The organism is Pseudomonas sp. 22082, from assembly GCF_052046055.1.
In the GTDB taxonomy this organism is placed as follows: domain Bacteria; phylum Pseudomonadota; class Gammaproteobacteria; order Pseudomonadales; family Pseudomonadaceae; genus Aquipseudomonas; species Aquipseudomonas pharyngis.
Window position 1 is genome coordinate 1 of record NZ_JBQEQB010000031.1, and the last position, 53424, is coordinate 53424.

The 53424-nt window shown below is 60.7% G+C and carries 55 protein-coding genes; 23 read left to right on the forward strand and 32 right to left on the reverse strand.

Translation table 11 applies throughout. The features are described 5' to 3' along the window. Nucleotides 1–202: 202 nt before the first annotated feature. From cysN to ACTJK9_RS26855, 3 genes are all read right to left on the reverse strand, one after another. Nucleotides 203–2101 carry a sulfate adenylyltransferase subunit CysN gene (cysN, locus tag ACTJK9_RS26845; RefSeq protein ID WP_039769320.1) on the reverse strand — a complete coding sequence of 633 codons (1899 nt, stop codon included), beginning with the start codon at nt 2099–2101 and terminating at the stop codon, nt 203–205. Nucleotides 2102–2110: 9 nt separating this feature from the next. Beyond that, nucleotides 2111–3028, reverse strand: a complete 918-nt coding sequence (gene cysD, locus ACTJK9_RS26850) for a sulfate adenylyltransferase subunit CysD (RefSeq protein WP_007912374.1) — start codon at nt 3026–3028, stop codon at nt 2111–2113. A gap of 135 nt (nt 3029–3163) precedes the next feature. Beyond that, entirely contained in the window at nt 3164–3922 is a 759-nt protein-coding gene (locus ACTJK9_RS26855) for a Nif3-like dinuclear metal center hexameric protein (protein WP_085611343.1), read from the reverse strand. 103 nt (nt 3923–4025) lie between these two features. Between ACTJK9_RS26855 and algW the strand changes: the two genes are divergently transcribed. Together algW and ACTJK9_RS26865 are read left to right on the forward strand one after the other, a co-directional pair. Continuing rightward, nucleotides 4026–5183 (forward strand): Do family serine endopeptidase AlgW, encoded by a 1158-nt coding sequence (gene algW / locus ACTJK9_RS26860; protein ID WP_085611342.1) that lies wholly within the window; start codon nt 4026–4028, stop codon nt 5181–5183. 188 nt (nt 5184–5371) lie between these two features. Next, nucleotides 5372–5791, forward strand: coding sequence for a hypothetical protein (locus ACTJK9_RS26865; RefSeq protein ID WP_085611341.1), 420 nt, complete (start codon nt 5372–5374; stop codon nt 5789–5791). 50 nt (nt 5792–5841) lie between these two features. Here the strand turns inward: ACTJK9_RS26865 and hisC are convergent, their stop codons facing one another. The 10 genes from hisC to ACTJK9_RS26915 all read right to left on the reverse strand — a co-directional run bounded on the left by hisC (nt 5842) and on the right by ACTJK9_RS26915 (nt 13793). Then, a complete protein-coding gene (hisC, locus tag ACTJK9_RS26870; protein WP_440817378.1) occupies nt 5842–6894 on the reverse strand; it encodes a histidinol-phosphate transaminase in 1053 nt (350 codons plus the stop codon). A 2-nt stretch (nt 6895–6896) separates the two neighbouring features. Continuing rightward, entirely contained in the window at nt 6897–8222 is a 1326-nt protein-coding gene (gene hisD / locus ACTJK9_RS26875) for a histidinol dehydrogenase (protein ID WP_064593403.1), read from the reverse strand. A gap of 124 nt (nt 8223–8346) precedes the next feature. Then, nucleotides 8347–8982: an ATP phosphoribosyltransferase gene (hisG, locus tag ACTJK9_RS26880; RefSeq protein WP_007953554.1), complete on the reverse strand. Its 636-nt coding sequence runs from the start codon at nt 8980–8982 to the stop codon at nt 8347–8349. 127 nt (nt 8983–9109) lie between these two features. Beyond that, the gene (murA, locus tag ACTJK9_RS26885; RefSeq protein ID WP_074691804.1) at nt 9110–10375 is read right to left on the reverse strand and encodes a UDP-N-acetylglucosamine 1-carboxyvinyltransferase; all 1266 of its coding nucleotides are present in this window, start codon (nt 10373–10375) and stop codon (nt 9110–9112) included. Between the two features lie 22 nt (nt 10376–10397). Next, nucleotides 10398–10637, reverse strand: coding sequence for a BolA family protein (locus ACTJK9_RS26890; RefSeq protein ID WP_039769303.1), 240 nt, complete (start codon nt 10635–10637; stop codon nt 10398–10400). Nucleotides 10638–10752: 115 nt separating this feature from the next. Then, nucleotides 10753–11058 (reverse strand): STAS domain-containing protein, encoded by a 306-nt coding sequence (locus tag ACTJK9_RS26895; protein ID WP_039769302.1) that lies wholly within the window; start codon nt 11056–11058, stop codon nt 10753–10755. Next, nucleotides 11055–11705 carry an MlaC/ttg2D family ABC transporter substrate-binding protein gene (locus ACTJK9_RS26900; protein WP_221398715.1) on the reverse strand — a complete coding sequence of 217 codons (651 nt, stop codon included), beginning with the start codon at nt 11703–11705 and terminating at the stop codon, nt 11055–11057. Before ACTJK9_RS26900 ends, ACTJK9_RS26895 begins: the two co-directional genes overlap by 4 nt. 11 nt (nt 11706–11716) lie before the next feature. Next, nucleotides 11717–12184 (reverse strand): outer membrane lipid asymmetry maintenance protein MlaD, encoded by a 468-nt coding sequence (gene mlaD / locus ACTJK9_RS26905; RefSeq protein WP_007953559.1) that lies wholly within the window; start codon nt 12182–12184, stop codon nt 11717–11719. Further along, nucleotides 12184–12981, reverse strand: coding sequence for a lipid asymmetry maintenance ABC transporter permease subunit MlaE (gene mlaE / locus ACTJK9_RS26910; RefSeq protein ID WP_007953561.1), 798 nt, complete (start codon nt 12979–12981; stop codon nt 12184–12186). Before mlaE ends, mlaD begins: the two co-directional genes overlap by 1 nt. Then, nucleotides 12981–13793, reverse strand: coding sequence for an ATP-binding cassette domain-containing protein (locus tag ACTJK9_RS26915; protein ID WP_064593401.1), 813 nt, complete (start codon nt 13791–13793; stop codon nt 12981–12983). Before ACTJK9_RS26915 ends, mlaE begins: the two co-directional genes overlap by 1 nt. A 275-nt stretch (nt 13794–14068) precedes the next feature. Between ACTJK9_RS26915 and ACTJK9_RS26920 the strand changes: the two genes are divergently transcribed. From ACTJK9_RS26920 to ACTJK9_RS26965, 10 genes are all read left to right on the forward strand, one after another. After that, nucleotides 14069–15043 carry a KpsF/GutQ family sugar-phosphate isomerase gene (locus ACTJK9_RS26920; protein ID WP_064593399.1) on the forward strand — a complete coding sequence of 325 codons (975 nt, stop codon included), beginning with the start codon at nt 14069–14071 and terminating at the stop codon, nt 15041–15043. Beyond that, nucleotides 15044–15568: a KdsC family phosphatase gene (locus ACTJK9_RS26925; protein WP_085611339.1), complete on the forward strand. Its 525-nt coding sequence runs from the start codon at nt 15044–15046 to the stop codon at nt 15566–15568. An 8-nt stretch (nt 15569–15576) separates the two neighbouring features. Beyond that, on the forward strand, nt 15577–16149 hold the full coding sequence (lptC, locus tag ACTJK9_RS26930; protein ID WP_007953568.1) for an LPS export ABC transporter periplasmic protein LptC: 573 nt from the start codon (nt 15577–15579) through the stop codon (nt 16147–16149). After that, nucleotides 16136–16681 (forward strand): lipopolysaccharide transport periplasmic protein LptA, encoded by a 546-nt coding sequence (gene lptA / locus ACTJK9_RS26935; protein WP_064593398.1) that lies wholly within the window; start codon nt 16136–16138, stop codon nt 16679–16681. The genes lptC and lptA overlap by 14 nt, the downstream gene beginning before the upstream one ends. Then, complete coding sequence (lptB, locus tag ACTJK9_RS26940; RefSeq protein WP_007953572.1) at nt 16681–17406, forward strand: LPS export ABC transporter ATP-binding protein; 726 nt, start codon at nt 16681–16683, stop codon at nt 17404–17406. The genes lptA and lptB overlap by 1 nt, the downstream gene beginning before the upstream one ends. Before the next feature lie 186 nt (nt 17407–17592). Next, nucleotides 17593–19086, forward strand: a complete 1494-nt coding sequence (locus ACTJK9_RS26945) for an RNA polymerase factor sigma-54 (RefSeq protein ID WP_011332472.1) — start codon at nt 17593–17595, stop codon at nt 19084–19086. Between the two features lie 73 nt (nt 19087–19159). Then, a complete protein-coding gene (gene hpf / locus ACTJK9_RS26950; RefSeq protein ID WP_011332471.1) occupies nt 19160–19468 on the forward strand; it encodes a ribosome hibernation-promoting factor, HPF/YfiA family in 309 nt (102 codons plus the stop codon). A gap of 11 nt (nt 19469–19479) precedes the next feature. Continuing rightward, a complete protein-coding gene (ptsN, locus tag ACTJK9_RS26955; RefSeq protein ID WP_007953580.1) occupies nt 19480–19944 on the forward strand; it encodes a PTS IIA-like nitrogen regulatory protein PtsN in 465 nt (154 codons plus the stop codon). Between the two features lie 2 nt (nt 19945–19946). Further along, nucleotides 19947–20804 (forward strand): RNase adapter RapZ, encoded by an 858-nt coding sequence (gene rapZ, locus ACTJK9_RS26960; RefSeq protein WP_221398714.1) that lies wholly within the window; start codon nt 19947–19949, stop codon nt 20802–20804. 15 nt (nt 20805–20819) lie between these two features. Next, nucleotides 20820–21095 carry an HPr family phosphocarrier protein gene (locus ACTJK9_RS26965; protein WP_085611337.1) on the forward strand — a complete coding sequence of 92 codons (276 nt, stop codon included), beginning with the start codon at nt 20820–20822 and terminating at the stop codon, nt 21093–21095. A 38-nt stretch (nt 21096–21133) separates the two neighbouring features. On the opposite strand, the gene ACTJK9_RS26970 is transcribed toward ACTJK9_RS26965, so the two are convergent. The 6 genes from ACTJK9_RS26970 to pmbA form a co-directional block, all read right to left on the reverse strand. Further along, the gene (locus ACTJK9_RS26970) at nt 21134–22027 is read right to left on the reverse strand and encodes a ZIP family metal transporter (RefSeq protein WP_221398713.1); all 894 of its coding nucleotides are present in this window, start codon (nt 22025–22027) and stop codon (nt 21134–21136) included. 31 nt (nt 22028–22058) lie between these two features. Further along, nucleotides 22059–22670: a superoxide dismutase gene (locus tag ACTJK9_RS26975; RefSeq protein WP_221398712.1), complete on the reverse strand. Its 612-nt coding sequence runs from the start codon at nt 22668–22670 to the stop codon at nt 22059–22061. Between the two features lies 1 nt (nt 22671). After that, on the reverse strand, nt 22672–23112 hold the full coding sequence (locus ACTJK9_RS26980) for a hypothetical protein (RefSeq protein WP_007953590.1): 441 nt from the start codon (nt 23110–23112) through the stop codon (nt 22672–22674). A 27-nt stretch (nt 23113–23139) separates the two neighbouring features. Next, nucleotides 23140–24516 carry a class II fumarate hydratase gene (locus ACTJK9_RS26985; protein WP_085611334.1) on the reverse strand — a complete coding sequence of 459 codons (1377 nt, stop codon included), beginning with the start codon at nt 24514–24516 and terminating at the stop codon, nt 23140–23142. Then, nucleotides 24497–24904 carry a FagA protein gene (locus ACTJK9_RS26990; protein ID WP_440817390.1) on the reverse strand — a complete coding sequence of 136 codons (408 nt, stop codon included), beginning with the start codon at nt 24902–24904 and terminating at the stop codon, nt 24497–24499. Before ACTJK9_RS26990 ends, ACTJK9_RS26985 begins: the two co-directional genes overlap by 20 nt. A 162-nt stretch (nt 24905–25066) precedes the next feature. Then, complete coding sequence (gene pmbA, locus ACTJK9_RS26995) at nt 25067–26413, reverse strand: metalloprotease PmbA (protein ID WP_039769277.1); 1347 nt, start codon at nt 26411–26413, stop codon at nt 25067–25069. 108 nt (nt 26414–26521) lie between these two features. On the opposite strand from pmbA, the gene yjgA reads away from it, so the two are divergent. Continuing rightward, nucleotides 26522–27046: a ribosome biogenesis factor YjgA gene (gene yjgA, locus ACTJK9_RS27000; protein WP_007953598.1), complete on the forward strand. Its 525-nt coding sequence runs from the start codon at nt 26522–26524 to the stop codon at nt 27044–27046. Nucleotides 27047–27097: 51 nt separating this feature from the next. Here yjgA and tldD read toward each other — a convergent pair whose 3' ends face one another. The 8 genes from tldD to mreB form a co-directional block, all read right to left on the reverse strand. After that, on the reverse strand, nt 27098–28540 hold the full coding sequence (tldD, locus tag ACTJK9_RS27005) for a metalloprotease TldD (RefSeq protein WP_007953601.1): 1443 nt from the start codon (nt 28538–28540) through the stop codon (nt 27098–27100). 5 nt (nt 28541–28545) lie between these two features. Further along, on the reverse strand, nt 28546–29406 hold the full coding sequence (locus ACTJK9_RS27010; RefSeq protein ID WP_440817394.1) for a carbon-nitrogen hydrolase family protein: 861 nt from the start codon (nt 29404–29406) through the stop codon (nt 28546–28548). A gap of 58 nt (nt 29407–29464) precedes the next feature. Next, complete coding sequence (locus ACTJK9_RS27015; RefSeq protein WP_440817397.1) at nt 29465–33268, reverse strand: YhdP family protein; 3804 nt, start codon at nt 33266–33268, stop codon at nt 29465–29467. 75 nt (nt 33269–33343) lie between these two features. Beyond that, a complete protein-coding gene (gene rng, locus ACTJK9_RS27020; RefSeq protein ID WP_007953605.1) occupies nt 33344–34801 on the reverse strand; it encodes a ribonuclease G in 1458 nt (485 codons plus the stop codon). A 57-nt stretch (nt 34802–34858) separates the two neighbouring features. Continuing rightward, complete coding sequence (locus ACTJK9_RS27025; RefSeq protein ID WP_085647684.1) at nt 34859–35455, reverse strand: Maf family protein; 597 nt, start codon at nt 35453–35455, stop codon at nt 34859–34861. Nucleotides 35456–35657: 202 nt separating this feature from the next. Further along, nucleotides 35658–36149, reverse strand: a complete 492-nt coding sequence (gene mreD / locus ACTJK9_RS27030; protein WP_064593386.1) for a rod shape-determining protein MreD — start codon at nt 36147–36149, stop codon at nt 35658–35660. Continuing rightward, the gene (gene mreC / locus ACTJK9_RS27035) at nt 36149–37279 is read right to left on the reverse strand and encodes a rod shape-determining protein MreC (protein ID WP_440817429.1); all 1131 of its coding nucleotides are present in this window, start codon (nt 37277–37279) and stop codon (nt 36149–36151) included. The genes mreD and mreC overlap by 1 nt, the downstream gene beginning before the upstream one ends. 141 nt (nt 37280–37420) lie before the next feature. Beyond that, nucleotides 37421–38458, reverse strand: a complete 1038-nt coding sequence (gene mreB, locus ACTJK9_RS27040) for a rod shape-determining protein MreB (RefSeq protein WP_002555108.1) — start codon at nt 38456–38458, stop codon at nt 37421–37423. 211 nt (nt 38459–38669) lie between these two features. Between mreB and gatC the strand changes: the two genes are divergently transcribed. The 6 genes from gatC to ACTJK9_RS27070 all read left to right on the forward strand — a co-directional run bounded on the left by gatC (nt 38670) and on the right by ACTJK9_RS27070 (nt 43905). Then, on the forward strand, nt 38670–38957 hold the full coding sequence (gatC, locus tag ACTJK9_RS27045) for an Asp-tRNA(Asn)/Glu-tRNA(Gln) amidotransferase subunit GatC (RefSeq protein ID WP_007953612.1): 288 nt from the start codon (nt 38670–38672) through the stop codon (nt 38955–38957). 16 nt (nt 38958–38973) lie between these two features. Further along, complete coding sequence (gene gatA / locus ACTJK9_RS27050) at nt 38974–40425, forward strand: Asp-tRNA(Asn)/Glu-tRNA(Gln) amidotransferase subunit GatA (protein WP_440817401.1); 1452 nt, start codon at nt 38974–38976, stop codon at nt 40423–40425. A 10-nt stretch (nt 40426–40435) separates the two neighbouring features. Next, nucleotides 40436–41881, forward strand: a complete 1446-nt coding sequence (gene gatB, locus ACTJK9_RS27055; protein WP_039769265.1) for an Asp-tRNA(Asn)/Glu-tRNA(Gln) amidotransferase subunit GatB — start codon at nt 40436–40438, stop codon at nt 41879–41881. Nucleotides 41882–42045: 164 nt separating this feature from the next. After that, nucleotides 42046–42420 carry a septal ring lytic transglycosylase RlpA family protein gene (locus ACTJK9_RS27060; RefSeq protein ID WP_085611326.1) on the forward strand — a complete coding sequence of 125 codons (375 nt, stop codon included), beginning with the start codon at nt 42046–42048 and terminating at the stop codon, nt 42418–42420. 46 nt (nt 42421–42466) lie between these two features. Next, on the forward strand, nt 42467–43528 hold the full coding sequence (locus ACTJK9_RS27065) for a calcium/sodium antiporter (RefSeq protein WP_085611461.1): 1062 nt from the start codon (nt 42467–42469) through the stop codon (nt 43526–43528). Continuing rightward, the gene (locus ACTJK9_RS27070) at nt 43525–43905 is read left to right on the forward strand and encodes a carboxymuconolactone decarboxylase family protein (RefSeq protein WP_011332452.1); all 381 of its coding nucleotides are present in this window, start codon (nt 43525–43527) and stop codon (nt 43903–43905) included. The genes ACTJK9_RS27065 and ACTJK9_RS27070 overlap by 4 nt, the downstream gene beginning before the upstream one ends. 116 nt (nt 43906–44021) lie before the next feature. Here ACTJK9_RS27070 and ACTJK9_RS27075 read toward each other — a convergent pair whose 3' ends face one another. From ACTJK9_RS27075 to kdgD, 5 genes are all read right to left on the reverse strand, one after another. Then, nucleotides 44022–44963: an AEC family transporter gene (locus ACTJK9_RS27075; protein ID WP_064382550.1), complete on the reverse strand. Its 942-nt coding sequence runs from the start codon at nt 44961–44963 to the stop codon at nt 44022–44024. 184 nt (nt 44964–45147) lie between these two features. Continuing rightward, nucleotides 45148–46701: a galactarate dehydratase gene (gene garD, locus ACTJK9_RS27080; protein WP_064593380.1), complete on the reverse strand. Its 1554-nt coding sequence runs from the start codon at nt 46699–46701 to the stop codon at nt 45148–45150. Between the two features lie 11 nt (nt 46702–46712). After that, nucleotides 46713–48077 (reverse strand): MFS transporter, encoded by a 1365-nt coding sequence (locus ACTJK9_RS27085; RefSeq protein ID WP_039769701.1) that lies wholly within the window; start codon nt 48075–48077, stop codon nt 46713–46715. Between the two features lie 99 nt (nt 48078–48176). Next, complete coding sequence (locus ACTJK9_RS27090) at nt 48177–49616, reverse strand: aldehyde dehydrogenase family protein (RefSeq protein ID WP_039769256.1); 1440 nt, start codon at nt 49614–49616, stop codon at nt 48177–48179. A 61-nt stretch (nt 49617–49677) separates the two neighbouring features. Further along, nucleotides 49678–50589 carry a 5-dehydro-4-deoxyglucarate dehydratase gene (kdgD, locus tag ACTJK9_RS27095; protein ID WP_011332448.1) on the reverse strand — a complete coding sequence of 304 codons (912 nt, stop codon included), beginning with the start codon at nt 50587–50589 and terminating at the stop codon, nt 49678–49680. Between the two features lie 235 nt (nt 50590–50824). Here kdgD and ACTJK9_RS27100 point away from each other — a divergent pair, with 235 nt between their 5' ends. The 4 genes from ACTJK9_RS27100 to ACTJK9_RS27115 all read left to right on the forward strand — a co-directional run bounded on the left by ACTJK9_RS27100 (nt 50825) and on the right by ACTJK9_RS27115 (nt 53353). Next, nucleotides 50825–52123 (forward strand): phospholipase, encoded by a 1299-nt coding sequence (locus ACTJK9_RS27100; protein WP_440817407.1) that lies wholly within the window; start codon nt 50825–50827, stop codon nt 52121–52123. A gap of 11 nt (nt 52124–52134) precedes the next feature. Continuing rightward, nucleotides 52135–52326 (forward strand): hypothetical protein, encoded by a 192-nt coding sequence (locus ACTJK9_RS27105; protein WP_085611324.1) that lies wholly within the window; start codon nt 52135–52137, stop codon nt 52324–52326. Between the two features lie 102 nt (nt 52327–52428). After that, nucleotides 52429–52803 (forward strand): hypothetical protein, encoded by a 375-nt coding sequence (locus tag ACTJK9_RS27110; RefSeq protein WP_440817410.1) that lies wholly within the window; start codon nt 52429–52431, stop codon nt 52801–52803. A 196-nt stretch (nt 52804–52999) separates the two neighbouring features. Further along, nucleotides 53000–53353 carry a hypothetical protein gene (locus tag ACTJK9_RS27115; protein ID WP_440817413.1) on the forward strand — a complete coding sequence of 118 codons (354 nt, stop codon included), beginning with the start codon at nt 53000–53002 and terminating at the stop codon, nt 53351–53353. Nucleotides 53354–53424: the final 71 nt, after the last annotated feature.

Here is a 53424-nt window from a genome sequence, read left to right on the forward strand (position 1 = left end):
CCCGGAGCGAAGGAACCCCGAGCCCCAGCGAGGGGCCGAACGCCGGGGCCCAGACCTTTGGTTACTTTGGGGCGTTTGCCAAAGTGACCCGCCGTAAGGGCGGAACCATAATCCGCAACACCCGAAGAAACGGATATTCACACAACAAAAAAAGCCCACCGATAATCACTCATCGGCGGGCTTTTTCATTCGCAGCTAACGCTTAAATCGCGCCACGCTTACGCAACAGGTCCAGCACCTGCTTCACACTTTCATCCAGCGACAACGACTGGGTATCAATCACCAGATCAGCATCCAGCGGCACGTCATACGGGAACGACTCACCCGGAATGTTATCGCCACCCGCAGCATACAAACCTTGCGGATCACGCTCGGCGCAAACAGTCGGCGAAGCCTGAACATAAACCGTCAGCAAACGATCCTTGCCAATCAGATCCTTCGCCTGCTCACGACCTTCGGCACTCGGCGCCACAAACGCCGCAAGCGTCAACAGACCCGCTTCGTTGAACTGACGCGCCACATGCGCGGCACGACGCCAGTTCTCGGTGCGACCGGCGCGATCCTGCGGCAGACCCTTGTTGAGATCGTGACGCAGGTTCTGGCCATCCAGCACAAACACCGCACGACCCAGATCAAACAGCTTGCGCTCGACCGCGTATGCCAAGGTGCTCTTGCCAGCGCCGGACAGGCCGCTGAACAGCACGGTAGCCGGTTGCTGACCGAAACGCTGAGCGCGTTCTTCGGTCGCTACATGGGCCAGCTTGCCGTGATGCGTAGCCGTACCGTGGGTCACCGGCTGAGCGACGATCATGCCGGCGCCGACGGTGCCGTTGGTCAAACGGTCGATGACGATGAACGCGCCGGTGGTGCGATTGCTGTCGTAACCGTCGAGGGCGATCGGCGCGTCGAGCGCGATCTTCACCTTGCCGATTTCGTTGAGCTGCAACGCGCTCGCCGGGCCTTCTTCGAGGGTGTTGACGTCGACCTTGTTGACGATGCTGGCGATGGAGCCCGGCACGTAACTGGTGGCGCGCTTGATGTCGTATTTCTTGCCCGGCAGCATCGGCTCTTCAGCCATCCACACCAGCATCGCTTCGAAGCTGTCGGTCACTGGCGGAACGTTGTCGGCGTGAACCAGCAGGTCGCCACGGGAGATGTCGATTTCGTCTTCCATGGTCAGCGTTACCGCCTGGCCAGGACCTGCGTGTTCCAGCTCACCTTCGAAAGTGACGATGGATTTCACGCGGCTGCTCTTGCCCGACGGCAGGACCACGACTTCGTCGCCCTTCTTGACGATGCCGCTGGCCAGGGTACCGGCGAAACCGCGGAAGTTCAGGTTCGGACGGTTGACGTACTGCACCGGGAAACGCAGATCGGTGAAGTTGCGATCGCCCGCCACTTCCACGGTCTCGAGGATTTCCATCAGCGACTGGCCGGTGTACCACGGCGAGCGCTCGGACTTGTTCACCACGTTGTCGCCCTTCAGAGCGGACATCGGCACGAAGTGCATGCTGGTCGGCTTCATCTTCAAGCCTTCGGCGAACTTCAGGTAGTCGGCCTTGATCGACTCGAACACGCCCTGATCGAAGCCCTTGAGGTCCATCTTGTTGATGGCAACAACGATGTGCTTGATGCCCAGCAACGAGGCGATGAAGCTGTGGCGGCGGGTCTGGGTCTGCACGCCGTAACGGGCGTCGACCAGGATGATCGCCAAGTCACAGGTGGACGCACCGGTGGCCATGTTGCGGGTGTACTGCTCATGGCCGGGGGTGTCGGCGATGATGAATTTGCGCTTGGCGGTGGAGAAATAGCGGTAGGCGACATCGATGGTGATGCCCTGCTCGCGCTCGGCCTGCAGGCCGTCAACCAGCAATGCCAGGTCGATGTCGTCACCGGTGGTGCCGACTTTCTTCGAGTCGCGGGTGATGGCTTCGAGGTGATCTTCGTAGATCATCTTCGAGTCGTGCAGCAGGCGCCCGATCAGGGTGCTCTTGCCGTCATCGACGTTACCGCAGGTCAAAAAGCGCAGCAGCTCTTTACGTTCGTGCTGGCCCAGGTAGGCGAGGATGTCCTCGCTGATCAAATCAGATGCGTGCGACATGACAACCCCTTAGAAATAACCCTGACGTTTCTTGTCTTCCATCGAGCCTGCGCCATCGTGGTCGATGACCCGGCCCTGGCGCTCGGAAGTTCGCGTCAGGAGCATTTCCTGAATGATGTCCGTCAGGCTTTCGGCCTCGGACTCCACCGCGCCCGTCAACGGGTAGCAGCCAAGGGTACGGAAACGCACTTTCTTTTTGACGATGCGCGCCTTGTCCTCGTCGGACAGGTGCTCGAGGATGCGCTCGTCGTCGATCATGATCAGCGTGCCGTTCTTCTCGATCACTTCGCGTTCGGCGGCGAAGTACAGCGGTACGATCGGGATGCCTTCGAGGTAGATGTACTGCCAGATGTCCAGTTCGGTCCAGTTCGACAGCGGGAACACACGAATGGATTCGCCCTTGTTGACCTTGCCGTTGTAGACGTTCCACAGCTCGGGACGCTGGTTCTTCGGGTCCCAGCGATGTTTGCTGTCACGGAACGAGTAGACGCGCTCCTTGGCGCGGGACTTCTCTTCATCGCGACGGGCACCGCCGAAAGCGGCGTCGAAACCATGCTTGTCGAGTGCCTGCTTCAGGCCCTCGGTCTTCATGATGTCGGTGTGCTTGGCGCTGCCGTGGGTGAACGGGTTGATGTTCTGCGCCACGCCATCGGGGTTGATATGAGTGATGAGGTCCAGGCCAAGCTCTTCGACCATCTTGTCGCGGAACTTGTACATTTCCTGGAATTTCCAGCGGGTGTCGACGTGCATCACCGGAAACGGCAGTTTGCCCGGGAAGAACGCCTTGCGTGCCAGATGCAGCATCACGGCGGAGTCTTTACCGATGGAGTACAGCATCACCGGGTTGTCGAACTCGGCGGCCACCTCGCGGATGATGTGGATGCTTTCCGCCTCCAGCTGTTTCAGATGCGTCAGTTTGTCGACCATGGCTACTCACGAAAGCTTTCTTATGAACGGCCAGCGGGCCGTGTTCGAGCGGGGAATCCTAGCACAGCGCCCCCTTCTAATCAGGACGCCAACTAGATCGAAAGGGTATATGAATATGCCTGCCCGTTCGGGCGCTCAGATCGGATTCGGGCAGTCGATAAAGATGTGCTCCAGCGCAAAACGTTTCGCCAGATAATCGCCCAGCGCCTGCACGCCATAGCGTTCGGTGGCGTGGTGGCCGGCGGCGATGAAGCTGATGTCGTTTTCCCGGGCGCTGTGGAACGTCTGCTCGGAGGCTTCGCCGCTGAGGAACAGATCGACGCCGGCAGCGATGGCGTTATCGATGTAGCCCTGACCGCCACCGGTGCACCAGCCGATCCGACGGATCATCGCACTGCCTTCGACCAGCAGCGGTTCGCGGCCCATGACTTCCTGCACTTTGCGAGCGAAGTCACGCGGGGTCATTGGTTCGCTCAGCGAACCGACCAGACCGACGATCTTCAGGTTGTCCGGGTCCAGCGGCCCTTCGACGGTGATGTCCAGTTGACGGGCCAGTTGCACGTTATTGCCGACATCCGGATGCAGATCCAGAGGCAGGTGATAACCGAGCAGACTGATATCGTGCTTGAGCAGCGTCTTCAAACGGCGCTGCTTCATGCCGGTGATGCACGGGTTCTCGCCCTTCCAGAAATAACCGTGATGCACCAGCACTAGATCGGCTTCGGCTTCGACGGCGGCATCGAGCAACGCCTGGCTGGCGGTGACACCACTGACGATGCGCATCACCTGCGGACGGCCCTCGACCTGCAGACCATTGGGGCAATAATCGGCAATTTTCGCACTGCCAAGGTAACGGTCGGCTTCTTCGACCAGGGTGCTCAGGGCGACGGCCATGAAAGACTCCTAAATATCCCGTTCAGAGGCGCGCGCGGCCTCGTATAATGCGCGACATTATGGGCGGTCTGACCCCGCCTGCAACTTTTCCAGGACGTGCTTAATGCTCAAGGCGCTGCGTTTTTTCGGCTGGCCGCTGTTGGCCGGCGTGCTTATCGCTCTGTTGATTATTCAGCGTTACCCGCAGTGGGTCGGGCTTCCGAGCCTCGACGTCAACCTGCAACAGGCCCCGCAGACCACCAGCGTGCAGCAGGGGCCGGTGTCCTATGCGGACGCGGTGAGCATCGCCGCGCCTTCGGTGGTCAACCTCTACACCACCAAAGTCATCAACAAGCCGAGCCATCCGCTGTTCGAGGATCCGCAGTTCCGCCGCTTCTTCGGTGACAATTCACCGAAGCAGAAGCGCATGGAATCAAGCCTCGGCTCCGGGGTGATCATGAGCCCGGAAGGCTACATCCTGACCAACAACCACGTCACCAGCGGTGCCGACCAGATCGTCGTGGCGCTCAAGGATGGTCGCGAAACCCTGGCCCGAGTGATCGGCAGCGATCCGGAAACCGACCTCGCAGTCCTGAAGATCGACCTGAAAACCCTGCCGTCGATCACCGTCGGCCGCTCCGACAACATCCGCATCGGCGACGTCGCACTGGCCATCGGCAACCCGTTCGGCGTCGGCCAGACCGTGACCATGGGCATCATCAGCGCCACCGGCCGCAACCAGCTGGGCCTGAACAACTACGAAGACTTCATCCAGACCGACGCGGCGATCAACCCGGGCAACTCCGGCGGCGCACTGGTCGACGCCAGCGGCAACCTCACCGGCATCAACACCGCGATCTTCTCCAAGTCCGGCGGCTCCCAGGGCATCGGTTTTGCGATCCCGGTGAAACTGGCGATGGAAGTGATGAAATCGATCATCGAGCACGGCCAGGTAATTCGCGGCTGGCTGGGCATTGAAGTGCAACCGCTGACCCAGGAACTGGCCGAGTCGTTCGGCCTGTCCGGACGTCCGGGTATCGTGGTGGCGGGGATTTTCCGCGACGGCCCGGCGCAGAAGGCCGGCCTGCAACTGGGTGATGTGATCCTCAGCATCGACGGCGAACCGGCCGGCGATGGCCGCAAGTCGATGAACCAGGTGGCGCGGATCAAGCCGACCGACAAGGTCACGATTCAAGTGATGCGCAATGGCAAGGAGCTGAAGCTGACCGCCGAAATCGGTCTGCGTCCGCCACCGGCGCCGCTGAAAGAAAAAGAAGAGTAAGGAAGACTGACTGTGTGAGCGGGATCACTCGCTCATACAACATTCATTTCCTTACATCTGCTTTATTACTTCTTGCTATTAAAGACAAAGCAGAAAGTTGTCTCCACCTGCCAGATCTGACAGGTTCATTCTCTGGAACATTGTCTTACGCTTGAACCTCGACAACTTCCTGGAAGAGCGAGGCAATAATGGATATTCAAGAAGCCCTTAAAAATCTGCAAACCTCCAAGACCACTGGCGAAGTGGTTGTCAGCGTGAACGGAGGCACAGAAGTTAAATTCAAAAAGGTAGATCTTCATGATTTCGGAGAAGAAAAGGGTGGCTATATAGCGGGATACACGGATACCACATCCCTGATCGCATTCGGGTATCCAGGCACCGTCAAGGACGGGCCCAATTCCGCCAAGTACAAGAATGATTTTCAGGAGCCATATATGACCTGGATGCTTACCGACGCAAGCGGAAAAAATTATTACGCGCGAGAAGGTACGCTAAAGATAACCTTCTCAAAATATCTTCAGATCGCTGAAGGGAGTTTTGACTTCATCACTGATAATAATGACAAAGTTTCTGGAACGTTCTCCGTCACTAACATCAATCCCGCCTGACATTTGGCTACACAGTTCCCACTTGCATGGGAACTGTGTTCCTTTAGCGATTACAACTGCCCGAACCCCTCAATCAACGCCTGATTCTGCTCTGGCGTACCGATCGAGATCCGCAGGAACTGGGCAATCCGCTCCTGCTTGAAGTGACGCACGATCACGCCCTGTTCACGCAGTTTGGCTGCCAGCCCTGCCGCATCGTGTTGCGGATGACGGGCGAAGATGAAGTTTGCCGCCGACGGCAGCACTTCAAAGCCCTTGGCCTGCAACTGCGCAACCACCCATTCGCGACTCTCGATGACCAGTGCGCAGGTCTTGTCGAAGTACTCGCGATCCTCGAACGCCGCCGCCGCGCCGACGTTGGCCATACGATCGATCGGATAGGAGTTGAAGCTGTTCTTGATCCGCTCCAGCGCCTCGATCAGGTCTGGATGCCCGACCGCCAGACCGACCCGCAGGCCCGCCAGCGAGCGGGACTTGGACAGGGTCTGGGTCACCAGCAGGTTCGAGTAACGGTCGACCAGACTGATCGCGGTTTCACCGCCAAAGTCGATGTAGGCCTCGTCGACCACAACCACCGAATCCGGGCTGGCCTTGAGGATCTGCTCGACCGCTTCCAGCGCCAGCAGGCAACCGGTCGGTGCGTTCGGATTAGGGAAGATGATCCCGCCGTTCGACTTGGCGTAGTCGGCCGGGTTGATCTGGAACTGCGCATCCAGCGGCACCGCGTCGAACGTGATGCCATAAAGGCCGCAGTAAACCGGATAGAAGCTGTAGCTGATGTCCGGGAACAGGATCGGCTGATCGTGTTGCAGCAGACCGTGGAAGATGTGCGCCAGCACTTCGTCCGATCCGTTGCCGAGGAACACCTGATTACTCTGTACGCCGTAGTAGCTGGCGACGGCGTTTTTCAGCCGATCGCTGTTCGGATCCGGGTACAGGCGCAGGTTGTCGTTGAGTTCGGCCTGCATCGCCGCCAGAGCTTTCGGCGACGGGCCGTACGGGTTTTCGTTGGTGTTGAGCTTGACCAGACGGGTCAGCTTCGGCTGCTCGCCCGGCACGTAAGGCACCAGATCCTTGACGAACGGGCTCCAGAATTTACTCATGTTCAGTTCCCCTTCACTTCGTCTTTGATGCGGTATTCGGCGCTGCGCGCGTGGGCGCTCAGCGATTCGCCACGAGCCAGGATCGATGCAGTCTTGCCAAGCTCGGAAGCGCCGGCCTCGGAGCAGAAGATGATCGACGAGCGTTTCTGGAAGTCGTACACGCCCAGCGGCGAGGAAAAACGCGCAGTGCCGGAGGTCGGCAGCACGTGGTTCGGACCCGCGCAGTAGTCGCCCAGCGCTTCGGAGGTGTGACGGCCCATGAAGATCGCGCCGGCGTGGCGAATCTGCGGCAGCCAGGCCTGCGGGTCGGCGACCGACAGCTCAAGGTGTTCCGGGGCGATGCGGTTGGCGACTTCGATGGCCTGGGTCATGTCACGCACGTGGATCAGGGCACCACGGCCGTTGATCGAGGTTTCGATGATGGTTGCGCGATCCATGGTCGGCAGCAGCTTGTCGATGCTCGCGGCGACCTTGTCGAGGAACTCGGCGTCCGGGCTGACCAGGATCGCCTGGGCGTCTTCGTCGTGCTCGGCCTGGGAGAACAGGTCCATGGCGATCCAGTCCGGATCGGTCTGGCCGTCGCATACCACGAGGATTTCCGACGGGCCGGCGATCATGTCGATGCCGACCTGACCGAACACGTGACGCTTGGCGGTCGCCACGTAAATGTTGCCCGGACCGACAACCTTGTCCACCTGCGGCACGCTTTCAGTGCCATAGGCCAACGCGGCAACGGCTTGTGCGCCACCGATGGTGAACACCCGGTCGACACCGGCGATGCACGCGGCTGCCAGCACCAGTTCGTTGACTTCGCCGCGCGGGGTCGGCACCACCATGACCACTTCGGTCACGCCGGCGACCTTGGCCGGAATCGCGTTCATCAACACCGACGACGGATATGACGCCTTGCCGCCCGGCACGTACAGACCGGCGCGATCCAGTGGCGTGACCTTCTGCCCCAGCACGGTGCCGTCGGCTTCGGTGTAGCTCCAGGAGTCCTGCTTCTGTTTTTCGTGATAGCTGCGCACGCGGGCGGCGGCTTTTTCCAGCGCTTCGCGTTGCGGCACGGTGATGCGGGTCAGGGCCAGTTCCAGACGCTCGCGCGGCAGGATCAGGTCCGCCATCGAGGCGACTTCGAGGCCGTCGAATTTCTGGGTGAACTCGACCAGCGCCGCGTCACCGCGCTCGCGCACAGCCTTGATGATATCCAGCACCCGCTGATTGACCGAGTCGTCAGACACACTTTCCCAGCTCAGCAGATGATCCAGATGATGCGCGAAATCCGGGTCAGCAGCGTTGAGTCGGCGAATTGCAGTCGGTGCGGTCATAGCGAGAGCCTCATAGGAATGGCAAAAACTCAGGCGCCCTAACTTAGCAGTCGTTCCGCTTGGGCACCTGAGATTCTGGCTATGAGGCGGATAGACGGGCGCGACTTAAGGTCGCGCAGGTACATCAGCCGCGGTGTCGAGACTCCACTGCCTTGCGCAGGGTGTCGATCAACGCCTGGATTCGGGCGTGTTGCATTTTCATCGAAGCCTTGTTCACCACCAGACGCGAGCTGATCGTGGCGATCAGTTCCTGGGGTTCCAGGCCGTTGGCACGCAGGGTGTTGCCGGTGTCGACCACGTCGATGATCTTGTCGGCCAGACCGATCAGCGGCGCCAGCTCCATCGAGCCGTAGAGCTTGATGATGTCGACCTGACGGCCCTGCTCGGCGTAGTAACGCTTGGCGACGTTGACGAATTTGGTGGCGACGCGCAGGCGGCCCTTGGGCTCGACCGCGCCGACCTTGCCGGCGGTCATCAGCTTGCACTGGGCAATCTGCAGATCCAGCGGCTCGTATAGGCCTTGGCCGGTGTATTCCATCAGCACGTCTTTACCGGCAACGCCGAGGTCGGCCGCGCCATGCTCGACATAGGTCGGCACGTCGGTGGCCCGCACGATCAACAGGCGAACGTCTTCCTGGGTCGTGGGGATGATCAGCTTGCGGCTCTTGTCCGGATTCTCGGTCGGCACGATGCCCGCTTCGGCCAGAAGCGGCAGGGTGTCGTCAAGGATGCGGCCCTTGGACAGTGCGATGGTCAACATGGGAAACGTCAGTCCTTATCAAGGTACTCATGTCCGGTCGCAATCGGCGCCGGACATACATCGAGGGCGTTGCCACCCCCGATCAAAACGAATTCAACGGACACTTCCCTGTGTCCAGATGCAGCGACTAGCCCGGAACGCGACGGATCCTGGCGCCCAGCATCTGCAGTTTTTCCTCGATGCACTCGTAACCACGGTCGATGTGGTAGATGCGGTCGATCAGGGTATCGCCTTCAGCCATCAGGGCCGAGATCACGAGGCTGGCCGAAGCCCGCAGGTCGGTAGCCATGACTGGCGCGCCCTTGAGGATTTCAGTACCGGTCACGATGGCCGTGTTGCCCTCGACCTGGATCTTGGCGCCCATGCGATGCAGTTCGTAGACGTGCATGAAGCGGTTTTCGAAGATCGTCTCGATCACGGCACCGGTGCCTTCGGCAATGGCGTTGAGCGAGATGAACTGCGCCTGCATGTCGGTCGGGAACGCCGGGTACGGTGCCGTGCGCACGTTGACCGCTTTCGGGCGTTTGCCGTGCATGTTCAACTCGATCCAGTCTTCACCACAGGTGATTTCTGCGCCGGCTTCACGGAGTTTTTCCAGAACGGCTTCGAGAATGGTCGGATCGGTGTCCTTGACCTTCACGCGGCCACCGGTGACCGCAGCGGCCACCAGGTAGGTGCCGGTTTCGATGCGGTCAGGCATGACCTTGTAGAAAGCCGAGCCCAGACGCTCGACGCCATCGATGGTGATGGTGTCGGTGCCGGCACCGGATACCTTGGCGCCCATGGCGTTGAGGAAGTTCGCCAGGTCGACCACTTCCGGCTCACGGGCGGCGTTCTGCAACACGCTACGGCCTTTGGCCAGAGCGGCGGCCATCATGATGTTCTCGGTACCGGTCACGCTGACGGTATCAAAGAAGAAGTGAGCGCCACGCAAGCCGCCTTCAGGCGCCTTGGCCTTGATGTAGCCGCCTTCGACGTCGATGACCGCACCCATGGCTTCCAGGCCACGGATGTGCAGGTCGACCGGACGCGAGCCAATGGCGCAACCGCCAGGCAGTGCAACTTCGGCTTCACCGAAACGCGCAACCATCGGGCCCAGCACCAGGATCGAGGCACGCATGGTTTTCACCAGCTCGTACGGGGCGATCAGGGTCTTGATGGTGCGCGGGTCGATTTCGACGCTGAGCTTCTCGTCGATCACAGGCTCGATGCCCATGCGACCGAACAGCTCGATCATGGTGGTGATGTCGTGCAGGTGCGGCAGGTTGCCAACGGTAACCGGGCCATCGCACAGCAGGGTGGCAGCCAGGATCGGCAGGGCGGAGTTCTTCGCCCCGGAGATGCGGATCTCGCCATCAAGACGAGCGCCACCGGTAATAATCAATTTATCCATAAGAATCTCGACGCCCTAGGGCTCAGGTGCGCTCGGCCCAGGCCGCGCTGCTGAAAAATTTCATAGTGACCGCGTGGATGCTGCCATCGGCGATCCAAGGGTTCAAATGGGCATAGATGCTTTGCTGACGCTTGACCGGGCTCAACGCCGCCAGTTCATCACTAATCACGTTCAGCTGAAAGTTGCAGCCTTCGCCTTCAACTTCCACCAGCGTTCCTGGCAGCTTTCCTTCAAGGAAGCTCTTCACTTCTACGGCCTGCATGCTCAACCTCAATCGGCGCCCTGTGCGCACGGGTCGGACATCATACAAAAAAGCCCCGCGCCTGCGAACCCCGCTGCGCAGGACTCTGACGGGGGGCTTCTCTATTGATGCGGGTTCAGGGTTGCGCCAACAGCTCGGTCAGTTCGCTGACCTGAGCAATTTCGCGCATGTCTTCGGGCATCCCGCGGATGCTGACCGCCTTGCCGGCGGCCTTTGCATCGCGAATGAAGCACAGCAGCAGCGACAGACCGACGCTGCTGGACTTCTCCACCGCCGAGCAATCGATCACCAATGCCGGGGCGGTGCACGACTTGATCAGCGCCCGGCCCTGTTCCCGAAGATCCGGGCCGGTGCGGTAATCCAGCACGCCGCTGAGCTGCAGCTCACTGGCTTCGTCCAGACGAATGGCCGACTCGGTCATTGGGCTGGCTTCTCGTTCTGCTCGGCCGACTGCTTGGCCTTGGCGACTTCACCGGCCCAGCCGTTGATGGTCTTGTCCAGGTCGTTGCCGTTGCGCTGCATCGCGTCGGCGAACTGGTCACGGAACAGCTTGCCGATGTTGATGCCGTTGATGATCACATTGCGCAGTTTCCACTCGCCGTTGATCTTCTCCAGGGTGTACTGCACAGGGTAGATCGCGCCATTGTTGCCTTTGACGGTCATGCCGACACTGGTGCGGTCGCCCGATTCATCCTTGGGCGCATCGACAGTGATGCCCTGGTTGTTGTACTCGAGCAAGGCGTTGCCGTAGAACTGGAACAGACCGCGCTTGAAGTTTTCCTCGAAGGTCTTCATCTGCGCCGGGGTTGCCTTGCGCGAATACTTGACCGTCATGATGCTCTTGGAAATACCTTCGGCATCGACCACAGGGCCGACGATGTTGTTCAGCGCCGTATAGAAATCCTGCGGATCCTGCTTGTACTTCTCTTTATTGGCCGCCAGGTCGGCGAGCATCCGGTTCGTGGTGTCCTGAACCAGATCGTGCGCCGATTGTGCCGCCACGGCGTTAGCCACCAGCGGCAGTGCCGCAAGCAACACCAACAGGCCACGTCGCAAGGTAGAGATCATTCAAAAGCTCCTCATTTGGCGTCTTTGCTAACGGTATTGAGCAGGAATTTACCGATCAGGTCTTCCAGTACCAGAGACGACTGCGTGTCGTGGATGGTTCCACCATCCTTGAGGCGGGTGTCTTCGCCGCCCACGCTGATACCGATGTACTTCTCGCCCAGCAGACCCGCTGTCAGGATAGATGCTGTGGAGTCGGTCGGCAGATTGTCGACGCTTTTATCCACTTGCAGGGTCACCCGACCGGTGAAGCTGTCGCGGTCCAGATCGATCGCGGTGACCTTGCCGATGGTCACACCCGCCATGGTCACTTTGGCTCTGACCGTCAAACCGGCGATATTGTCGAAATACGCGTAAAGCTTGTAGGTATCGGTGGTCGAAGTCGGAGACAGGCCACTGACCCGCAGGGCCAGCAGCAACAAAGCCAGGATCCCTGCCAGCAGGAACAGGCCGACACCGATTTCCAGGGTGCGGTTTTGCATCAGAAATCTCCAAACATCAAAGCGGTCAGAATAAAGTCCAGGCCGAGTACTGCCAGCGAGGCGTAAACCACGGTCTTGGTGGTGGCACGGCTGATCCCCTCGGAAGTGGGTTCGCAGTCATAGCCTTGAAATACGGCGATCCAGGTGACGACAAAAGCGAACACTGCACTTTTGATGATGCCGTTGAGCACATCGTCACCGAAGCTCACGCTGTTCTGCATGTTCGACCAGTAGGAACCTTCGTAGACACCCAGCCAGTCGACGGCGACCCATGAACCGCCCCAGATGCCGACCACGCTGAAGATCATCGCCAGCACCGGCAGGGAAATGAAGCCTGCCCACAGACGCGGGGCAATGATGTACTTGAGCGGGTCGACCCCGATCATTTCCAGACTGGACAACTGTTCGGTTGATTTCATGTTGCCGATTTCCGCCGTCAGCGCCGAGCCGGCACGACCGGCAAACAACAGCGCGGTCACCACCGGTCCCAGCTCACGCAGCAGGGTCAGCGCCACCATCTGGCCGACGGCCTGTTCCGAGCCGTAACTCGACAGGATATTGAAGCCCTGCAGCGCCAGCACCATGCCGATGAAAATCCCGGACACCACGATGATCACCAGCGACATCACGCCGACGGAATGCAACTGCTTGACCAGCAGGCCAAACCCGCCGCCGATGCCGCCACGCCCGAGCAGGGCATGAAACAGGAACAGGGTCGAACGCCCGAACACTGCGACGCTGTCGATTCCGGCGAGGCCGAAACGACGCACACGCTCCATTAATGTAATTCTGCGCATCAGCGGCGCTTCCCCAGAAGATCTGCGCGGTAATCCGGCGCTGGAAAGTGATACGGCACCGGGCCGTCGGGTTCACCGGTCATGAACTGGCGGATACGCGGATCGTCCGAGCCCATCAGTTCGTCCGGCGTGCCCTGCCCCAATACCTGGCCATCACCGACCACATAGATGTAGTCAGCAATGCTCGCGGTTTCGGCGAGGTCGTGGGATACCACGATGCTGGTGATGCCCAAGGCATCGTTGAGCAGACGGATCAGGCGAACCAGCACACCCATGGCGATCGGATCCTGGCCGACGAACGGTTCGTCGTACATGAGGATCTGCGGATCGAGGGCAATGGCCCGGGCCAGGGCGACCCGGCGCTTCATGCCGCCGGACAGCTCGTCAGGCATCAGCTCGATCGCACCGCGCAACCCCACTGCCTGCAATTTGAGCAGGACGATGTCACGGATCATCTCCTCCGGCAGGTCGGTATGAACACGCAGCGGGAAGGCGACGTTCTCGAACACATCGAGATCGGTGAACAGGGCGCCACTCTGAAACAGCACGCCCATGTGCTTGCGCGCATCGAACAGATCGCTGCGCGACAGCTTCGGCAGGTTCTGGCCGTTGACCCAGACCTCGCCCTTGGATGGCCGCAACTGGGCGCCCATCAGGCGCAACAGTGTGGTCTTGCCGCACCCGGAAGGCCCCATGATGCCGGTGACCTTGCCGCGCGGGATGCGGATATCGACGTTATTGAAAATGCTCCGCGCACCGCGCTTGAAGGAGACTCCCTTCAGCTCGACCGCGTAGGCGTTATCGGCACTCATCTAAACTCCTTGCGATGCAGCCTCTCACTCGGACGCCTGGCTTTCTGAGGAAAGCCCCTACATCCCGGGCAGGCCGAACTGGCGGCGAACTATATCACTGCAAAGGGCAAGCGCCCAAGGCCTGCACCGGCCCGCATTCTGCGAGTTGAAGGGCTGGAAGCGTTATTTACAGAGTTTTGGTAACCAGGAATGACAAAGCACGACGAACTTGCGTGAGGCTTTTCAACATAACCGCTATAATCGCCGCCTTTTCATCGGGCTATACGATTTCTGACATGAGCCAAACCAGCGACCTGATTCAATCGGCACAACGCACCATTCGCCTCGAAGTGGAAGCCGTACAAGGCTTGTTGCCCCATATCGACGCCGATTTCGTACGCGCTTGCGAGATGATTCTGGCCAGCAAGGGCCGTGTTGTCGTGGTCGGCATGGGCAAGTCCGGGCACATCGGCAACAAGATTGCCGCGACCCTGGCCAGCACCGGCACCCCGGCGTTTTTCGTGCACCCGGCCGAGGCCAGCCACGGCGACATGGGCATGATCACTCGCGATGACGTCATTCTGGCCCTGTCGAACTCCGGTTCCACCAACGAAATCGTCACTCTGCTGCCTCTGATCAAGCGCCTGGGCATTCAGCTGATCAGCGTCACCGGCAACCCGCAATCGCCGCTGGCCAAGGCCGCCGAGGTCAACCTCAACGTTCACGTCGAGCACGAGGCCTGCCCGCTGAACCTGGCGCCGACCTCCTCGACCACCGCCGCACTGGTCATGGGCGACGCCCTGGCCGTGGCGCTGCTGGAAGCGCGCGGCTTCACTGCCGAAGACTTCGCCTTTTCCCACCCCGGCGGCGCACTGGGCCGACGCCTGCTGCTGAAAGTGGAAAACGTCATGCACGCCGGCCAGGAACTGCCGCAGGTACAGCGCGGCACCCTGCTCAAGGACGCGTTGATGGAAATGACCCGCAAGGGCCTGGGCATGACCGTCATCCTGGAAACCGACGGCAAGCTGGCCGGGATCTTCACTGACGGCGACCTGCGTCGCACCCTGGATCGCAGCATTGATATCCACAGCGCCACCATCGACCAGGTGATGACCGTGCACGGCAAGACCGCCCGCGCCGAAATGCTCGCCGCCGAAGCCCTGAAAATCATGGAAGACCACCGAATCAACGCGCTGGTTGTCGTGGATGAAGAGGATCGCCCGATCGGCGCCTTCAACCTCTCCGACCTGCTGCGCGCAGGAGTGATGTAAATGAGCAACGATCTGCTGCAACGCGGCAAGGCCATCAAACTGGCGGTTTTCGACGTCGACGGTGTCCTCACCGACGGGCGCCTGTACTTCCTTGAAGACGGCAGCGAGTTCAAGACTTTCAATACACTGGATGGCCAGGGCATCAAGATGCTGATGAACGCTGGCGTACAGACCGCCATCATCAGCGGTCGCAAGACCCCGGTGGTCGAGCGTCGGGCGAAGAACCTGGGGATCCCGCACCTGTTTCAGGGCCGTGAAGACAAACTGGTCGTTCTCGACGGTCTTCTGGAGCAACTGGGCCTAAGCTATGAACAAGTGGCTTACCTCGGCGACGACCTGCCGGATCTGCCGGTGATCCGCCGTGTAGGCCTGGGCATGGCCGTGGCCAACGCCGCACCTTTTGTTCGCGAACACGCTCATGGCGTCACCCAGGCTCGTGGCGGCGAAGGTGCCGCCCGCGAATTCTGCGAACTGATCCTGCGCGCCCAAGGCAGCCTCGACGCCGCCAACAATGCGTATCTGTGAGTCCAACCATGTTTAGCAAAAAGTTTCGCAACATCTTGTTGTTCGGTTGTATCGCAGCGATATTCGGCGCGGTCGGCTACTGGAACATCAGCCCGGAACGCTTCCTCGACAAACCGCCGGTTTCGGCAGAGGAAAGCCCGATCGACTGGTACGCGACCAATACGCACACGATCCAGTACCTCGAAGACGGCAAAGTGCAGTACGAAATGACGTCCGACAAGGCTGAGCACGTCAAGGCGACCGACATTACACTGGTCACCAAGCCTGATCTGAACATGTTCCGTGGCACCGATTTCCCATGGCACGTGACCAGTGAGCGCGGCGAAGTGAACTCCGGTGGCACCGAGGTCGAGCTGATCGACTCGGTACGCGTCAAGCGCACCGACGAAAAGAACCGCGACACCCTGATCACCTCCACTCGCATGACGGTGTTCCCGCAGCAGCAATATGCGCAGACCCAGCAACCCGTTAGAATCGACGGCGCTGGCGGTGTATCGACTGGCGTAGGAATGAAAGCGTATTTGAAGGAAAGCAGGATACACCTGCTATCGAACGTAAGAGGACAGTATGAGGCTCGTTAAAACCCTCCCTATTTTGCTCAGTCTGGGCGCAGCACTGGGAAGCGTGAGCGCCTGGGCTCTGCCGAACGATCAAGAGCAGCCAATCCGCATTCAGGCCGACGATGCCCAACTGGACGACAAGAACGGCGTTGCCACCTACAAAGGCGACGTGATCATCACCCAGGGTTCGATGATCGTCAAAGGCAACACCGTGACCATGACCCGTGCGCCTAACGGCGACATCGACGTCGTGACCTCGGTCGGCAACCTCGCCTACTTCGAACAGCTGCAGACTGCCGGTGATGCCAAACCCGTTCAGGGCTGGGGCGTGACCATTCAGTACCACGCACAGCAGAACCGCGTTGTTCTGATCGACAAGGCCAAAGTCGTCGACAAGGACAACAACACCACTCAGGGCGAAAAAATCGTCTATGACACGGTGAAGAAACTGGCCAGCGCCGGTCGAGCCACTGGCAGCAAGGTCACCGAAGCGCGTCCGCGCATCGACATGGTGATCCAGCCGAAGAAGAAAACCGACGAGAAAACCCAGTAATGGCAACTCTGAAAGCTCAGCACCTGGCCAAGGCCTATAAAAGCCGCCAGGTCGTGCGCGACGTCAGCCTGTCGATCGACAGCGGTCAGATCGTCGGCCTGCTCGGCCCGAACGGCGCCGGCAAGACCACGTGCTTCTACATGATCGTCGGCCTGGTTCAGGCCGATCAGGGTCGCGTACTGATCGACGACCTCGACGTCAGCCACCAGCCGATGCATGGCCGTGCGAAGGCCGGTATCGGCTATCTGCCGCAAGAAGCGTCGATCTTCCGCAAACTGTCGGTGGCCGACAACATCATGGCCATCCTCGAGACCCGTCAGGAGCTCGACAAGGCAGGTCGTCGCAAGGAGCTGGAAAGCCTGCTGCAGGAATTCCACATCAGCCACATCCGCGACAACCTCGGCATGAGCCTGTCCGGTGGTGAGCGCCGCCGGGTAGAAATCGCCCGCGCACTGGCCACGGCACCGAAATTCATCCTGCTCGACGAACCGTTCGCCGGTGTCGACCCGATCTCGGTCGGCGACATCAAGCAGATCATCCACCACCTCAAGGCCAAGGGCATCGGTGTACTGATCACCGACCACAACGTCCGTGAGACGCTGGATATCTGCGAAACCGCCTACATCGTCAACGACGGCCAGTTGATCGCCGAAGGCGACTCCGCGACCATCCTCGCCAACGATCTGGTGAAGGAAGTCTATCTGGGTCACGAGTTCCGCCTGTAAGCGCGACAGCATCCGACCAGCCGTCCGGGTGCTGTAACGTTGAAGCGCCTTTTTATACGCTTTTATTGTTACAGCGCTCTAGGCAAACACGACAGTTTCAGGCATATAATTTGCTTAAGTTTGGCGCTGCGGCGCCCTGTAGTGGATGGCGCATAGCGCCGGCGAATAAGGTGTTAAGCCCCTGCCATGAAACCATCGCTAGTCTTGAGAATGGGCCAGCAGCTGACGATGACACCGCAGCTGCAACAGGCCATCCGCCTGCTCCAATTGTCGACCCTGGATCTGCAACAGGAAATCCAGGAGGCTCTGGAATCCAATCCGATGCTCGAACGCCAGGAAGACGGCGACGACTTCGACAACTCCGATCCCATGGCCGACAACGCCGAACAGAAGCCCAACACCGAGATCCAGGAACCCTCCTATCAGGAGACCGCGCCGACAGTCGACAACCTCGAAGACGGCGAATGGAACGAGCGAATCCCCAACGAATTGCCGGTGGACACCGCCTGGGAAGACGTCTACCAGACCAGCGCCAGCAGCCTGCCAAGCAGCGACGATGACGAGTGGGACTTCACCACCCGCACCTCCGCCGGCGAGAGCCTGCAAAGCCACCTGCTGTGGCAGTTGAACCTGGCACCGATGTCCGACACCGATCGCCTGATCGCCGTCACCCTGATCGATTGCATCAACAATCAGGGCTACCTGGACGAAACCCTCGAAGAAATCCTCGACGCCTTTGATCCGGAGCTCGACATCGAGCTGGACGAGATCGAAGCCGTCCTGCACCGCATCCAGCAATTCGAACCGGCCGGCATCGGCGCACGTAACCTGGGCGAATGCCTGCTGCTGCAATTGCGCCAGCTGTCGGCCAAGACCCCCTGGCTGGCCGAGGCCAAGCGCCTGGTCACCGATTACATCGACCTGCTCGGTAGCCGCGACTACAGCCAGTTGATGCGGCGCATGAAGCTCAAGGAAGACGAGCTGCGCCAGGTCATCGAACTGGTGCAGAGCCTGAACCCGCGCCCCGGTTCGCAGATCGAATCCACCGAAGCCGAATACGTGGTGCCTGACGTCATCGTGCGCAAGGACAACGAGCGCTGGCTGGTCGAGCTGAATCAGGAGTCGGTGCCACGCCTGCGGGTCAACGCCCAATACGCCGGTTTTGTGCGCCGCGCCGACACCAGTGCCGACAACACCTTCATGCGCAACCAGTTGCAGGAAGCCCGCTGGTTCATCAAGAGCCTGCAGAGCCGCAACGAAACCCTGATGAAAGTGGCCACCCAGATCGTCGAACACCAGCGCGGGTTTCTGGAGTACGGCGACGAAGCCATGAAGCCGCTGGTCCTGCACGACATTGCAGAAGCGGTTGGCATGCACGAGTCGACGATTTCCCGCGTAACCACGCAAAAATTCATGCATACCCCACGGGGCATATATGAACTGAAATACTTTTTCTCCAGCCACGTCAGTACCTCCGAAGGCGGCGAATGCTCGTCCACGGCGATCCGCGCGATCATCAAGAAACTGGTTGCCGCGGAAAATCAGAAAAAGCCGTTGAGTGACAGCAAGATCGCTGGTTTACTGGAGGCACAAGGCATTCAGGTGGCTCGCCGCACCGTCGCCAAGTACCGCGAATCCCTCGGGATCGCGCCTTCGAGCGAACGCAAGCGGTTGATGTAAGCCACGTTACAGCGTTCCAGTGGCAGGCTCTTCGGCCTGCCGCTTTATGCACTGGCAACGAAGGAGAAGCTGTATGCAAGTCAACATCAGTGGACACCAACTGGAAGTTACCCAGCCTCTGCGCGAGTACATCGAGCTCAAGCTCAAGAAGCTCGAAGGGCATTTCGACAAGATCACCAACGTGCAAGTCACGATGTGCGTCGAAAAACTGAAGCAGAAAATCGAAGCCACGCTGCATATTCCCGGCAATGAGGTCGTCGCAAACGCGGAACATACCGATATGTACGCTGCGATCGACGCGTTGACCGACAAGCTTGATAAACAACTCAAAAAGCATAAGGAAAAGACCCAGAGCCTGCTTCAGGGCGCTACCGGTCGATAACCCCCACCCCCATGATCCGACTTGAAAGTATCCTGACCCCCGGCCGTTCCCTGGTGAACGTGCCGGGCGGCAGTAAAAAGAAAGCCCTGGAACAAATTGCCAACCTGATCGCCCGGGAAGTTCCGGATCTGGAGATGCAAGATGTCTTCGAGGCATTGATTGCCCGTGAAAAACTGGGCTCCACCGGTTTTGGCAACGGCATCGCCATTCCCCACTGCCGCCTCAAGGGCTGCGAAGCGCCGATCAGTGCGCTGATGCACCTTGATGCCCCTATCGATTTCGACGCTATCGACGGCGCGCCCGTGGACTTGCTCTTCGTCCTGCTGGTACCGGAAGCCGCCACCGATGCACACCTGGAGCTGTTACGCCAGATCGCCAGCATGCTCGACCGCAAGGACGTGCGCGACAGACTGCGCAGCGCGCCAAGCAACGAAGCCTTGTACCAGGTTGTACTGGAAGAACAGAACAGGCCGTAACCATGCGCTTGATCATTGTCAGTGGCCGTTCCGGCTCGGGTAAAAGTACTGCCCTGGATGTCCTTGAGGACAACGGTTACTACTGCATCGATAACCTGCCGGCAGGCCTTCTGCCGGATCTGGCCGAACGTGCGCTGGTTCATACCGAAATGCTCCAGCCGCTGGTGGCCGTCTCGATCGACGCCCGCAACCTGCCGAGTCATCTGTCACGTTTTCCAGAGTTGCTCGAGGAAGTGCGCAGCCGGCACATCCAGTGCGATGTCCTGTACCTCGACGCCGATGACGAAACGTTGCTCAAACGCTTTTCGGAAACTCGTCGTCGTCACCCGCTCAGCAATGCCAACCGCTCGCTGGCCGAAGCCATCGACGACGAAACCGCCCTGCTGGGCCCGATTGCCGATCTGGCCGATCTGAAGGTCAATACCACCAATCTGAACCTCTACCAACTGCGCGACACCATCAAGCTGCGCCTGTTGAACCAGCCGGAGCCGGGTACCGCGTTTCTGGTGGAGTCTTTCGGTTTCAAACGCGGCATGCCGGTGGATGCGGATCTGGTGTTCGATGTACGCTGCCTGCCGAACCCGTACTGGAAACCTGAACTGCGCGCGCAATCCGGTCTCGATCAGCCGGTCGCCGAGTATCTGGCGGCGCAGCCTGAGGTCGAGGAGATGTACCAGGATATTTACACGTACCTGCACAAATGGTTGCCGCGCTTTGCCGCGAGTAACCGCGCTTACGTCACCATTGCCATCGGCTGCACCGGCGGGCATCACCGTTCCGTTTACCTGACCGAACGTCTTGGCCAGGCGCTGCAGAAGACCCTGAAGAACGTCCAGGTTCGCCACCGCGACCTCAGCTAAAGGATTCACACCGCGATGCCTGCTCGTGAAATCGAAATCATCAACAAGCTGGGCCTGCACGCCCGCGCATCGGCAAAATTCGTCGGAGTGGCGGGCCAGTTTCCCGATTGCACGATCAGAGTCGGCCGCACCCCGGAAACCACGGTTGACGGTAAAAGCATCATGGCGATGATGATGCTCGCTGCGGGCAAGGGCACCAAAATCCACCTGAGTACCGAAGGCCATCAGGAACAGGAAGCCATGGACGCGCTGGTGACACTGATCAACAACTACTTCGACGAAGGTGGTTGAAACACTTGAAGTGAGGGAGCTTGCTCCCTCCTCCCGGTTCAGCCCAACGCGGTATCCATCACCATCATCAGACAGAAGCCGATCAGCAACCCCAGGCTTGCCAGCTTCTCATGGCCATTGCGTCGCGACTCGGGGATGACTTCGTGAGTCACCACCAGCAGCATGGCGCCCGCCGCCAACGCCAATCCCAAGGGCAGCAACAGTTCGGCAAGACTGACCAGCCACGCACAGAGCAGCGCGAACATTGGTTCGACCAGACCTGACGCTGCGCCAATCAAAAACGCTTTGACCCGCGACATACCGGCACCAGCCAGTACCAGGGCAATCACCAGCCCTTCCGGCACATCCTGCAAGGCAATGCCCATGGCCAGACTGTCTGCATCGGGCATTCCACCGCCCGCCGAGACACCGACCGCCATGCCTTCCGGGATGTTATGGGCAATGATGGCGAACACGAACAACCAGATCCGTGGCGGAATCACCGGATGTTCGACGGTGCCGATGAGCATTTCCGGCGAGGCCCCCGACACACGGCGATCAACCAGATACAGGCCGAACGCCCCGAGCATGATGCCGAAGCAAATCAGGCCGCTGGCGCCCCATGGGCTCAGTCCCAGACTTTCGGCGGCGGCGATTCCCGGTACGATCAACGAAAACGCGGTTGCCGCCAGCATCACGCCAGCGCCAAAACCCAGCAGCGTATCGCCCAGCGCCTGGGGCATGTTGCGGATCACCAGCACCGGAACTGCCCCGAGTGCGGTGCCGAGGGCGCAGATCGCGCCGCCCTGCAATGCCCGCGACAGTCTCGGTTCCAGATTCAGCCATTCCAGCCCATGCGCGACCAGCAAGGTCATGCCCGCCAACAGCAGCAGCGATCCGATTGCGTAACGAAACATGCGCCCACTTCCGATCGCCAGTGTCTCAGTGCCCATAGTCCGCCTTGGAATTGTTTTTATAGAAGACTTAAACCAGCGCCGCCTGATAGCGCGCAGCAACTTGTGGCCAGTTGATCACGTTGTAGAACGCGCTGATGTATTCCGGCCGACGGTTCTGATAACGCAGGTAGTACGCGTGTTCCCACACGTCGAGCCCGAGAATCGGCGTGTTGCCGTTCATCAGCGGGCTGTCCTGGTTGCCGCTGCTTTCCACCACCAGTTTCTTGTCGGGCGTGACGCTGAGCCACGCCCAGCCACTGCCGAAACGGGTCAACGCGGCTTTGGTGAAGGCTTCCTTGAAGCTGTCGAGGCCACCCAGCTGCTCATCGATCGCCCTGGCCAGCGCACCGTCCGGTTTGCCACCGCCGTTAGGCGCCATGACTTCCCAGAACAGCGAATGGTTGGCATGACCGCCGCCCTGGTTGATCACCGCCGCGCGCAGTTTTTCCGGCAGTTGCTGGACGCTGGCGACCAGTTTTTCCACCGGCCATTCCGCGAATTCGGTGCCCTCGACCGCAGCGTTCAGGTTGTTGATGTAAGTCTGATGATGCTTGGTGTAGTGGATCTCCATGGTTTGCGCATCGATGTGCGGCTCCAGTGCGTCGTAGGCGTAAGGCAAGGCTGGCAGGGTAAAAGCCATTTCAATGGACTCCATGGTGATGTGGGGCAGGCGCGCGGCGCGCGTTGCCGGTATCCGGGTGCAGCAAACGCTGGGTGCGCGGGTATTCGCCGTGTTCGCTGATGAAATTGAGCAGCTCGACATAGGTTTTGCTGCTCTGGCGCAACGCCGCCTCACGTAGCGCCGGACGCAGGCGCTCGTCCTGCATGGTCTGCAACAGGCGCTGGTGGATCGCGCACAGGTACTCGGCGCTCTCCTCCGGCTGATTCAGGCGCAGATGCAGATCCGCCAGGTTGTGGTGGGAGATGACGCAGGCCGCCACCGCTTCGTCGGCATCGGCCCAGCGCTCGAACAACACCTGCGCCAGGGCCAATGCTTGCAGGTAGGCCTCGCGGGCATCGATCAGCTCGCCCAGCATGAAGCAGCGATTGGCCCGTTCGATCGTGCGTTTCCAGTGCTCCATGGTGAACCTCCAAAGCGGTTGCGGTGCTTACACGCCGCCGGCGGTGAGTTTCTCGGGATTGAGCAACTCTTCCAGCTGGCTGCGCGACAGGTCGGTGTGCTCCAGCGCAACGTCGATCACCGGGCGACCCTGCTTGTAGGCCTGCTTGGCAATCTCGGCAGCTTTCTGGTAACCGATGATCGGGTTGAGCGCGGTCACCAGAATCGGGTTGCGCGACAGCGCTTCCTTGAGGCGCGACTCGTTGACCTTGAAGGTGGCGATGGCCTTGTCACCCAGCAAACGGCTGGAGTTGGCCAGCAACTCAATGCTGCTCAGCAGATTCTGGGCAATGATCGGCAGCATCACGTTCAGTTCGAAATTGCCTGATTGACCGGCGATGGTGATCACCGAGTCATTGCCGATCACTTGCGCAGCTACCATGGCGGTGGCTTCCGGGATCACCGGGTTGACCTTGCCTGGCATGATCGATGAGCCCGGCTGCAGGCCCTCGAGCTCGATTTCACCGAGCCCGGCGAGCGGGCCGGAGTTCATCCAGCGCAGGTCGTTGGCGATTTTCATCAGGGACACGGCGGTGGCCTTGAGCTGGCCCGAGACGGCCACGGCGGTGTCTTGCGAACCGATCAGGGCGAACAGATTTTTGCCCGGCGTGAACTGGACGTTGGTCAACTGGCTGAGCTGTCGGCTGAAACGCGCAGCGAATTCCGGATGCGCGTTGATCCCGGTGCCGACTGCCGTGCCGCCCTGGGCCAGGGATTGCAGGCTTGGCAGCAAATCCTGCAGGTGACCGATATTGGCCTTGAGCTGCTGCGCCCAGCCGTTGAGCACTTGGCTCAGGCGTACCGGCATGGCGTCCATCAAGTGGGTGCGACCGGTTTTGACGTGATGATGGACCTGTTCGGCCTTGCGCTCGATCACCTGCACCAGGTGCAGCAGCGCTGGCAGCAGTTGTTCGTGCAAGGCCAACGCGGCGCTGACGTGGATAGTGGTAGGAATGATGTCGTTGCTGCTCTGCCCACAGTTGACGTGATCGTTCGCGTTCACCGGTTCGTCGAGCAAGCGGCTGGCCAGGGTGGCGATCACTTCATTGGCGTTCATGTTGGAGCTGGTGCCGGAACCGGTCTGGAAGATGTCCACCGGGAAATGCCGCATGAAGTCGCCTTCCAACAACCCTTGGGCGGCATCGCTGATGGCTTTGCCTTGCGCTGCACTGAGCTGGTTGAGTTCAACGTTGGCGCGCGCGGCGGCCGCTTTGGCCAGAATCAGGGCGCGGATGAACTGGGTCGGCATCGGCTTGCCGCTGATCGGGAAGTTATCCACTGCACGCTGGGTCTGCGCGCCGTAGAGAGCGTCCACCGGCACCTGCAGTTCGCCCATGCTGTCGCGCTCAATACGTGTCTTGGTCATCGGTAAATCCTTGGACTAATTCAATGAGAGGAATCGAGGGTTGCAACTCGCAGGTGGCGAGCTGCCAGGTGTAGCTTTGCCAGTGTTTGAGCCGGCACTTGCACAGCGACAGGCGCTCCATTTCACGCAAGGGGCGCCAGGCTTGATCGAGACACAGGCTGCGCCAATGCCACGGCAGTGCGATGTCGGTGGCCGTGTCGAGCAGCAGACGGAAAGAGGTTTCAGCGACCGTCCAGGGCGAGGTCGCCGTGCAGCAGGCCAGGTATCGACCTTCGGCCAGGTAATGTTCGATCAGTCGTGGTTCGTCGGGGTCCATCGCGCAACGGATCTGGCGGCTCATCCAGCGCCAGCTTTCGAGGTACGGCTGCTCGTGCAAGGCAGAACTCATGATCCTGGGCTCATTCGATAATGAGATTTATTATTAGATGATAATGAGAACCAAAACAAGAGTAGCTTCTTAGCTGCTCTGCGCAACCCGAAAAATAAGTGGACACAAAAAAGGCGCGCCACCCAATCGGGTGACGCGCCTTTTTTTGTACCTGCCTGGGGCTTAGCTGCCCGCGACAGTCATCTTCTCGATCAACACCGAACCGGTGCGAATGTTGCTGCGCAGTTCCAGATCGTTACCCACCGCGACGATCTGCTTGAACATGTCCCGCATGTTGCCGGCGATGGTCACTTCCTGCACTGCGAACTGGATTTCACCGTTCTCGACCCAGAAACCTGCCGCACCACGCGAGTAATCCCCGGTCACCATGTTCAGACCATGGCCCATCAATTCGGTGACCAACAGGCCACGACCCATGCGCCGCAGCAAGGCAGCCTGGTCTTCATCGCCGTGGGTGACAAACAGGTTATGCACGCCGCCCGCGTTGGCGGTGCTCGGCATGCCCAGCTTGCGACCCGAATACGTGCCCAGGATGTATGACACCAGCTCACCCTTTTCGACGAACGGTTTGGCATAGGTCGCCAGCCCGTCGCCGTCATACGACGCACTGCCCATGGCACGCATCAGGTGTGGACGTTCGTCGATGGTCAGCCATTCCGGGAACAGCTTCTGCCCCAAAGTGCCTTCGAGGAACGACGATTTGCGGTACAGACTGCCGCCGGAAATCGCCGACAGGAAGCTGCCGAACAACCCGCCCGCCAGTTCCGCCGAAAACAAAACCGGCACTTCGCAGGTCGGCACCGGGCGCGCCCCCAGGCGACTCGCCGCGCGCTGTGCCGCACGCTGGCCAATGCTCACCGGATCCGCCAGCAAACTGCCCTGGCGGTTCACGTCATACCAGTAGTCGCGTTGCATCTGGCCATCGGCCTCGGCAATCATCACGCAGCTCAGGCTGTGTCGGGTCGAAGCGTAACCACCGATGAAACCGTGGCTGTTGCCGTACACGCGGCAGCCCTGATGGGTGCTCAACGTGGTGCCATCGGCATTCTTGATGCGTGCATCGGCGTCGAACGCGGCGGCTTCGCAGAGCAATGCTTTCTCGATGGCCTGCTCCGGGGTAATGTCCCATTGGTGGAACAGATCGAAATCCTGGATATCCCGGGCCATCAGCGCGGCATCGGCCAGCCCCGAGGCTTCGTCTTCCGACGTGTGCTTGGCAATCGCCAGCGCGGCGGCGACAGTCTCGCGAATCGCATCCGGCCCGGTGGCGGACGTGCTGGCCGAGCCCTTGCGCTGGCCGACATACAACGTGATGCCAAAACCCTGATCGCGGTTGAACTCGACCGTTTCGACCTCACGCTGACGCACCGACGTCGACAGGCCCTGCTCCAGCGACACCGCCACTTCGCAGGCACTGGCACCCTGACGCTTGGCTTCGGCGATGATCTGCTCGACCTGTTCCTGCAGTGCCGGCAATGCCTGTGGGCCGACGCTTTCAACTGCACTCATGCTCATCTCCACTCAAATTCTGCTTTCGGCTGGGGCCTTCGAGCGACCGGGCCGGACAAGCGGCCCCCGACTGGTTATCATGGCGGCGTTTCTTTGCGGACTGCCACCATGGTTGATTCTTACGACGACTCCCTCGATACGGGAGAAAAAAGCAAATCCCAGGTCAAACGCGAGCTGCATGCTCTGGTTGACCTTGGCGAGCGCCTTACAACGCTCAAGCCCGACTTGCAGGCAAAACTGCCATTGACCGACGCTTTGCGCCGGGCCCTGGCCGATGCGCCCAAGCACACCGCGAACATCGCGCGTAAACGGCACTTGCAGTTCATCGGCAAACTGATGCGCGATCAGGACACTGACGCGATCCTCACCCTGCTCGATCAACTCGACGCCTCTACCCGTCAGTACAACGAGCGTTTCCACAACCTCGAACGCTGGCGTGACCGCCTGATCGCCGGTGACGATGCCGTGCTGGAGAAATTCGTCGTCGATTATCCGGACGCCGACCGCCAGCAACTGCGTTCCCTGATCCGTCAGGCCCAGCACGAGGTTGCGCAAAACAAACCTCCTGCGTCGAGCCGCAAGATCTTCAAGTACATCCGTGAGCTGGACGAGACTCAACGCGGTCTGCGCTGATATTCGCCACCGGGTGGCCGCACCGCGCGCCACCCGAAGCTCCATCCCTTCTTATGCGCCCGTGCCACCCACGGTGATCGCATCAATTTTCAGGGTCGGCTGACCCACACCCACCGGCACCGACTGCCCGTCCTTGCCGCATGTGCCCACACCGCTGTCCAGCGCCAGATCGTTACCGACCATCGACACCCGGCTCATCGCTTCCGGACCGTTGCCGATCAACGTTGCGCCTTTGACCGGTGCAGTGATCTTGCCGTCCTCGATCAGATAAGCCTCGCTGGTGGAGAACACGAATTTGCCGCTGGTGATGTCGACCTGACCGCCGCCGAGGTTGGCGCAGTAGATGCCCTTTTTCACCGAGGCGATGATTTCCGCCGGATCGCTCTGGCCGCCGAGCATGTAAGTGTTGGTCATCCTTGGCATCGGCAGGTGCGCATAGGATTCGCGCCGACCGTTGCCGGTGCGGGCCACGCCCATCAGCCGCGCGTTGAGCTTGTCCTGCATGTAGCCTTTGAGCACGCCGTTTTCGATCAGCGTGGTGCACTCGGTCGGGGTGCCTTCGTCGTCGACACTCAGGGAGCCGCGACGACCGCTCAGGGTGCCGTCATCGACGATGGTGCAAAGTTTCGAGGCAACCATTTCGCCCATGCGTCCGCTGTAGGCTGAACTGCCCTTGCGGTTGAAATCGCCTTCCAGGCCGTGGCCGACCGCTTCGTGCAGCAGCACGCCGGACCATCCCGAGCCCAGAACCACCGGCAAGGTCCCGGCCGGTGCCGGAATCGCTTCCAGGTTCACCAGCGCCTGACGCAGCGCCTCACGGGCATAGCCCATGGCGCGGTCTTCGGCGAGGAAATAACGGTAGTCGGTACGCCCGCCGCCGCCATGTCCGCCGCGCTCGCGACGGCCGTTCTGCTCGACGATCACACTGACATTGAAACGCACCAGCGGACGCACATCGGCCGCCAGGCCGCCGTCGGTCGAGGCCACCAGAATCCGCTCCCAGACCCCGGCCATGCTCACGCTGACCTGCTGGATTCGCGGATCGAGGGCGCGGGTCGCCACATCGATGCGCTTGAGCAATTCGACTTTTTCAGCGCGGCTCAGGACTTCCAGCGGATTGTCCGGCGCGTACAACTGGGCGACGTCCTGGGTGCTGAACGCCTGCACCGTGCCGTTCTGCCCGGCGCGGGAAATCGAACGGGCCGCACGGGCCGCTGCGCCGAGGGCTTCCAGGGTGATCGCGTTGCTGTAGGCAAAACCGGTTTTTTCGCCGGACTGCGCACGCACGCCAACACCCTGGTCGAGGTTGAAACTGCCTTCCTTGACGATGCCGTCTTCCAGCGACCAGGACTCGGAAATCTGCCCCTGGAAATACAGGTCGGCCGCATCGATGCCTGGACCCGCCAGATCACCGAGCACGCCTTGCAGGCTCTCGATCGTCACGCCGCCGGGCGCCAACAGGTGATCACTGACTGAGGACAACAACTCGCTCATAGGTTTTACGCCTTAAATTCGTGTTCTGAAGCAGGTCGCTGTGCGCCCTGCGAAAAAAACCGCCGATGACCGGTCACCGGCATTCGCGCCCGGATGGACGCTTGTTCATTGCTGTCGCGCTCGGCCAGCAACACGGCTTCGCCTTGTTCCTGCTGCGCCAGCACGCGGCCCCACGGGTCGACAATCGCCCCGTGGCCAAAGGTTTCCCGCGGCCCCGGATGCGTTCCGCCCTGGGCTGCCGCCAGCACGTAGCACTGGGTTTCAATGGCCCGCGCGCGGATCAGTACATCCCAGTGCGCCGCCCCTGTCACTGCGGTGAAGGCCGACGGTGCGGTAATCAGTTCAGCCCCGGCAGCGCGCAGTTCGCTGTACAGCTCCGGGAAGCGCAGGTCGTAGCACACCGTCAGGCCCAATCGCCCGACCGGCGTGTCCGCGACCACCACGCCACTGCCATAAGCATAGTCATCGGATTCGCGGTAACGGCCGCGATCGTCCGCTACGTCGACATCGAACAGGTGCAACTTGTCATAGCGTGCAACGATTTCGCCCTGATCGTTCACCAGCAGCGAGCAGGCATGGGACTTCGCCTCAGGCTGACCCACCGGCGGCAACGGCAAGGTGCCGGCCACAATCCATAACCTGAGGTCGCGGGCGGTCTGTTTCAACCACGGCAGGATCGGGCCTTCGCCAAGCGCTTCGGCGCGGCCGATATCGGCGATGTCGCGACGGCCCATGGCCGCGAAGTTTTCCGGCAGCACCGCCAGCTTCGCGCCGGCGTTGGCGGCCTGTTCGAGCAAACGTCGGGCATCGCGCAGATTGGCCAGCACATCGCTCTGGCTGACCATTTGAATCACCGCTAAAGACATGGCGCACTCCGCAAGAGGTATGCGGCCATGCTACTCCATCGGTTCAGGGGCTGGCTGTTCAAAAAGGCTTGTCGAAGGTGATTTTCGGCTCTTTCCACGGGCCTTTGACGGTGTATTTGACGCTGGCGAACCGCGCCACGCGATCGCCGATCAGCTTGTCGATCAGGAACAACGCACCGCCGACGGCCGGCGCGCCGACAATCAGCGCGGCAATCGGCAGGTTGTTGGTCACAGGCAAAGTCACCAGCAATTTGGCATCTACCTTGTCGCCCACCAGATCCAGCGTGCCGTCCAGTTCCAGGTTGCTCGAGGGGCCGGTCAACTTGATCGGCTCTTTCGTCACATACACGCCGTTGGTCGCCACCAGCAATCCCTTGACCCGGTCGTAGCTCAGGCCTTTGCCGAACAGGTCGGAGAAGTCGAGACGCAAACGCCGGCCAATCGAGTTGAAGTTGAGCAGACCGAACACCCGCAACGCCTGGGCACCGCCCTCGACTTCGACGAACTGGCCTTTGTTAAGGGACGCGTCGAGTGTGCCGGAGAAGCGCTTGGTCGCCAGCCACGCCGGCGAGCCCGGCCAGCGGCCATCGACATCCATGTGGAATTCTTCGCTGGTCACGCTCGGCGCAAAACCCCAGCCCTTGAGCACATCGGCGAGGTTCTTGCCGCCGATCCGCCCCTTGTACCAACTGGTCGTGGCACCGGGCGCTCCCTCCCAGCCACCGCTGCCCTGCAAGAGGATGCCCTTGAGGCCCAGATCGAGGTTGTTCAGGGCAATGCCCTTGGCGGTCGGCCGAATCTTGAGTGACCAGCCACCGACCAGGTCCTGGCCCTGGAACAATTGATTGATGGTGATATCCAGCGCCGGAATCTTGCTGGGATCGACCGAAGCCAGCGGGTCCGGCGCGTTCTCGTCGGCCTGCACCGTCGGGTCCGGTGCCGGCAATCGCACGTATTGCAGGTTCACCGCAATCGGCGCGCCCTTGGCGTCAGGAATGCCCGCCGTGCCTTTGGCCTGCTGGCTGTCGAGGGCCAGCGCCCAGGCACCGGGCTTGCGATTCACCTGCACGGCTGCCTGATCCAGCGTGGTGCCGAAGGCCGTGAGTTTGCCGATCTTGAAATCTGCGCTGCTGAGCAACTGTTTGGCGTTGCCGCCTGGATCCTGGCCGGCGTACTTGTCCAGCAGATCCTGCCAGGGTTTGACGTCCAGCTCGGACAACACGCCGCGTATCCGCAAGCCTTTGTTGCCCGGCAACACCGCTTCGCCCGCGCCGAGGAACAATTCGCCACGGCCATCGGCGAAATTGCTTGGTGGCGCGGCGAAGGTGAAATTGGCCAGTTGATCGTAATTGACCCAGTAACGCCGTTCCTGCCCCTGCAATGTCATCCGGAACACCGTGTCACGCCCGACATCGGCGGCCATGCCGAACGGCGCCGGCAGATCCACCGCCACGCCTTTCAGACTGGAGCTGACCATCAATTGGCTGTCGGCACCGTCCAGATTCACTTGCAGCTGATACGGAATCGTCCCGGACACCGGCAAAGGCTGAGTCACGCCCAGCCAGTCGGTGAGTTTCTTGACCTCGACCTGTCCTGACGCCGCGACCCGGGTCTTGAGTTTGCCGGGGGCGCCGTCGGCGAAGATTTGCGCGGTCACCGGTTTGTCGAAGGCCCGGGCACTGATGTTCTGCCCGCTCAGCCCTTTGGCGCTGTCGAAGCGGAAGTCGCCCTTGAGCTGGCTCAATTCCAGCTTCGGCTCCGCCAGCTTCAAGCGCGCATTGGCGGTTTTGAAGTCGACGAGAATTTTCGGCTGATCACCCTTGGCCAACGGCACATCGAGTTTGAGTTTGCCTTGCAGGTCACCCTCGCCTTCCCAGCCGGCAAAAGTATCGGCGGTGCCGATCGGCGCCTCCTGAAGAATCTTCAGGCCATCGCCCAGCCCGCCGGCAAAGCTGCCGTCGAGGAACATATGGCTGTGCTCGCCGCTCGGCACATGGGGAATATTGACGAAGACATCGCTGACCTGGGTGTCGAGCAACTGACCCTTGCTGGCCAGAATCCGCACGCCGCTGTCTTCGATGAACACATCACCGTTGACCTTGCTCACGTGCGGCCAGCCTGGCTGGAACGCCAGTTCGGCGTCGTGCACCTTGAAGAACAGATTGATGCTGCGATCCGCTTCCCCGGCGTTCTTGTTCAGCGAACCCTGATACTGGAAGAAACCCTGATCCACCGCGCCCTTGAGAATCGCCGTACGCAGCCATTCATCGAGGGCCGGGCTCAGGACTTGCGGCAAGTACTTGGCGGTGTAGCGACCGTCGCCATCCACCAGACCGACCCGCAGATCCATGTAGTCTTCCTGGCTGTGATCGAAGTGCAGGCGGATCAGGAAGTCGCCGGCGATCTTGCCTTCCTCGCCGAGCACCTTCAGGTACGGCGCAATCAGGGTGAAACCTTCTTTATCGAGCTTCCAGGTCAACCGGGCGTTGGCCTGAATGTATTGCCACGGCTTGGCGAAGATCGGATCGAGGTGCAGGACGAAGTCCTTGCTGTCCATGCGCAGCTCCCCGCCGCCGAGATTGCCGGTAAGACTGCCGCTGACATTCCGTGCCGCCGGCGCGCCGTGGTAGGCGTCGAAGCCGACTTGATCGAGGTTGGCGGCGAAGCTGAATTTGCTGTCGTCGGTGGCGTTCGGCCGGAAATCCAGCAGCACGTTACGCAGACCGCCGGTCACTTTCAGGCGCTCGACCACGGTGGCGACGCCTTGGGGCAAAGGTCCGAGGGCATTGAGCAAAGGTGTGATCGGGGTCAGGTCGAGCCGGTCGGCCTGCAGATGCCAGAGTTCGTCGGTGCTATCGGTGGCGGCAGTCTGTTTGATCTGGACATGGGATTCCCAACGGGTTTCGCCGACATTCATCGCCAGTGAATCAAGTGTGACAATGGCTCCCTCGGAGCCGCGCTGGAAATAGCCATTGAGCGCCAGATTGTTGATCTGGATCGGCTTGCGTTCAGCGTAGGCGCCGGTCAGTTGCGGCGCATTGAGACGGATTGCAGCACTCTGCAACGCCCCCTCGCGCCAGTTGACCCACAGCTCACCACCGGCCTTGATCTCGGAGAAATTCCATTGTTGAGTCAGGCGCTCGGGCAACCATTTTGACCAGTCGCTTTGCGGCAGGCTTACATAACCTTCCACTTCGCTGCTCTGCCACTGAATCGGACGAAGTCGTGTGCGCAGGCTCAGCGCCACAGGCTGACCGTCGGGCAGGGTCAGGCGCGCATCGAGGCGTTGGCGGCTGGACCCGGTCTTCAGATTGAGACCGACATAAGTGAGGGTCAGCGGCGCCTGCTCCAGCGGCTGCAACGTCACCTGACTGTCGAGCACCGACAGTTGCTGAATCATTTGCATGCGGTTGAACAGTTGCTCGGGATCCATGGGCTGGTCCTGCTGCACCGGCAAGCCTTCCAGCGCCCACTTTCCGTCTTCGCCTTCCTTGAGGCTGATCTTCAGACCGTTGAGTTCAAGATGGGCGATGCGTACTTCCCGGGCGAGCAAACTGGCCCAAAGATCCGGCACCGCGCGCACCCGATCCAGGCGCAGGGCATTGGCGCCGCTGCCGACCATCACGTCGTGGGCCAACAGGATCGGCGCGAATCCACTCCAGTTGCCTTCCAGCTCGCCGATCTGCAGCGGCATGCCCAGGGCGGCACTGGCCTTGTCTTCGATATCGGTGCGGTATTCGGCCACCAGTGGCGTAAGTTCCCGGCCGAGACTGACGTACAACGCCATCAATACCAGAACCAACGCGCACAGGCCCAGACCCCAGCGGGTCAGTGCGGCCAAAATGCGTGTCAGACGTTCCATGTCAGTTGGCTCCCATGGCAAAAATACTGCAAAAAGCTGAGGCCAGCCGTTTCAGGAAAAAGGTGATGCAGGGGTTCAGAGCAGCACCACGTCATATTGTTCCTGGGAATACATGGTTTCGACCTGGAAGCGTATGGTGCGCCCGATGAAACCTTCAAGTTCGGCCACGTTACCGGACTCTTCATCGAGCAGCCGGTCGACGACTTTCTGGTTCGCCAGCACCCGATAACCCTCGGCCTGATAGGCCCGGGCTTCACGCAGGATCTCGCGGAAAATCTCGTAGCAAATGGTTTCCGGAGTTTTCAGCTTGCCCCGGCCCTGACAGCTGCTGCACGGTTCGCACAACACTTGCTCGAGGCTTTCGCGGGTGCGCTTGCGCGTCATCTGCACCAGGCCCAACTCGGTAATGCCGATGATGTTGGTCTTGGCGTGATCGCGCTCCAGCTGTTTCTCCAGGGTACGCAGCACCTGGCGCTGGTGCTCTTCGTCTTCCATGTCGATAAAGTCGATGATGATGATCCCGCCCAGATTGCGCAGGCGCATCTGCCGGGCAATCGCGGTCGCGGCTTCGAGGTTGGTCTTGAAGATGGTTTCTTCAAGATTGCGATGACCGACGAACGCCCCGGTGTTCACGTCAATGGTGGTCATGGCTTCCGCCGGATCGATCACCAGATAACCGCCGGACTTCAGCGGCACCTTCCGTTCCAAGGCTTTCTGGATTTCGTCTTCGACGCCGTACAGGTCGAAGATCGGCCGCTCACCCGGGTAGTGTTCCAGACGATCGGCGATTTCCGGCATCAGTTCGGCGACGAACTGCGTGGTTTTCTGAAAGGTTTCCCGGGAGTCGATGCGGATCTTCTCGATCTTCGGGCTGACCAGATCGCGCAGGGTACGCAGCGCCAGGCCCAAGTCTTCGTAGATCACGCTCGGTGCGCCGATGGTCTTGATCTGCTCGTTGATCTGATCCCACAAGCGGCGCAGGTAGCGGATGTCCATCAGGATCTCATCGGCCCCGGCACCTTCGGCGGCGGTACGCAAAATGAAGCCGCCAGCCTCCTTGATGCCTTCTTTGGCCACGCAATCGCTGACCACCTGCTTGAGGCGTTCGCGCTCGGCTTCGTCTTCGATCTTCAGGGAAATGCCGACGTGGGCGGTGCGCGGCATGTACACGAGATAACGCGACGGGATCGACAGTTGCGTGGTCAGCCGCGCACCTTTGGAACCGATCGGATCCTTGGTGACTTGCACCACCAGGCTCTGGCCTTCGTGCACCAGAGCGCTGATGCTTTCCACCGCAGGACCTTCGCGCAGGGAAATTTCCGAGGCATGAATGAAGGCTGCGCGATCCAGGCCGATGTCGACGAACGCCGCCTGCATGCCCGGCAGAACCCGCACCACCTTGCCTTTATAGATGTTGCCGACGATCCCGCGCTTTTGCGTACGCTCGACGTGCACTTCTTGCAGCACACCGTTTTCGACCACCGCCACACGCGATTCCATCGGCGTGATGTTGATCAGAATCTCTTCACTCATGGCAGGGTCTCGTTCAGGCATGTTCACGATAATGGCCGCATCTGGTCCGTTCGACGCTTATTGCGCGTTCAGGGTTTGCCAACAGGGTATGCCGAAATGGCCAAGCAGTTCTGCGCTTTCGCACACCGGCAAGCCGACGACCGCCGAGTAACTGCCATTGAGGCCGGCGACGAACACCGCGCCAAGCCCCTGAATGCCGTAGCCACCCGCCTTGTCCCGGGGTTCGCCGCTGGCCCAGTAGGCGGCGGCTTCTTCGCGACTGATCGAACGGAACCGCACCCGACTGCGCACCACCCGCGACTCGCAGCGCTGGCCGTCGAGCACGGCAATCGCCGTCAGCACTTCATGCTCCTTGCTGGACAACATCATCAGCATGGCGCATGCATCGGCTTCGTCCACCGGTTTGCCAAGAATTTTGCCGTCCAGCACCACGGCGGTGTCGGCGCCCAGTACGCAAAACGCTAAGTCGCAAACGACGGTGCGCCGCCCGGCCTCGGCCTTGCCGCGCGCCAGGCGCTCGACGTAGGCCGATGGGGATTCATTGGCGAGAGGGGTTTCATCGATGTCCGCGCTGATGGCGGTAAACGGGATGCCGATCTGCGTGAGCAACTCGCGCCGACGCGGCGATCCTGAGGCGAGGTAAAGCTTTTTCATCAAGACATCTCCCTGTTTGGTGCCCTGCCTCACAAATGCTGTTCCCTTTGGTCGGCGTCTGTTGTTGCCATACTGCGTTGCCGTTCCTCGCCATAGCACGCTATGACTCGTCACGGCGCCTTGTCTGGCAACAACAGCCGCTCGCCCAAAAAGAACTTCATTTGCGAGGCAAGGCACTGGTACGGGCAAATGCCTGACCGAATCAGTTGATTTTGTAGCGCCGGCGCAATCCACGCAAAGCGAAGCTGACCCATGGCCAGAGCAAGGCACTGACCAGTGCCGGCAGGACCAGCGCAAGGGTCGGCTGACGGTTGCCGGTCAAGGCACTGAGCCAAAGCTGTACGAGCTGGGCGAGGCCGAAGATCACCAGAATCACCAGGCTCTGCTGCCACATCGGGAACATCCGCAGGCGTTGCTGCAACGACAGCACCAGGAACGTGATCAGGGTCAGGATCAATGCATTCTGACCGAGCAGATCGCCTTGCAGCACGTCTTCGGCCAGCCCCAGGCAGAACGCCGTGACCATGCCGACCGTATGCGGCAGGTACAAAGCCCAGAAAGTCAGGAGCAAGGCCAGCCACAGCGGGCGCAGGATTTCCATGAAAATCGGCAATGGCGACACGCTGAGCAGTATGCCGACGATAAACGTCAGCCAGACGATCCAGCCGTTACGCGATGCGGTAGCTCCGACCATTATTCTTGCCTCCCGGTGGTCGCCGGCGCAGTGACAGGCGGCTTGGCCGCTGGTCGAGCAGCGGGCTGATTGGCCGGTGGCTTGCTGACCGCGGGTGTGGCTGCAGGCGGTTTGCTCGCAGCGGGTTTGGCCGGCGAGGTGCCGGCGGCAGGCGTAGCCGGCGGTGTCGCCGTGGCAGAGGTTGCGGCTGCGGCTGCGGCAGGCGGGGTGACGATTTTCGGCACCGTGGCCGGAACCACCGGACCGCCACCAAAGGCATCGAGGTTTTCCTGAGCCTGCGCGGCATCGTTGGCACGTTCTTCGGCGGTGCGGTTGTCACTGAATACCAACAGCAGGTAGCGGCTGCGGTTCAATGCGGCGGTCGGCACGGCGCGAACAATGGCGAATGGCTGGCCGGAATCGTGGATCACTTCCTTGACCGTCGCCACCGGATAACCGGCCGGGAAACGCTGACCGAGGCCCGAACTGACCAGCAGATCACCTTCCTTGATATCGGCGGTGTCCGCCACGTGGCGCAACTCCAGACGCTCAGGGTTACCGGTGCCGCTGGCAATCGCCCGCAGACCGTTACGGTTCACCTGCACAGGAATGCTGTGGGTCGAGTCGGTCAGCAGCAGCACACGGGAGGTGTACGGCATCAGTTCGACCACCTGCCCCATCAGGCCGCGAGCATCGAGCACCGGCTGGCCAAGCACCACGCCATCACGCTCACCTTTATTGATGATGATGCGATGGGTGAAGGGGTTGGGGTCCATGCCGATCAGCTCGGCCACTTCGACCTTCTCGTTGACCAGCGCGGAGGAATTTAGCAACTCGCGCAAACGGACGTTCTGCTCGGTGAGGGCGGCAAGCTTCTGCATGCGACCCTGCAACAGCAGGTTCTCCGACTTGAGTTTTTCATTTTCCGCGACGAGCTCGGTGCGACTGCCGAACTGGCTGGCGATCCCTTCCCACAACCGTCCGGGCAGGTCGGTAATCCAGTAGGCATCCATCAGCACCAGCGAGGCCTGGCTGCGTACGGGCTTAAGCAGGCTGAAGCGCGCGTCAACGACCATCAGCGCGACCGACAGTACGGCCAGCACCAACAAGCGCACGCCCAGTGAGGGGCCCTTGGCGAAAAGCGGTTTAATAAGCCGCTCCTCCCAGGCAAATGTTCTGTTTATTCATACGGCATCAAACCGGCCTGGATGAAGACTGACAGAAGATAAACGCCAACAGGCAGCACTGCAAAGTGCTGCCTGTGCGCTCACCCACGTATTGCACCCGGCGACTTATTCGCTGGAGAGCAGGTCCATGGTGTGCTTGTCCATCATTTCCAGTGCACGGCCACCACCGCGAGCGACGCAGGTCAACGGATCTTCGGCAACGATCACCGGCAGACCGGTTTCCTGGGCAAGCAGCTTGTCGAGGTCACGCAGCAGCGCGCCACCGCCGGTCAACACCAGGCCACGCTCGGCGATGTCGGAAGCCAGTTCCGGCGGCGATTGCTCCAGGGCGCTTTTCACGGCCTGAACGATGGTTGCCAGGGACTCTTGCAGAGCTTCCAGCACTTCGTTGGAGTTCAGGGTGAATGCGCGTGGAACGCCTTCGGCCAGGTTGCGACCACGAACGTCGACTTCGCGAACTTCACCGCCCGGATAGGCCGTGCCGATTTCCTGCTTGATGCGCTCGGCGGTGGATTCGCCGATCAGGCTGCCGTAGTTGCGGCGCACGTAGGTGATGATCGCTTCGTCGAAGCGGTCGCCGCCAACGCGTACGGATTCGGCATAGACCACACCGTTCAGGGAGATCAGCGCGATTTCGGTAGTACCACCACCGATATCCACGACCATCGAACCGCGAGCTTCTTCAACCGGCAGGCCGGCACCGATCGCAGCGGCCATCGGCTCTTCGATCAGGAACACTTCACGGGCACCGGCACCAAGGGCCGATTCACGGATGGCACGACGCTCAACCTGGGTGGACTTGCATGGAACGCAGATCAGCACACGAGGGCTGGGCTGCAGAAAGCTGTTTTCGTGAACCTTGTTGATAAAGTATTGCAGCATCTTTTCGCAGACGCTGAAGTCGGCGATCACGCCGTCCTTCATCGGACGAATGGCAGCAATGTTGCCCGGCGTACGGCCGAGCATGCGCTTGGCCTCGGTGCCGACAGCGACGACACTTTTCTGGTTACCGTGTGTCCGAATGGCCACAACCGATGGCTCATTCAGGACGATACCGCGCTCGCGCACGTAAATAAGGGTGTTGGCAGTGCCCAGGTCAATGGAAAGATCGCTGGAAAACATGCCACGCAGTTTCTTGAACATGGGAAAGGGACCCTAGGCAACGCGTGGGTAAAAAAGTGCGGCAAACTCTAACAACGACAGGGATTTTGGGCAAGGCGCCAATATGTTAAATTGGCCGCTTTTCTGTGCACCAAGCCCCACAATCGCGGCCTTATGACCGTAGAAGTGCGGTAGTGTTCCGACAATCTAACACACGGACGCCGTCCGTCCTGTTTTCCACTGGAGAAACCCGATGGCGCTAGAACGCTCCGACGTGGAAAAAATCGCTCATCTGGCCAGCCTTGGCCTTAATGACGCCGATCTTCCACACATCACTTCGGCCCTCAACAGCATTCTCGGGCTGGTCGACGAAATGCAGGCGGTCAATACCGACGGTATCGAGCCGCTGGCCCACCCGCTGGAAGCCAGTCAGCGCCTGCGCGCCGACGTCGTGACCGAAAGCAATAACCGCGAGGCTTATCAGTCCATCGCACCAGCGGTCGAAAACGGCCTGTACCTGGTTCCGAAAGTCATCGACTAAAGGGAAAGAGCCTGCAATGCATCAATTGACTCTGGCCGAGATCGCCCGCGGTCTCGCCGATAAAAAGTTTTCCTCCGAAGAGCTGACCAAAGTCCTGCTGGCACGCATTACCCAGCTCGATCCGCAGCTCAACAGTTTCATCAGCCTCACCGAAGAACTGGCCCTCGAGCAGGCGAAAGCCGCCGACGTGCGCCGGGCCAATGGTGAGAGCGGCGCCCTGCTCGGCGCGCCGATCGCCCATAAAGACCTGTTCTGCACCCACGGCATCCGCACCAGCTGCGGCTCGAAGATGCTCGACAACTTCAAGGCCCCGTACGACGCCACCGTGGTGTCGAAGCTGGCCGCCGCCGGCACCGTGACCCTTGGCAAGACCAACATGGACGAATTCGCCATGGGTTCGGCCAACGAGTCGAGCTGGTACGGCGCGGTGAAAAACCCGTGGGACCTGGAACACGTGCCGGGCGGTTCGTCCGGTGGTTCGGCTGCCGCGGTTGCCGCTCGTCTGTTGCCTGCCGCAACGGCCACCGACACCGGCGGTTCGATCCGTCAGCCAGCTGCATTCACCAACCTCACCGGCCTGAAACCGACCTACGGTCGCGTTTCGCGCTGGGGCATGATCGCTTACGCCTCCAGCCTCGATCAGGGCGGCCCTCTGGCTCGCACCGCCGAAGACTGCGCGATTTTGTTGCAAGGTATGGCCGGCTTCGATCCGAACGACTCCACCAGCATCGATGAACCCGTGCCGGACTACGCCGCTGGCCTGAATGGTTCGCTGCAAGGCCTGCGCATCGGCGTACCGAAGGAATACTTCGGCGCCGGTCTCGACCCGCGCATCGCCGACCTGATCCAGAACAGCATCAAAGAGCTGCAGAAGCTCGGTGCCGTGATCAAGGAAATCAGCCTGCCGAACATGCAGCACGCGATCCCTGCGTACTACGTGATCGCCCCGGCAGAAGCCTCCTCCAACCTGTCGCGTTTCGACGGCGTGCGCTTCGGCCACCGCTGCGCAGACCCGAAGAACCTGGAAGACCTGTACAAGCGCTCCCGTGGCGAAGGTTTCGGGCCTGAAGTACAGCGCCGGATCATGGTCGGTGCCTACGCGCTGTCCGCCGGTTACTACGATGCCTACTACCTCAAAGCCCAGAAGATCCGTCGCCTGGTGAAGAACGACTTCATGACCGCATTTAATGAAGTCGACGTCATCCTCGGCCCGACCACGCCAAACCCGGCCTGGAAACTCGGCGCCAAGAACAGCGACCCGGTCGCTGCCTACCTGGAAGACGTCTACACCATCACCGCCAACCTCGCGGGCCTGCCGGGTCTGTCGATGCCGGCCGGTTTCGTCGACGGTCTGCCGGTTGGCGTGCAACTGCTCGCGCCGTATTTCCAGGAAGGCCGTTTGCTCAACGTTGCGCATCAGTATCAGTTGAACACTGACTGGCACACTCGCACCCCAACCGGCTTCTGAGGAGACACACATGCAATGGGAAGTCGTGATCGGTCTGGAGATTCACACCCAGCTCACCACCCGGTCGAAAATCTTTTCCGGTAGTTCCACCCAGTTCGGTTCCGAGCCGAACACCCAGGCCAGCCTGATCGACCTGGGCATGCCCGGCGTGCTGCCGGTGCTCAACCAGGAAGCGGTGCGCATGGCGGTGATGTTCGGTCTGGCGATTGACGCCGAGATCGGCCAGCACAACGTGTTCGCCCGTAAAAACTACTTCTACCCGGACCTGCCGAAGGGCTACCAGATCAGCCAGATGGAGTTGCCGATCGTCGGCAAGGGCCACCTGGACATTGCCCTGGAAGACGGCACGGTCAAACGCGTCGGTATCACCCGTGCGCACCTGGAAGAAGACGCCGGCAAGAGCCTGCACGAAGAATTCAGCGGTGCCACCGGCATTGACCTGAACCGTGCCGGCACGCCGCTGCTGGAAATCGTGTCCGAGCCTGACATGCGCAGCGCCAAGGAAGCCGTGGCCTACGTCAAGGCGATCCACGCGCTGGTGCGTTATCTGGGCATCTGCGACGGCAACATGGCCGAGGGCTCGCTGCGTTGCGACTGCAACGTGTCGGTACGTCCGAAAGGCCAGGTCGAGTTCGGCACCCGCTGCGAGATCAAGAACGTCAACTCGTTCCGCTTCATCGAGAAGGCGATCAACTCCGAGATCCAGCGTCAGATCGACCTGATCGAAGACGGCGGCAAAGTGATCCAGCAGACCCGTCTGTACGATCCGAACAAGGACGAAACCCGTCCGATGCGCAGCAAAGAGGAAGCCAACGACTACCGTTACTTCCCCGATCCGGACCTGCTGCCGGTGGTCATCGAGGATTCGTTCCTCAACGACGTGCGCGCCACCCTGCCGGAGCTGCCACCGCAGAAGCGCGAGCGCTTCCAGAGCGCCTTCGGTCTGTCGGCCTACGACGCCAACGTGCTGGCCACCAGCCGTGAGCAGGCGGACTACTTCGAGAAAGTCGCGAGCATCGGCGGCGACGCCAAACTGGCGGCGAACTGGGTGATGGTCGAGTTGGGCAGCCTGCTCAACAAGCAGAACCTGGACATCGAGGATTCGCCGGTTTCGGCCGAGCAACTGGGCGGCATGCTGCAGCGCATCAAGGACAACACCATCTCCGGCAAGATCGCCAAGGTGGTGTTCGAAGCGATGGCCAACGGCGAAGGCAGCGCAGACGAGATCATCGAAAAGCGCGGCCTGAAGCAGGTTACCGATACCGGCGCGATCTCGGCGGTGCTGGACGAAATGCTCGCGGCCAACGCCGAGCAGGTCGAGCAATACCGCGCGGCAGACGAAGCCAAGCGCGGCAAGATGTTCGGCTTCTTCGTCGGTCAGGCCATGAAAGCCTCCAAGGGCAAGGCCAACCCGCAGCAAGTGAACGAACTGCTGAAAAGCAAGCTCGAAGGCTGACCACAATGGAGCCAGATCCAAAGCCTGGCTCCATTCCCTGTGGGAGCGGGCTTGCTCGCGAAAGCGGCGTAACAGTCAGCAGATATGTTGAATGTGAGTCCCCCTTCGCGAGCAAGTCGGAGCGCCGAACCGCCGCTCCCACATTTGTTTTCGGGATCCCTTGAATGAAGCGTTTGTTCAGCCTTTTCGCCCTGCTCTCCTTGCTGGCCGGTTGCGCCAGCACCGACACCATCGACCCGCACGGTTACGACCAGACGGGCGTCGCCTCCTATTACGGAGCCAAACACCACGGTAAACGTACCGCCAGCGGCGAAGCGTTCAACCAGAATTCCCTGACCGCCGCCCACCGCCAGTTGCCGTTCGGCACTCGGGTGAAGGTCACCAACCTGAAAAACGATGAATCCGTCGTGGTCCGCATCAACGACCGTGGCCCGCACACCCGTGGCCGCCTGATCGATGTTTCACGTGCGGCGGCCGAACAGCTCGGTATGCTGCGCAGTGGAACAGCCCGGGTTCGGGTGCAGGCCCTCGACGACTGATGGAGCGTCCACCATTTTCGGACTGACCGACTTGCCGCTGATCAGCGTGATCGAATTGCTCAGCGGGCTGCTCCTGCTGATCGCCGGCGCCGAGCTGATGGTACGCGCCGCCGTGCGTCTGGCCGCGCGTCTGCATGTACGACCGCTGATCATCGGCCTGACCATCGTCGCCCTCGGCAGCAGCGCCCCGCAAATGGCCGTCAGCCTGCAAGCCGTGCAGGCGCACACGCCGGATATCGCGGTCAGCAGCGTGATCGGCAGCAGCATTTTCAACATTCTTGTCACCCTCGGCCTGTCGGCGCTGATCATTCCGCTGCGGGTGTCGCGGCAACTGGTACGCCTCGACATCCCGTTGATGATCGGCGCCAGCCTGCTGGTATTCGTGCTGGCGTGGAATGAAGAACTCGGGCGCTTCGACGGCATTCTGTTGCTCGGCGCCCTGGCGCTTTGTCTCGGATTACTGCTGCGCCAATCACGGCATTCGACCCGCCCGCATTCCGATCAACCCCACGATCCGCAGGCCCCGTGGTTTACCAGCCTGCTGATGATTGTCGGCGGCCTGGGCATGCTGGTGTTCGCCGGACACTTGCTGCTGGGGGCGGCCGTGGTCGTCGCCACTGACCTGGGGTTCTCCGAACGGGTGATCGGCCTGACCGTGGTCGCGGTCGGCACTTCGCTGCCGGAACTCGCCACCTCGCTGATCGCCGCGCTGCGCGGTCAGCGGGACATCGCCGTGGGCAACGTGATCGGTGCCAACCTGTTCAACCTGCTTGGGGTGCTGGGTTTCACCGCTTTGATCGCGCCGACACCGCTGTCGGTCTCGCCCAATGCGCTGGATTTCGACCTGCCGGTAATGCTCGGCGTCGCGTTGCTGTGCCTGCCGGTGTTCTATTCCGGCTACCGCGTGACCCGCGCCGAAGGTCTGCTGCTGCTGGGTTTGTATCTGGCGTACGGGCTGCACGTGGTGTCGTTCACCACCGGCATGCCACTGGCCGGCAAGCTCGAGCGATTGATGCTGTTTTATGTGCTGCCGACGCTGCTGACGTTTCTGTTTTTCACGTCCGTGCGCGCCTGGCGCCGCCAACACCACAAGAGGGATGTGCCATGACCGAATCGAAGAAATCCGGGGTTGAAGTCCGCCGTCAGGTAATGGGCGACGCGTTTGTCGATCGCGCATTGGGCAACGCTACCGAGTTCACTCAACCGTTGCAGGATTTCGTCAACGAACACGCCTGGGGCGGCGTGTGGAATCGCGAAGGTTTGCCACTGAAAACCCGCAGCCTGATCACCCTCGCCGCGCTGACCGCGTTGAAGTGCCCGCAGGAGTTGAAAGGCCACGTGCGCGGCGCGTTGAACAATGGCTGCACGGTCGATGAGATCCGTGAAGCGCTGCTGCATTGCGCGGTGTACGCGGGCGTACCGGCGGCGATCGATGCGTTTCGCGCGGCGCAGGAAGTGATCGACAGTTACCAGAAGCCTGAGTGACAGCACTGTCCCCTTCGCGAGCAAGCCCGGTCCCACAGGGTTTATGATCGCCACAGATCCAATGTGGGAGCGGGCTTGCTCGCGAAGAGGCCCGAAAGATCAAACCCGGCCTCAGGCTAGATCCACCCGCCCCACTGCAGGAAGAAAATCCCGATGTTGGTGGTGATCGCCGCCATCAGCGTGGTCAGCACAATGATCGCCGCCGCCAGTTCATGATTGCCCTGCGCCGCACGGGCCATGACAAAACTGGCGGCGGCGGTCGGGCTGCCGAAGTACAGAAACAGAATCCCCAGTTCCGCCCCGCGAAAGCCCCACAGCCATGCACCCAGCGTGGCGATCACCGGCAGGCCGACCATCTTCACCAGACTCGAACTGAGCGCCATCTTCCCGCTCTTGCGCAGCGCCGCCAGCGACAGCGTGCCGCCAATGCAGATCAGTGCCAGCGGCAGCGTGGTCTGTGCCAGGTACTGGCCGGAGGTTTCCAGCCAGCCCGGCAGACCGATCTTGAAATAAGCGAACGGCGCCGCCGCGATCACGCTGATGATCAACGGATTGCTGACCACGCTTTTGCAGATGCTCCACGGGTCCGACTTGATCACCGGGCTGTAGACCGCCAGCACGATGGTCGACAGGGTGTTGTAGAACAGGATCACCAGCGCCGCGAGAATCGCGCCGAGGGAAATCCCGTAGTCACCGTACATGCTCGCCGCCAGCGCCAGGCCGATCACCCCGTTGTTGCCGCGAAACGCGCCTTGGGTGTAGATGCCGCGATCTTCACGCGGACAACGGAAAATCGCCCAGCCCCAGGCGACGGCAAAACTGACCAGCGTGGCGAGGGCAAAATAGATCAGCAGCGCCGGCTGCAGCGCGGCGTGCAGGTCGGCGTGCAGGATGCCGAGAAACAGCAGCGCCGGCATGGTGACGTTGAACACCAGCGACGAAGCCGTATGGATGAAGTTGTCGTTGATCCAGTCGATGCGCTTGAGCAGCACACCGAGAAACAGCATGGCAAACACCGGCGCGGTGATGTTCAGGGTTTCAAGAAAAATAGCCAGCATGCCGGGGAGCCTTGGAGGTGAGCGTCGTTAGGGGGCTAATGATAAGCCACTTTCACCCCGATCGTTCCCACGCTCTGCGTGGTAACGTCTCCTGTGACGCTCCGCGTCACGCTGTTGGGACGCGGAGCGTCCCGGGCTGCATTCCCACGCGGAGCGTGGGAACGATCCACACCCCTCAAACAGATCAAGTAATCGGCGCCGGATTGAACAACGTAATGTCGTTATGCAGCTTGTGCTTCTCCGCCCACGTCTGCTGCTTGCCGCTCGCCACATCCAGGTAGTAGTGGAACAACTCCCAGCCCAATTCTTCGATGCTCGCGCGCCCAGTAGCAATCCGCCCGGCATCGATATCGATCAGATCCGGCCAGCGCTGCGCCAGTTCGGTACGAGTCGAAACCTTCACCACCGGCGCCATGGCCAGACCATAAGGCGTGCCACGCCCGGTAGTGAATACGTGCAGGTTCATCCCCGCCGCCAGTTGCAACGTACCGCAGACGAAATCACTCGCCGGCGTCGCACAGAAGATCAAACCCTTCTGCTTGAAGCGCTCACCCGGGCCGAGCACACCGCTGATCGCGCTGCTGCCGGACTTCACGATCGAGCCCAACGACTTCTCGACGATATTCGACAACCCGCCCTTCTTGTTGCCCGGCGTGGTATTGGCGCTGCGATCCGCTTCGCCCTTGGCCAGGTAACGGTCGTACCAGTCCATCTCGCGCACCAGTTCCTCGGCAACGGTTTTGCTCTGCGCCCGAGAGGTCAGCAGGTAGATCGCATCGCGCACTTCGGTGACTTCGGAAAACATCACCGTCGCCCCCGCCCGCAGCAGCAAGTCCGAGGCGTAACCCAGCGCGGGGTTGGCGGTAATGCCGGAAAACGCATCACTGCCGCCGCACTGCATACCGAGGATCAGCTCGGACGCCGGCACGGTTTCCCGGCGGCGCTGGTCGAGTTTCTTCAGGCGCACTTCGGCCAGTTCCATGATCTGCTCGATCATCTCGGTGAAACCGTGACTGGAATCCTGCAAGCGATACAGCCACGGCTCGCTCAGATCCACCGAGGCATCGTCCTCGTGCATCACCTGCCCGGCCTGCAATTTCTCGCAGCCCAGGCTGATCACCAACGCCTCGCCACCGAGGTTCGGGTTGCGCGCCAGGTTGCGCACGGTACGGATCGGGATATAGGCGTCGGTGGCCGTGATGGCAACGCCGCAACCATAACTGTGGGTCAGCGCCACCACGTCATCAACGTGCGGGTACTTGGGCAACAGTTCGTCCTTGATCCGCTTCACCGCGTGATCGAGCACCCCGGTGACGCATTGCACAGTGGTGGTGATCCCGAGAATGTTGCGCGTGCCGACAGTACCGTCGGCGTTGCGATATCCCTCGAACGTGAAGCCTTCCAGGGGCGCCTGGGCGTCCGGCACTTCGGTGGACAGCGGCAGGCTGTCCAGCGGTGGCGCGGTCGGCATGCGCAGTTGATCTTCCCTGACCCAACTGCCACGGGGAATCGGCTGCAACGCGTAGCCGATGATCTGGCCGTAGCGAATCACCGTGCCGCCCTCGGGGATATCCACGAGGCTGACCTTGTGACTCTGCGGCACGAAATCCACCGTCACCAGGCCATCGGCAAATGCGGTGCCGGCCGGCACGCCCTGGTCGTTGACCACTACCACTACGTTGTCCCGCTCGTGCAGGCGGATGTAGCGCGGCGAGTCGGAATGTTCAATCAACTGCATGACGCCGCTCCTCAGGAATGCGCTTGAGACAATTTGCCGGTGGCTTCGGAACCGCCCTGGGTTGGCGGCTCTTTAAGGACCACACGTTTGATCGGGCCGACGATCACCAGGTAGCTGAACACCGCCACGAGTGCGTTGGCACCGACGAACACCAGCGCCCATTTGAACGAGCCGGTCGAACTGATGATGTAACCGATGACGATTGGAGTGGTGATCGAGGCGATGTTGCCGAAGGTGTTGAACAGGCCGCCGCTCAGACCGGCGATCTGTTTCGGCGAGGTGTCGGACACCACCGCCCAGCCCAGCGCGCCCACGCCTTTGCCGAAGAACGCCAGGGCCATGAATCCGACCACCATCCATTCAACGTCGACATAGTTGCACGCCACGATGCTGCTCGAAACCAGCAGGCCGGCAATGATCGGCGCCTTGCGGGCGAAGGTCAGCGAATGGCCCTTGCGCAGCAGGTAATCGGAAATCACCCCGCCGAGCACGCCGCCGATAAAGCCGCAGATCGCTGGCAACGAAGCAATGAAACCGGCCTTGAGGATGGTCATGCCGCGTTCCTGCACCAGGTACACCGGGAACCAGGTCAGGAAGAAATAGGTGATGCCGTTGATGCAGTACTGGCCCAGGTAAACGCCGAGCATCATGCGATTGGTCAGCAACTGGCGGATGTAATCCCACTTCGGACCGTCAGCCTTTTTGCCTTGTTTCTGGTCCATGTCGACCATGCCGCCGTTGTCGGCGATGAACTTCACTTCCGCTTCGTTGGCCATCGGGTGTTGGCGCGGGCTGTGGATAACCTTGAGCCAGACCAGCGAGAACACGATGCCGAGCAGGCCCATGACGATGAACACGTGCTCCCAGCCAAAGGAGAACACGATCCAGCCCATCAGCGGCGCGAACAACACGGTGGCGAAGTATTGCGCCGAGTTGAAGATCGCCGAAGCGGTGCCGCGCTCGGCGGTCGGGAACCAGGCCGCCACAATGCGGGCGTTGCCGGGGAACGATGGCGCCTCGGCCAGCCCCACCAGGAAGCGCAGCATGAACAGCGCGACGATGGCCGTGGACATGCCGAATTCACCGACGAAGCCTTGCAGCACGGTGAACAGCGACCAGGTGAAAATGCTCAGGGCATAGACTTTTTTCGAGCCGAAGCGATCGAGCAGCCAGCCGCCGGGAATTTGCCCGGCCACGTAGGCCCAACCGAAAGCAGAGAAGATGTAGCCGAGGGTGACCGCGTCGATGCCGAGGTCTTTTTGCAAACTGGAACCGGCGATCGCGATGGTGGCGCGGTCGGCGTAGTTGATCGTGGTCACCAAAAACAGCATGAGCAAGATCAAATAGCGGACGTGAGTCGGCTTGGACGATTGCATGTAGATGTACTCCCACTGATTATTTTTATGCGGGTAAAACATTCTTTGGTCTTGTGCCGCGCAGGGCCTCAGGCGAAGGCCCGGCGCGGGTGCAGCGATTTACGAACCGATGTAGCTGGTCTTCACGACCGTGTAGAACTCTTGCGCATAGCGGCCTTGCTCACGTGAGCCATAGGATGAACCCTTACGGCCACCGAACGGAACGTGATAATCGACACCGGCGGTCGGCAGGTTGACCATCACCATCCCGGCCTGGGAATGACGCTTGAAGTGGTTGGCGTACTTCAGCGACGTGGTGGCGATGCCCGCCGACAAACCGAATTCGGTGTCGTTGGCCATGGCCAGTGCTGCCTCGTAATCGGCCACGCGGACGATGTTGGCCACCGGGCCGAAGATCTCTTCGCGGCTGATGCGCATCGAGGCTTCGCTGTCGGCAAACAGGGTCGGAGCGAGGAAGTAGCCCTCGGTGTCGCAGGTCACCAGAGCACCGCCGCTGACCAGACGCGCACCTTCGGACTGACCGATGTCGATGTACTTCATGTCCTGCTCGAGCTGCGCTTGCGAAACCACCGGACCGATGTCGGTGCCAGCCTTCAGCGCGTGGCCGACCTTGATCGACTTCATGCGCTCGGCCATGGCTTCGACGAACTTGTCGTGAATCCCGGCAGTGACGATCAGTCGGCTCGAAGCCGTGCAACGCTGACCAGTGGAGTAGAACGCGCTCTGCACCGACAGCTCGACCGCCTGCTTGAGGTCGGCGTCGTCGAGAATGATCTGCGGGTTCTTGCCGCCCATCTCCAACTGAACCTTGGCCTGGCGCGACACGCAATTGACCGCGATCTGCCGACCCACACCGACAGAGCCGGTGAAGCTGATGCCGTCGACTTTCGGGCTGTTGACCAAAGCTTCGCCAACCACGCGGCCGCTGCCCATCACCAGGTTGAACACGCCGGCAGGGAAACCTGCGCGGGAGATGATTTCAGCCAGGGCCCAGGCGCAACCCGGCACCAGATCCGCTGGCTTCAACACCACGCAGTTGCCGTAGGCCAGGGCCGGGGCGATTTTCCACGACGGGATGGCAATCGGGAAGTTCCACGGGGTGATCAGGCCGACCACACCCAGGGCTTCGCGGGTGACTTCGACGTTGACGCCCGGACGCACCGACGGCACGTAGTCGCCGGACAGGCGCAGGCACTCGCCAGCGAAGAACTTGAAGATGTTGCCGGCACGGGTCACTTCGCCGATGGCTTCGGGCAGGGTCTTGCCCTCTTCCCGGGCCAGCAGGGTGCCGAGCTCTTCGCGGCGGGCGAGGATTTCAGTACCGACTTTGTCCAGCGAATCGTGTCGGGCCTGAATGCCCGAAGTCGACCACGCCGGGAACGCGGCGCGCGCGGCGTCGATGGCGGCGTTGACCTGAGCCAGGTCAGCCTTGGCGTAATCGCCGATGGTGTCGCTCAGTTCGGACGGGTTGATGTTCGCCGAGTAATCGTTACCGGCGACCCATTCACCGTTGATGTAGTTGTCATAGCGCTTGGTCACGAATCATTCTCCTGACGCAAAAGGCCGCTGATTGCTCAGCGGCCTTGTTTATAGAGGTGTGTTACTGCGCACCTTGCTTGTCGATCAGCGCAGCGAGCATTTCGTACTCTTCGCCGGTCAGGTCAGTCAGCGGCGCCCGCACCGGGCCTGCGTCATAGCCGGCGATCTTGGCGCCTGCCTTGACGATGCTCACGGCGTAACCGGCCTTGCGGTTGCGGATGTCCAGGTACGGCAGGAAGAAGTCGTCGATGATCTTGCCGACGGTGGCGTGATCTTCGCGGGCAATCGCGTGGTAGAAGTCCATCGCGGTTTTCGGGATGAAGTTGAACACCGCCGACGAGTAGACCGGCACGCCCAGGGCCTTGTAGGCAGCAGCGTAGACTTCGGCGGTCGGCAGACCACCGAGGTAGCTGAAGCGATCGCCGAGGCGACGACGGATCGACACCATCAGTTCGATATCACCCAGACCGTCCTTGTAACCGATCAGGTTCGGGCAGCGTTCGGCCAGACGCTCCAGCAGCGGCGCGGTCAGGCGGCAGACGTTGCGGTTGTACACCACCACACCGATGTTGACCGATTTGCACACCGCTTCAACGTGGGCGGCGACGCCGTCCTGGCTGGCTTCGGTCAGGTAGTGCGGCAGCAGCAACAGACCTTTGGCGCCCAGACGCTCGGCTTCCTGAGCGTATTCGATGGCCTGACGGGTCGAACCACCGACACCGGCGAGGATTGGCACGCTGCTGGCGCAGGTGTCGACGGCAGTCTTGATGATTTCCGAGTATTCGCTGGCAGCCAGGGAGAAGAATTCACCGGTGCCACCGGCGGCGAACAGGGCTGAAGCACCGTACGGGGCCAGCCATTCCAGGCGTTTGATGTAGCCAGCGCGGTTGAAATCGCCCTGGGCATTGAAATCGGTCACCGGGAACGAGAGCAGGCCGGCGGAGAGGATGGACTTCAGTTCTTGTGGATTCATTATTCGAACACCCTGGTAGCAACGTTTTTTTGTGAGTGGACCGTTCAGCCTTCGCCGAAGTTGTAGGTCATCGTACAACTTAAAATATAACCGTCAACTGCATTTCATCGTTGGAGGGCATTTTTTGTCGGACAGGATTTCTTTTTGACGTAGGAAATTTCTCGACTAGGCTGAACTTAACTGTATATACGTACAGTCAAATACAACCTGCCGACGACATATCAAGGAGAAAGAAATGTCCGGTCTACAAACAAAATGCTTCGAAAAACCTGCATCGGTCATCGCTCGTTTTGATGACTTGTTTACCCCCGGCGGCATCGCCTTCAATGCCGAAAACCCGCACTTGCTGTTGCACACCGCCGACTCGCACAGCGATGTCGAACCCGTGACCGCCCTGCCCGCTCAAGCTTTGAAAGGCAAGCCGCAACTGCGCTTCGAAGGTGCGGAACACACGGCTATCGGCGATAACACCCGACTGCGCTTCGTTGAAAATGCCGAGCCGCTACTCGCGCAAAACGTGCCCCTGCATCTGCCGAACGGGTTGGCGCTGACCTACGGCCAGGTGCTGGCACTGGGTGGTGATTTCTATGGAATCGTCGACCGCCCGATCAATGAAGGATCGACCCCGGCTGATCGCCTTCAGCGCTTCACGGCAGCCTTCGACAGCCTCGCAGCGCTGCCCGCTTCTAAAGTTGAAGCGACGCAAATTCTCGCGATCATGCAAAAGGAGATCGACGCGGTTAAACAGGCAATCAAGGACGGCAAGCAGCCTCATGAGGCCTACGACGCGTTAGGAGATACGTTGTCGGAAGAGTGGAACAAAATCACCGGCGGCGGCAGTTTCGTCTCGGCGCTGTTTCCGCTCGGTCGCTATCTGAAACTGGCGGCGAACAACGCCGACCATTTCGGCGAATGGGCCCGACAAGCCTACATCGCCGGGCACACCGTTGCCCTGCAAAACGCCGCTGCCGCCCACGCCAGTCAGGACGAGCTGCAACTGGAGCGGGCCTACGCGATGAACGCATTCGCCGACCACTACCTCACCGACCTGTTTTCCTCCGGACATTTGCGGGTGCCGCGCAAGGCCATGGCCGCCGCGGTGACACCAAGCGATCTGGGCTCGCTGATCACTCGCTTCATGCACGACGAAGACAGCAAGTTCGGCCTCAAGGTACGCAACGGCCATGGCGAGCAATGGCGGGCATTCGGTGACAAGCGCTACTTCGATGCCACGGACGCCGACAACCGCAATCAGGTGAATCAAGCCGTACAGGATTCGGCGGACGAGGTGTATGCCGCTTATTCAAGCGGCAACGTGCCGACCACCTTCAACGCGCTGCAACGGTTGCCGGATCTGACGGCCGTGCTCGATCCGGCCAACAACTTCTCGCCACTGTTCCGCGTCGAGGGCAACAAAGTCCTGCGGCGCAAGGACGTCAACAACCTCAACGACACCGCCACCGTCGACGACTGGTGGGGCTGGAGCACTTACCTGCTGCTCAAGGACTATCACCCAACCGGCAACACGAATTAAGGAGCGATTCGATGACCCTCAAATTGAAACTGGAACTGGCCTCGGGCCAATCGTTGAAAGGGGCGCCGCTGCAATTGCTGCGCGATGGCGTGGCTATCGCCCGCGCGTCGGTGGATGCTCATGGCCAGGCGACTTTCGACGTCAGGCCCGGCCCGGGCAAACTGGCGGTCAGGGTGGATCGTTCGATTCTGCCCCGGAGCTGAAATGCCCGGACAAGATTGCCCCGGCGCGCCTCAGCGATTCGCCGGGTAAAGTGCGACGACTGCCGCGAAGGATCGCGGCAGATCTTTCAAGGAGAGCGAAACATGACGTTTGCCGCTGCACACCTTCCACAATTCCCCGATCACGCCAGCGACTCGATCATGCTGCGGTTATCGACTCTGGATGACGACCTGATCGTCCGTGTACCCGATGGCCAGAACACACCGCCGAACTGGGATGTGTACCCGATCCTCGGTGATGACCCGGAAGAGCCTGAATGGCTTGGTTTGTCGGAGCCGACCGGCGTCTGGGATGACGTACTCGATGACATGGTTGGCCTGACCGGGATCGAACTGAGCATCCCGAGATTCGAGCTGGAAAAGTACCTGAACAGCACCGTTGAACTGCGCTACAAGTTTGCTGATGAGGCCAGTCTGGAGCCTTCCTCCGAACCGTTGACGCTACATATAGAGACCTGAGCCAGCCGTTTTCCCGCAGACCAGGCATACCTTCCCGAACCCATCGACCGTTCGTCGAAACTGTTATTTCTAACAGGTGCCGTGCACATCCATTCCCGGCTTCAATCGCTGAGGAGTTAACGAACCGGCTCCGTCAGCCCAACAAAATGGCTGCGTTCTGAACAGGGTTCAAATGGATGTGAAAAGGAGTTTGATCATGACTGCACAAGTCAAAGCCTTGGAGGCACCGGTTCTCGAAGAAGCCGTGAATGGTGTGCTCCACGTTGGCAAACTGAAGGGAGACGCTCACAGTGTTGTGCCGCCTTTCTCCCAGGCCGCTGTTGGCGACGTGATTAACATGCACGTAAGGACCTCGACCGGTAACGAATGGCAAGGGACCCGTGTACTGACCTCAGCCGAGGTGGGAAGGCCAGTGATCTTCGCCATCTCCAAAGATGTCTTTGAGAAAAAACTTGTTCCCGGTGCGAAGGCCGAATTGCATTACACCGTCACCAGAAACAACGGTAATGCTGAGTCTTCCCCGTTGCTGACAGTTCAACTCGAACGATAAGCAACAATCACCCCTGCGCCTGTGCCTCTTCATGAGCCTGGCGCAGCCGTTCGCGGCTGTTGGTCAGGTGC

What these genes read in the sequence shown, in the direction of transcription:
- ACTJK9_RS26990 (WP_440817390.1), bottom strand. Translation starts at nt 24,904, where the DNA reads ATGAGTTCTGCCTTGCACGAGCAGCCGTACCTCGAAAGCTGGCGCTGG.
- tldD (WP_007953601.1), bottom strand. Translation starts at nt 28,540, where the DNA reads ATGAGCGAGTTGTTGTCCTCAGTCAGTGATCACCTGTTGGCGCCCGGC.
- ACTJK9_RS27015 (WP_440817397.1), bottom strand. Translation starts at nt 33,268, where the DNA reads ATGGAACGTCTGACACGCATTTTGGCCGCACTGACCCGCTGGGGTCTG.
- hisC (WP_440817378.1), bottom strand. Translation starts at nt 6,894, where the DNA reads ATGAGTAAATTCTGGAGCCCGTTCGTCAAGGATCTGGTGCCTTACGTG.
- ACTJK9_RS26980 (WP_007953590.1), bottom strand. Translation starts at nt 23,112, where the DNA reads ATGGAGCACTGGAAACGCACGATCGAACGGGCCAATCGCTGCTTCATG.
- mlaD (WP_007953559.1), bottom strand. Translation starts at nt 12,184, where the DNA reads ATGCAAAACCGCACCCTGGAAATCGGTGTCGGCCTGTTCCTGCTGGCA.
- ACTJK9_RS27110 (WP_440817410.1), top strand. Translation starts at nt 52,429, where the DNA reads ATGACGTTTGCCGCTGCACACCTTCCACAATTCCCCGATCACGCCAGC.
- ptsN (WP_007953580.1), top strand. Translation starts at nt 19,480, where the DNA reads ATGATCCGACTTGAAAGTATCCTGACCCCCGGCCGTTCCCTGGTGAAC.
- cysD (WP_007912374.1), bottom strand. Translation starts at nt 3,028, where the DNA reads ATGGTCGACAAACTGACGCATCTGAAACAGCTGGAGGCGGAAAGCATC.
- algW (WP_085611342.1), top strand. Translation starts at nt 4,026, where the DNA reads ATGCTCAAGGCGCTGCGTTTTTTCGGCTGGCCGCTGTTGGCCGGCGTG.
- hisG (WP_007953554.1), bottom strand. Translation starts at nt 8,982, where the DNA reads ATGTTGACCATCGCACTGTCCAAGGGCCGCATCCTTGACGACACCCTG.
- ACTJK9_RS26890 (WP_039769303.1), bottom strand. Translation starts at nt 10,637, where the DNA reads ATGCAGGCCGTAGAAGTGAAGAGCTTCCTTGAAGGAAAGCTGCCAGGA.
- garD (WP_064593380.1), bottom strand. Translation starts at nt 46,701, where the DNA reads ATGCAGTTGATTGAACATTCCGACTCGCCGCGCTACATCCGCCTGCAC.
- mlaE (WP_007953561.1), bottom strand. Translation starts at nt 12,981, where the DNA reads ATGCGCAGAATTACATTAATGGAGCGTGTGCGTCGTTTCGGCCTCGCC.
- ACTJK9_RS26945 (WP_011332472.1), top strand. Translation starts at nt 17,593, where the DNA reads ATGAAACCATCGCTAGTCTTGAGAATGGGCCAGCAGCTGACGATGACA.
- ACTJK9_RS27025 (WP_085647684.1), bottom strand. Translation starts at nt 35,455, where the DNA reads ATGAAAAAGCTTTACCTCGCCTCAGGATCGCCGCGTCGGCGCGAGTTG.
- lptC (WP_007953568.1), top strand. Translation starts at nt 15,577, where the DNA reads ATGTTTAGCAAAAAGTTTCGCAACATCTTGTTGTTCGGTTGTATCGCA.
- yjgA (WP_007953598.1), top strand. Translation starts at nt 26,522, where the DNA reads ATGGTTGATTCTTACGACGACTCCCTCGATACGGGAGAAAAAAGCAAA.
- ACTJK9_RS26970 (WP_221398713.1), bottom strand. Translation starts at nt 22,027, where the DNA reads ATGGGCACTGAGACACTGGCGATCGGAAGTGGGCGCATGTTTCGTTAC.
- ACTJK9_RS26925 (WP_085611339.1), top strand. Translation starts at nt 15,044, where the DNA reads ATGAGCAACGATCTGCTGCAACGCGGCAAGGCCATCAAACTGGCGGTT.
- ACTJK9_RS26915 (WP_064593401.1), bottom strand. Translation starts at nt 13,793, where the DNA reads ATGAGTGCCGATAACGCCTACGCGGTCGAGCTGAAGGGAGTCTCCTTC.
- rapZ (WP_221398714.1), top strand. Translation starts at nt 19,947, where the DNA reads ATGCGCTTGATCATTGTCAGTGGCCGTTCCGGCTCGGGTAAAAGTACT.
- ACTJK9_RS27060 (WP_085611326.1), top strand. Translation starts at nt 42,046, where the DNA reads ATGAAGCGTTTGTTCAGCCTTTTCGCCCTGCTCTCCTTGCTGGCCGGT.
- kdgD (WP_011332448.1), bottom strand. Translation starts at nt 50,589, where the DNA reads ATGAATCCACAAGAACTGAAGTCCATCCTCTCCGCCGGCCTGCTCTCG.
- murA (WP_074691804.1), bottom strand. Translation starts at nt 10,375, where the DNA reads ATGGATAAATTGATTATTACCGGTGGCGCTCGTCTTGATGGCGAGATC.
- ACTJK9_RS27070 (WP_011332452.1), top strand. Translation starts at nt 43,525, where the DNA reads ATGACCGAATCGAAGAAATCCGGGGTTGAAGTCCGCCGTCAGGTAATG.
- ACTJK9_RS27105 (WP_085611324.1), top strand. Translation starts at nt 52,135, where the DNA reads ATGACCCTCAAATTGAAACTGGAACTGGCCTCGGGCCAATCGTTGAAA.
- gatB (WP_039769265.1), top strand. Translation starts at nt 40,436, where the DNA reads ATGCAATGGGAAGTCGTGATCGGTCTGGAGATTCACACCCAGCTCACC.
- ACTJK9_RS26855 (WP_085611343.1), bottom strand. Translation starts at nt 3,922, where the DNA reads ATGGCCGTCGCCCTGAGCACCCTGGTCGAAGAAGCCGACCGTTACCTT.
- cysN (WP_039769320.1), bottom strand. Translation starts at nt 2,101, where the DNA reads ATGTCGCACGCATCTGATTTGATCAGCGAGGACATCCTCGCCTACCTG.
- ACTJK9_RS26975 (WP_221398712.1), bottom strand. Translation starts at nt 22,670, where the DNA reads ATGGCTTTTACCCTGCCAGCCTTGCCTTACGCCTACGACGCACTGGAG.
- rng (WP_007953605.1), bottom strand. Translation starts at nt 34,801, where the DNA reads ATGAGTGAAGAGATTCTGATCAACATCACGCCGATGGAATCGCGTGTG.
- lptB (WP_007953572.1), top strand. Translation starts at nt 16,681, where the DNA reads ATGGCAACTCTGAAAGCTCAGCACCTGGCCAAGGCCTATAAAAGCCGC.
- mreD (WP_064593386.1), bottom strand. Translation starts at nt 36,149, where the DNA reads ATGGTCGGAGCTACCGCATCGCGTAACGGCTGGATCGTCTGGCTGACG.
- gatA (WP_440817401.1), top strand. Translation starts at nt 38,974, where the DNA reads ATGCATCAATTGACTCTGGCCGAGATCGCCCGCGGTCTCGCCGATAAA.
- pmbA (WP_039769277.1), bottom strand. Translation starts at nt 26,413, where the DNA reads ATGAGTGCAGTTGAAAGCGTCGGCCCACAGGCATTGCCGGCACTGCAG.
- ACTJK9_RS27010 (WP_440817394.1), bottom strand. Translation starts at nt 29,406, where the DNA reads ATGTCTTTAGCGGTGATTCAAATGGTCAGCCAGAGCGATGTGCTGGCC.
- mreB (WP_002555108.1), bottom strand. Translation starts at nt 38,458, where the DNA reads ATGTTCAAGAAACTGCGTGGCATGTTTTCCAGCGATCTTTCCATTGAC.
- ACTJK9_RS26900 (WP_221398715.1), bottom strand. Translation starts at nt 11,705, where the DNA reads ATGATCTCTACCTTGCGACGTGGCCTGTTGGTGTTGCTTGCGGCACTG.
- ACTJK9_RS27115 (WP_440817413.1), top strand. Translation starts at nt 53,000, where the DNA reads ATGACTGCACAAGTCAAAGCCTTGGAGGCACCGGTTCTCGAAGAAGCC.
- ACTJK9_RS26865 (WP_085611341.1), top strand. Translation starts at nt 5,372, where the DNA reads ATGGATATTCAAGAAGCCCTTAAAAATCTGCAAACCTCCAAGACCACT.
- ACTJK9_RS27100 (WP_440817407.1), top strand. Translation starts at nt 50,825, where the DNA reads ATGTCCGGTCTACAAACAAAATGCTTCGAAAAACCTGCATCGGTCATC.
- lptA (WP_064593398.1), top strand. Translation starts at nt 16,136, where the DNA reads ATGAGGCTCGTTAAAACCCTCCCTATTTTGCTCAGTCTGGGCGCAGCA.
- hisD (WP_064593403.1), bottom strand. Translation starts at nt 8,222, where the DNA reads ATGACCGCACCGACTGCAATTCGCCGACTCAACGCTGCTGACCCGGAT.
- ACTJK9_RS26895 (WP_039769302.1), bottom strand. Translation starts at nt 11,058, where the DNA reads ATGACCGAGTCGGCCATTCGTCTGGACGAAGCCAGTGAGCTGCAGCTC.
- gatC (WP_007953612.1), top strand. Translation starts at nt 38,670, where the DNA reads ATGGCGCTAGAACGCTCCGACGTGGAAAAAATCGCTCATCTGGCCAGC.
- ACTJK9_RS26965 (WP_085611337.1), top strand. Translation starts at nt 20,820, where the DNA reads ATGCCTGCTCGTGAAATCGAAATCATCAACAAGCTGGGCCTGCACGCC.
- ACTJK9_RS27085 (WP_039769701.1), bottom strand. Translation starts at nt 48,077, where the DNA reads ATGCAATCGTCCAAGCCGACTCACGTCCGCTATTTGATCTTGCTCATG.
- ACTJK9_RS26920 (WP_064593399.1), top strand. Translation starts at nt 14,069, where the DNA reads ATGAGCCAAACCAGCGACCTGATTCAATCGGCACAACGCACCATTCGC.
- ACTJK9_RS26985 (WP_085611334.1), bottom strand. Translation starts at nt 24,516, where the DNA reads ATGACCAAGACACGTATTGAGCGCGACAGCATGGGCGAACTGCAGGTG.
- hpf (WP_011332471.1), top strand. Translation starts at nt 19,160, where the DNA reads ATGCAAGTCAACATCAGTGGACACCAACTGGAAGTTACCCAGCCTCTG.
- ACTJK9_RS27075 (WP_064382550.1), bottom strand. Translation starts at nt 44,963, where the DNA reads ATGCTGGCTATTTTTCTTGAAACCCTGAACATCACCGCGCCGGTGTTT.